The sequence below is a fragment of the Actinomadura sp. 9N407 genome (genome assembly GCF_044326315.1).
GTDB lineage: Bacteria > Actinomycetota > Actinomycetes > Streptosporangiales > Streptosporangiaceae > Spirillospora.
The window spans coordinates 114,129-169,857 of sequence record NZ_JBIRAW010000005.1 but is presented as its reverse complement, the minus strand read 5'-3'; the positions used below and the strand labels follow the sequence as shown (position 1 = coordinate 169,857).

The following is a 55,729-nucleotide window of genomic DNA, read 5'->3' as shown; positions in this document are numbered from 1 at the left end:
GGACACGCCCCTGGTGGCCGCAGTCCGGCAACCGGCATGAGCACGCAGGATCGGGCGCGGGCGCATGGGGTGCTGTCGGTGCCGGCCCGCCTGGACATCCTGGACCACCTGAGGGCGGCCGGCCATCCCGTGGACGCGCAGGAGGTGGCCGCCGCCACCGGCCTGCACGTCACGACCGCCCGCTCGCACCTCGACGCCCTGATCGAGGTCGGGCTCGCCGTGTCGCACCGGCGACCGCCCCAGGGCCGGGGCCGGCCGGGCACCGTGTACTCGCCCTCGTTCCAGGACGGCGGCGGGGACGGCGACCCCTACCGGGAGCTGAGCGACCTGCTGGCCGCGCACTTCGACGACACTCCCGCACGGCGGTCCGACCGCGCGCAGCGGGCCGGGCACGCCTGGGCGGGCCGGCGGCTGGAGGCCGACCCCGCGCCGGCCCGGACGACCGCCGAGGCGCGGCAGGTCGTCAACGGCCTGTTCACCGAGATGGGCTTCGATCCGGAGCCGGCCCCCGACGGTCGCGTCCTGCTGCACGGCTGCCCGTTCAGGGACACCGCCCGGGCCCACCCGGAGGTGGTGTGCGCGGCCCACCAAGGGCTGCTCACCGGCCTGCTGGCCCGGCTCGACCCGGGCGCGCCCGATCCCGTGCTCGAACCGTTCGTCCGCGCCGACATGTGCGCCGTCCACTTCGGCGACGCCCCGACCGAACCGGAGGTCCCCTGAATGGCAGAGCTCGCCACCGCCGCCGTCTTCACCTGGCTCGGGATGGTCATCGCCATCTCCTTCCTCGAAACCCCGCTGAAATTCCGGGCGCCGGGCATCACCGTGCCGCTGGGGCTGGGCATCGGGCGGCTGGTGTTCCGGGCACTGAACATGGCCGAGACCGTCCTCGCGGTCCTGGTCGTGATCGCGCTGGCCACCGGGAGCCCGGCCGGCCGGGTCTGGATCGCGGCCGCCGTCGCGGGGGCCTGCCTGCTCGTCCAGATGGCCGTGGTCAGCGCCCCGCTGAACCGCCGCGCCGCCGCCGTGATCGCCGGCGACCCCGTCCCGCCCTCCCGGATCCACCTGGCCTACATCGCCCTCGAAGTGATCAAGGTGATCGCCCTCATCACCACCGGAACGCTCCTGCTGTCCTGAATCCGCCGTCCTGAATCCGCCGTCATGATCCGAACGGAGAACACCATGTACACCGTCACCACCGCCGCACCGCAGGACCCGGTCGACCGCGTCACCCCGCGCCTGCTGATCGGCCCCGGGGACGAGGGCTGCAAGCACCTGGCGGCCGTGCGCATCGACGTACCCGCGGGCGGCCGCATGGGCGGGCACGCCCACGGCGACTCCGAGACGCTGCTGACGCTGCTGTCGGGACAGGTCGTCGTCCGCTCGGGAGAGCAGACCGGCGAGCTGTCGCCGGGCGGCATCGCCCATGTCGCCGTGGGCGAGAAGGTCGAGGTGGAGAACCCCGGCTCCGAGCCCGCGGCGCTGCTGGCGGTCTTCTCCCCGCCCGACTTCGCCGCCCGGATCCCCCGGTGGACCCCGGCCCCGTAGCCGCACGGGAACTCCCGCCGGATTGTGCGCGCGGAACGCGGCGTCCGGCCGGGAACTGTGGCCTCCGACAGTCCGGCGGCGGATCGGTCGCGAATCCTTGACCCGGCCCCTTCATGATCGGACGCTTGGGCGGCTCCGGTGTCGCCAGAAGGGTCCGTCCGATGCTGCGAAGGCTCGTCGCTCTGCTCTGCGTCCTGCTACTGGTCCCCGTGGCGGCCGTCTCGGCCGCCCACGGGGACGGCTCCCGCCCTCGACCCGTGGTCTTCGTGCACGGGTTCAGCGGCTCGGGCGGGCAGTTCGAAACCCAGGCACGGCGCCTGGCCTCCAACCGCTATCCCGCCGGCCACATCGAGACCCAGGAGTACGACTCGACGTTCGGCACGACCACCCGGGACCAGGTCTTCGCCTCGCTGGACGAGCGCATCGCCCGCCTCCTGGACAGGACCGGCGCGGACCGGGTCGATCTGCTCGCGCATTCGCTCGGCACCATTCTCATGCAGGCCTACCTGCGAAGCTCGCCCGAACGGGCGGCGACCGTCGCGCACTACGTCAACCTCGACGGAGCCCCCTCGGCCGACCAGCCCGGCGGCGTCCCCACCCTCGCCGTGTGGGGCGAGGGCCCGGCCGAACGCGCCGTAGGCGGCGCCACCAACGTCTACTTCTCCGGGCAGTCGCACACCCAGATCGTCACCTCGCCCGAGACGTTCGCCCGGTTCTACGAGTTCTTCAACGGGCATGCCCCGCTCACGACCGCGATCGTTCCGGAGCGGTACGTGTCCCTGTCCGGACGCGCCGTCCTCTTCCCGTCCAACGTCGGCGCGGCGGGCACCCGACTGGAGATCTACCAGGTGAACCCGTACACCGGCGCGCGCATCACGCACCGCCCGCTGGCCGCGTACCCGATCGCCGGCGACGGGTCGTGGGGCCCGTTCAGGGGCCGGGGCGACGCCCACTACGAGTTCGCGATCGTGTGGAGCCCGACGTCCGTCCACCACCTGTACTTCCAGCCGTTCGGCCGTACCGACACCCTCGTCCGCCTGCTGACCAGCCGCCCGGGCGAAGGGCTCCCGGCGCTCACCGAGGTCGGCGACGACCACTCCAACCTGGTCATCAACCGGCAGAAGGAGTGGTGGGGCGACCAGGGCACCGCGGGCGACTCGCTGCGCGTCAACGGGCGCGAGATCCTCAACGCCGCCAACGCGCCGCGCACCAAGCGGGCGATCGGGATCTTCACCTACGACGCGGGCCGCGACGGCGTCACCGACCTGAGCGCCCCGATCCCGCAGTTCTTCGCGCAGCCGTTCATCACCGCCATGGACCTCTACGTACCCGCCGGTACGCGGCCGGTCTCCATCGTGTCGCGTCCCCGTGGCGGTGACGGCCGCCTCGACGCCCTGGCCGTCCCGAGCTGGCCGTCCAGCGAGCACCGCGTCTCGGTCCAGCTCAACGACCACCCGAACTGACCCCTCGTCCCGACGCGCGGTGCGGCACATGGACAGGGTCCGGTGCCGCACCGTAGCCTTATCGGACCAATACGGCATTACCGGCGATGGTCCGCTCACACCGACAAGTGGGCTGCTGATGAACACTCGCTCATGCATGGGGGGCCCGGCCACCCCGCTCCGGTGACCGCCCGTACCGGGACGGGACGTCCCGGTCCACCCGCCGGCAAGATCCGCACCCGGCCGCGCCGCGAACTCCGCCGCGACCGGCGGCGCCGCTCGCACTCCTGCTGGGACCACCTCATCGCGGCCCCGCTGTGGCCGCTGCACGGCGCCAACCTCGGCACCCTGCTGCGTACCTGCGACGCGGTGGGGGCCTGCCTGGCCGTCCCCCGCTTCCCGTGGGTCCCCGAGGCCCTGGAACGGGGCAACACCCTGCGCCGTCCCGCCTGCGTGCACTGGGTGAACGACCCGGCGGGATGGCTGGCCCGGCAGCGTTCCGAGGGCACCCGCGTGGTCGGCGTCGAACTCGCCGACGAGGCCGTACGGCTCGCGGACCTGCCCGCCGCCCGGGAACGGACGATCGCCGTCCTCGGCCACGAGCAGCACGGCATCCCGCCGGACGCGCTCGACCTGCTGGACCTGGCCGTGGAGATCCCCATGGTCGGCACCGGCCACAGCCTCAACGTCGCGGTGGCCGGCTCGCTCGTCCTGTACAAACTCGCCGGCCTGCTCTGACGTCCGGTCGTACCGGGATGAGGATCGCGGCCGGACGGTCGGCTTGTGATCGGGCGCTAAAAGTGGGTGCGCCGGTACGCGCGAGCAGGCCATGTCGCAGGCGGGGCGGCGGGAGGAAAGTCATGCCCTCCCCCCGTCTACCTGTGGAGTGGCGATGAGAGTGCAGGATCGCGAGGCCACCGCCCACCGGCTGCTGCGTTCGGCGGCCCGGGCATCGTTCGACCCCGGAATCGAGATCGACTGGAACGCACCGTTCGAACCGGGGATGTCCTACATGCCGCCCGAGCAGATCTCCCTCTACGGGACGCCCGCCTGGCGGCGGCTCACCGAGGAGCAGCGGATCGAGCTGTCCAGGCACGAACTGGCCAGCACCACGGCCATGGGCCTGTGGCTGGAGCTGTCGCTGATGCAGCTGTTCACGCGGTTCGTGTATGACCTGGACCCGCGCAGCGCCCACGCGCAGTTCGCGCTGACCGAGGTCGGTGACGAGACCAGGCACTCGGTGATGTTCGGACGGCTGCTCGGCCGCCTGGGCACCCCCCGCTACCGGCCGCCGCGCATCGTGCACGACGCCGGCCGGCTGTTCAAGGCCATCGGAGGCGGGCCGTCCATGTGGGCGACGTTCCTGATCGGCGAGGAGATCTTCGACCGGATGCAGCGCGCCACCATGGCCGACGAGCGCGTGCAGCCGATGGTCCGCGAGGTCAGCCGCATCCACGTCGTGGAGGAGGCCCGGCACGTCCGGTACGCGCGGGAGGAGATCGTCCGCAGCATGGAGGGGCTCGGCCGCGCGGCGCTGGCGGGGCACCGGCTGGTGGCGGCGGTCGCGGCCACCGCGACGATCGAGTTCGTGGTCGACCCGAAGGTCTACCGGAGCGTCGGGATCGAGCCGGAGCAGGGCCGGCGGATGGCCCTGGCCAACCCGCATCACCAGGAGATCCGGCACTGGCGGGGCGAGAAGGTGATGCCGTTCCTGAAGGAACTGGGGCTCATCTCCGGCCCGGGCACCGGCCTGTGGCGCCGGGCGGGGCTGCTGCGCTGAACGGAGCGTCGCGGGCGGCCTGGAGGTCCGCCCGCCCGGCCGGATGGTGTGGCATCCGGCCGGGCGGTCACACGTCAGCGGCCGCCGACGTCCGAGTGGATGGCCTCGATGCGGTTCTGCCGGGCGTCCGCGGGGAGCAGGTAGCCGGCGCGCAGGTTGCGCTTGTCGGACCGCACCACCGACGTCACGTACTTCCCGTGCGAGGGGTACAGCGTGTCGAGCGTGGCCTTATCGAACGGCTCGTAGCTGCCGAAGAGGACGCAGAACGTCTCTCCGGCGTTGTCACCGGTGTTGAGCGCTATGGGAGCCTCCACCTGGGACAGCCGGATTCCGCCCAGGGCCAGTCCCCGTTCGTCACGGGCCTTGGTCCCATCGGCGTTGAACTGCAGCGGCGGAGCGGTGGGCGGCGCCACCCCGCGCTCGATCCAGCGCACCAGATGGTCGTACGCGGTGGCGACGACATGGTGGAGCGGTACGCGGCTGAACGCGGGCCGTGCGCACTCGTACGTGGGGGCCTCGCCCAGATCGCGGGTCAGGATCGGCGCGCGGTATTGCTGGCCGTTCCAGCCGGAGTGGGCGGCACCCGCCACCTCCCAGCGGCGGAACCCGTCGGTGTCGGGCGGCCGGACCGGCGTGCGGACATCGGTCTCCGAGACCACCTGGAACACCGGCTCGGTGCCCCTGCGGGTGGGGGCCGGGCCGACGATGAACGCGTACCCGTCGAAGACCTTCTCCGTCTTGGGCAGCACCGCGTCGTAGTAGACCGTCATCCGGCCCGCCGACTGCGAGCCGCCGGCGGCCAGCAGGTTGCGGGCCTTCAGCCCGCCGAGCGCGGACCCGCGGCCCCGATCCCGCAGGGCCTTGGCGGCCTGGGCGAAGATGTCGTACGACAGCTCGTCGGCGTTGAAGCGCCCGCCGCCGGTGACGTCGAGGCCGCCGTAGCGCGCCGGGCTCCAGCCCTTCAGCTGGTTCACGCCGACCCGCTGCGCGGAGATCCCGACCCACGCGTAGCCGGCACGCGTGATCTGCTCGGTGCTCCAGAGGGCGTCCAGGTCGTACCCGCCGGAGACGTTCTGCCATTCGGCGACCACCGTGCCGTTGAACCTGGCCGCCTTGGCCGGTCGCCGCACAATGACGCGGGTCTTGTACGGGACGTCCGACCCCAGGAGCTCACCGGAGGTGCTGTACGCGTCGGCCGCCCCGGAGATGCCGAACTCCTCCTCCACGTACCCGGCGGACGCCAGATCGGCGTTCGTCGCCATCCACGGATAGGTGTCCTTCACGTCCGGTGATTTCGGATCGCCGGGCGGTGCGCCCGGGAGCGGGCCTTCCACGGTGGGGGCCGCGGGCTGGGCCCCGCTTGCCTGGCCGGTGACGGGCGCGTACACCAGTCCCGCGGCCACCGCGGCGGCCAGCGCCAGCCGGGCCGCTGTGGATCGTGCGAGCATCGCTTCGGTCCCTTCGTCGCATCGGGCCCTTTCCGCGGGCCCCCTTCACGGTCGCCGAAGGGGGCTCGGCCGCCAACGGCGTAATCACCAGTCATGTGACTTCGTTCGCCGGTCCGGCGGGATCACGGAACACCGATGGCCCGCGTCATCGCCGGCCAGTAGCGGTGCATCTCGGGCTGCCAGGCCTCCCAGTTGTGCCAGCCGTCGGCGTAGACGTTCGAGGTCACCGGGATGCGCAGCGCCTTCAGCCGTGCCAGGAAGGAGCCGGTCGTCACGCCACACAGGATCTCCTGGACCTGCACCGCCTCCTCCTCGCCCTCCTTGGGGCGGTCGTACTCCCCCGGCTTGCCCGTCGTTCCGGTCGAGATGTAGAGCCCGGTTCCGCGCAGGTTCCGGGCCAGGACGTACGGATCGTGAGCCAGCCAGTTCTCGACGTCGACGCCCGGCACTCCCCAGACGCGGAACGGGTCGCCCTCGTCGGTGTAGAGGCCCTGGACGAGCAGTGTGAGCGTGGGGATGCCCGGCTGGGTCAGGTGCAGGATCCCGCTGGAGGCCGCGACGTAGCGGAACATGCCCGGATGCCGTGCCGCGTACGTCACCGCACCCGAGGCCCCGGCGGAGATGCCCATCGCGGCGCGCTCGCGCCCGGATCCGCTCGCGCGGTAGTTGCGCTCCATGAGCTGGAGGACCTCCCGGGTATGGAAGGTCTCCCATTTCGGCGTCCCGCCCTTGCCGTCGTTCCACCAGTCCGTGTACGCGCCGTTGCCGCCTTCCGGCATCACGACCATCACGTCCTGCCCGGCCGCGAGCTGCTCGATGTCGGTGCTCCGGGTCCAGGACACGTAGGTGTCGCGTCCTCCGTGGTACGCGTAGACCACGGGCCACGTCCGGCTCGCCTCGCGCGACCAGCCCCGTGGGACCAGCACGCGGACCTTGACGCTCTGGCCGAGCGCGGGCGAGTCCACGGTGGCGTCGAAGGTCCGCTCGTCCAGCCACGTCTGTTCCGTGATCCGCGCGCCGCCGTCGGCCGGAACGAGCGCCTCATCGGCTCGCGCGGCCACGTCGGCGAACGGGGCCGGTGCGAAGAACAGCGCGGCCAGAAGCGCGGCCCCCGCCCTCCTCGGCGCCGTCCGGGCGTGCTGTGATCCGTGACCGCGCCGGACCGCCGGCGATCGTCTCTCCTGGGGCATGCGAGGAAGCTAGACCGCCCGCCGGTACGCGGATCACTACCCACGGCACGAACTCGCCGTCCCCATTTGTGGTCCACGCCCATTGAACGCGGAAGCGGGACACGCCTGCCTTTTGAACGGACACAACCGGCGATGGAACCGGACACACCGTCCGGCGAGCGGACAGAAAAACGGTGTTCCCTTTGCATGAAATCAGTGACCGCGCCCTAACGCCGTTGGGCCCGCGCACATGAATTCCTCGCTTCCCTTGACCCTCCGGTGTGAGGGATAAGACTGACGTGCCCAGTGAGCCCGGTGTTTTCGGATCGTTAGGAGAAACTGTGGCGCTCCCCCCGCCCTTGGCAGTACACAGACCCCGCTCCCTTCATGCGTGGCACGACCCGCCGGTTCTGCTCGGCGAGATGCTGCGCCCGCACGTTCCGGCCGTCGTGGAAGAGATCGCCGGTGAGATCCGCAGGCAGGTCCCCGCGTACGCGCAGCCCGCCGACAGCGTCCAGGGCCGGCAGATGGTCCGCACCATCTCCACGACCGTCGAGACCTTCGTGCGTTCCATGGACGGCGCCGGCCCCGACTGGACGCCTCTCGTCGAGACCTACGCCCGGCTGGGCGCCCAGGAGGCCGGCCGGGGGCACGGCCTGGACGGCCTGGAGGCGGCGCTTCGGCTCAGCAGCCAGATCGCCTGCCGGCGCTTCATCGGGGAGGCCTACCGGCTCGACTGGCCGCACGAGACGCTGACCATGCTCACCGAGTCGCTGTTCCTGCTCCTGGGCCGGCTCGTGGACGCGGCGGCCGAGGGCTACGCCGCCGCGCGCCAGGAGCTGGCCACCGAGCGGGAGCGGCACCGCGACCGGCTGCGCGAGCTGCTCGTCGCCGATCCGCCCGCCAGCCACGAGGCCATCAAGGAGCTGTCCAGGACCGCGGGCTGGGACACCCCGGACACCATCTGCGTCGTGGCGCTGCGGCGGACGGCCGGCGACACCGCCCGGCTCGTACCGCCGACCGTCCTGGCCGAGCAGTCCGGAGAGCGGCCCTACCTCCTGGTCCCCGACCCGGAGGGTCCCGGGCAGGAGCGCCTGCTGGCGTCGCTGACCGACGGCGGCGCGGGCGCGGCGATCGGGCCGACCGTACCGGTCGGGCGCGGGGCCGTCTCGCTGCGATGGGCGCGGCAGGCCATGGCGCTCATGGACGACGGCGTCCTCCCCCGCACGGGCGCGCTGCGCTGCGTGGACCACCTGGCGACGCTGATCGCGTTCGTCGGCCACGACCTCGTCGACGCGGCCACCCCGCTCTACCTGCGGCCCCTGTTGGAGGAGCCGTCGCCGCGGCGGGAGATCCTCGCCGAGACGCTGCTGGCCTACTTCAACAGCGGCGGCAACGCGGTCATCACGTCCCAGCACCTGCACGTCCACCCCCAGACCGTGCGGTACCGGATCCGCGTGACCCAGGAACTGTTCGGGGGCGAGCTCCCCGCCCCCGACACCAAGCTCGCCACGATGATCGCGCTCAACTCGATGCTGCGGTTCACGTGTACGGACACCGCCGATGCGCGGTGACGCCCGGACACCGGCGGCGCACCGCACTACACCGCGGTGACAAACGCCGCCGGAATTATTGTCAAGCGCTGTCGTGCGCGGACGAGTCGATTTCCGCAAACTCGTGAAACCCCGTACGGCGGCAAGGACCGAAAGAGAACGACGCCACCCCGGTCCACGGGCGGCGACGTGTCCTTGCCCCTCGGGGTCCGTGAAATTCCACCCCCAGAAAGGGCAGCGCGACCGATGAGGAAATCATTCAGGATGATCCCGGTGGCGGTACTCGCCGCCGGAGTCCTGACCGCGCCTGCGGCCCAGGCGGCGGCCAATCCGTACGAACGGGGCCCGGCTCCCACCGAATCCAGTGTCACCGCCGCGCGGGGCCCGTTCCAGACCGCCACCAAGAGGGTCGGCACCAACAGCCATCCGGGCATCCGGTCCGGGACGATCTACTACCCGACCGATACCAGCAAGGGCACGTTCGGTGCCGTGACCATCTCGCCCGGGTTCATGTCGGCCGAGTCGTCGGTGTCCTGGTACGGGCCGCGGCTGGCCTCCCAGGGCTTCGTGGTCATGACCCTGGAGACCAAGTCCTGGTTCGACCAGCCCGCCTCGCGGGGCGACCAGCTGCTGGCCGCGCTCGACTACATGACCAAGGACGCCACGGTCAGGGACCGGATCGACCACTCCCGCCAGGCCGTCATGGGCTGGTCGATGGGCGGCGGCGGCACGCTGCGCGCGGCCCAGAAGAAGCCCGCGATCAAGGCCGCCGTACCGCTCGCCCCCTGGGACCTGGGCGTCAATTTCGGCAACCTCCAGGTCCCGACGTTCATCATGGGCGCCGACAACGACAGCATCGCCGGTACCGGCGCGCATTCCGAGCCGTTCTACCAGCAGATCCGCGCCGAGAAGGCCTACATGGAGCTGGAAGGCGCCGACCACTTCACCTTCACCTCGAACAACAACACGATCGGCAAGTACGCGCTCTCCTGGCTGAAGCGGTGGGTGGACGAGGACACCCGCTACAGCCAGTTCCTGTGCCCGGCCCCACCGGCGCCCAGCCGGACCATCCAGGAATACCGGCAGACCTGCCCCTACTGACCGCACGTTCGTTCTGACGCACATTCGTCCGGGGCGGCCGCTTTGGGATGGGACGGCCGCCCCGGATTCGCGCGTGCCCCGTCCCGGGCGTCCGGTCAGAGCTCGTCACCGTGGGTGCGCCGGCCGCCGAGGTACGTGGTCACCACCTCGAGTTCGTACAGCTCGTCCAGCGACACGGTGCGCGGATCCCCCGAGACCACGACGAGGTCGGCCCGCTTCCCCACTTCCAGGCTGCCGATCTCGTCGTCGAGATGCAGCTGCCAGGCCGCGTCCAGGGTCTGCGCCCGCAGCGCCTCGTCCACGGTGATCCGCTGCTCGGGGGCCAGGACGCGGCCGGTCCCCCGGGTCCGCCGCCCGACCGCGGTGGCGATGTTGCCGAGCGGGTCGGCGGGCGAGCACTGGCCGTCGTTGTGCAGAGAGACACGCAGCCCGGCGTCCAGCGCCGACCGGGCCGACATCCACCGCGCGCCGTGCTCGGAGCCGAAGAGGTCGTCGATCAGCACGTCCCCCCAGTAGTAGAGGTGCTGGATGAACAGGCTGACGGTCACGCCCAGCTCCGATGCCCGGGCGAACTGCTCGGGGTTCAGCGCACCGCAATGCTCCATGCGTGGCCGCCAATCGGACGGCGCACTCGCGCGCGCGTACTCGAAGGCGTCCAGGACGGCGTCGGCCGAGACGTCGCCGTGCACGTGGCAGGCGACCTGCCAGCCCTGGCGGGCGAACGCCGTGGCCAGCTCGGTCAGCTGCTCGGGCGAGTAGTTCATCTCGCCGTGGTGGCAGGGCTCCAGTCCGAGACGCCGCGTCGCCTCGGTGTCCAGGTAGGGGAACGTGGTGGCGATGTTGCCCTGCCAGGGAGTGCCGTCGGCCCACAGCTTCATCCCGATCTGCTCGTACAGGGCGCCGGCGGGCGAACGGCCGGGGGCCGCATGGCCGGGGCCGGCGGCCGTCTCCGGTGTGCCGACCTCGTACGAGCGGACCCGGATCGGGCAGCCGGGCTCGGCGGCGAGCGCGGCCACCGCCGGATCCAGGGCGGGGTTGTAGGCCAGGTCCGCGACGGTGGTCAGCCCGGCGGCGGCGTGCATGTCGTACGACCAGCGCAGCCGGTCGAGGATGGTGGCGCGGCCGTGCTCCACGACGGGCCGGGTCATCCGGACCACCGCGGACGTCTCGCGGACCTCCCCGGTGAGCGCGCCGTCCGGGCCGCGCACGATCTGCGAGCCGGCGGGGTCGGGGGTGTCGCGGGTGATGCCGGCGAGGGCGAACATCGCGGAGTTGCCCCAGGCGGAGTGGCCGCTGTTGGAGAGGATCACCACCGGGTTGGCCGGCGCGAGCGCGTCCAACGAGGCCATCGTGGGCAGCGTGAGGCCGGCCTGGAGCAGGACGTCGATGCCGTAGCACATCAGCGGGGTACCGGCCGGGGCCTCGTCCAGCGCCCGCTGGATCCGGTCCATGACGTCGGCTCCGCTGGGGGCCACGAAGGGGCGCACGTCCACCGACGGCGGGGCCAGGACCAGCGCGACGCTGGTCGGATGGCCGTGCGGCTCCACGAATCCCGGCAGCAGGGCCCGCCCGCCCAGGTCCACCATCCGGGTCCGCTCGGTCCGCAGGGCCAGGACGTCGGCCGCGGCGCCGACCGCGGTGATCACTCCCCCGGTGACCGCGAGCGCCTCCGCCTCGGGGGCACCGGGGGCGACGGTGACCACCGGGCCGCCGGTGAAGATCAGATCTGCCATTGCCGTGCTCCCCCTCGCTCGGGCCCACGCGGTTCGGGTGCCCGGCGAACAGGGGTATCACGGCCATGGTGGAACGATCCAGCATGCTTCCCATCGATGGGCGCGATCCTGCACATCCGGACCGGGCATGATCTCTTTCATGCGGATGATGGCCGGCGGCCGGTGGACTCCCGCATCATGCCGGGGAGACCACGATCGGGAGGGCCCATGTCCGAATCCCTGCGTACCGCCGCCAAGGGCCTGCAGCCCGACCTCGTCCGGCTCCGCCGCGACATCCATCGCGAGCCGGAGCTCGGCCTGGAGCTGCCGCGCACCCAGGAGAAGGTGCTCGGCGCGCTGGACGGCCTTCCACTGGAGGTGTCGACCGGGGAACGGCTCGACTCCGTGACCGCCGTGCTGCGCGGCGCGCTGCCGGGCCCCACCGTACTGCTGCGCGGGGACATGGACGCCCTGCCGGTGACCGAGCGCGGCGACGCGGACCTGATCTCCCGGACGCCGGGGCGGATGCACGCCTGCGGGCACGACCTGCACACCACGATGCTCGCCGGGGCCGCCCGGCTGCTGGCCGACCGGCGGGACCGGCTGGCCGGGAACGTGGTGTTCATGTTCCAGCCCGGCGAGGAGAACGCGGGCGGGGCCAAGCTCATGCTGGACGAGGGCGTGCTGGAGGCGGCGGGCGAGCGGCCGATCGCCGCGTACGCGCTGCACGTGTCCTCGGCGCTCGTCCCGCAGGGCATCTTCGTCACCCGGGGCGGGCCGGTCATGGCGGCCGCCGACCGGCTGCGGGTCACGGTGCGCGGCGCCGGCGGGCACGGCTCGATGCCGCACCTGGCCAGGGACCCGCTCCCGGTGGCGTGCGAGATGGTGACGGCGCTGCAGACCCTCGTGACCCGGGCGTTCGACGCGTTCGACCCGGTGATCCTCACCATCGGCAGCTTCCACTCCGGGACGACCGACAACGTGATCCCCGATACGGCGGCGTTCACGGGGACCGTCCGCTCCTTCTCGGCCCAGGCCCAGCAGGCGATGCGGGAGCGGACGCTGCGGCTCGTCCGGGGCATCGGCGAGGCGCACGGGCTGGAGGTCGAGGCCGAGTACCTGATCGACTATCCGGTCACCGTGAACGACCACGCCGAGGCGGCCTTCGCGGGCGACACCGTCCGCGAGGTGTACGGCGAGGGGCGCTTCTTCGAGTCGCCGAGGCCCTTCTCCGGGTCGGAGGACTTCTCGCTGGTCTGCAACGAGATCCCGTCGGCGTTCGTGGCCCTGGGGGCCTGCCCCGCCGACCGCGACCCCGCGACCGCCGCGTACAACCACGCCCCGGAGGCGGCCTTCGACGACGCGGTGCTGGCCGACGGGGCCGCCCTCTACGCCGAGCTGGCCGCGCGGCGGCTGTCGTCGGCCGCGAGCGCCGCGCCGGCGGCGGCGGGCGCGGGCTGAGGCCACGTCGGCGACCACAGGTCCATCGGAACGGTCCCGACCGCGCGGCCGGTGCCGTCGAGCAGCCGCCCCATCCGCTTCACCATCCGCATCGTCATGGCACGGTCCACGATCTGCACCGCGGGGAAGCGGCGGACGATCTCCTCCTCCACCCGCTGCAGGTCCGAGAGGCGGTGCAGCCACAGGGTGAGCCACAGGTTGGTCTCGCCCACCGTCGCGAAGCACGCCTTGGCCTCGGGCAGGCCGTGCAGCTCCGCCGCGGTCCGGGCCAGCTCGCCCGGCGGGACGCGCAGCCACAGCATCGCCGGCACCGGCCAGCCGGCGACCCGGTGGGCCAGGTCGCAGCGCAGCACGGCCCGGCCCGAACCGAGCATCTGCGCCACCCTGCGGCGGACCGAGCTCTGCGGCAGCCCGGTCCGCTCGCTGAGCTGGGAGTAGGTCATCCGCCCGTCCTCGCCCAGCGCCAGCATGAGGCGGCGGTCGTTGGTACCCGCGAGCTGGCCGTCGGACGCCGCGCCCCGCAGCCGGTCGAGCGCGGTACGCTGCCCCGGATCCAGCGAGTCCAGCCGCCACCGGCTGCCCTCGCGGAAGTTGCGGACCACCGGGCTGGTGCGGGTGCCGATGACGCCCGGCACCCGGTCGACGCGGTCCATCACGTACTCGACGAGCACGGCGGTGTCGGAGGCCCCCACCGTCAGCACCAGGTCCCGGCGCCCGCTCATCATCTCCACCGACAGCGCGCGGGGGTCGCCGGCCAGCAGGTCGGCCGTCTCCCGTGCCGTCCCGGCCTCGCAGGTCACCTCGATCAGCGCCAGGGAGCCGTAGTCCAGCTGGGACGGCCCCGGATAGCACGTCACCCAGGCCGAGCCGGTCTCGGTGAGCCGTGCCCAGCGCCGCGAGAGCGTCGCCGGGTCCACGTCCAGCGGGCCCGCCAGCTCCGCCCAGGGGGCGCGGGGACGGATCTGGAGGGCGTTGATCAGGGAGAGATCCAGCTCATCCATGCGGCGAAATCATGCAGTCGATCGTCCATTCTGGTTGATCCGCGCAAAAGAGGCGCGAGTCCGTGCAGCCTAACGATCCTGTGCCCATCCCCGCCACCGAATCGTCACCGGTCCTTCACGCGGACCCGGTCGCACCACCCCCAGGAGATTCCATGGCACGCTCGCATCGCGCGCTCTCGGTGATGGCCCTGGCCATCAGCGGGGGAATGCTCGCGTCGTCCTGCACCACGTCCGGTTCCGGCGAAGGCGCGAACGAGGCCGGCACGGTCAACGTCGCCTTCGGCGCCGACCCCGCCACCTTCGATCCGGCCAAGTCCAACAACGCCTCGGACTACCTGGTCGACCGGCTGCTGTACGAGAACCTGGTCCGCCGCGAGGACGGCGGCAAGGTCGTCCCCGCGCTGGCCTCGGCCTGGAAGGCCGACGCCAGGAAGGCCGAGTTCACCCTCCGCGACGACGTCACCTGCTCCGACGGCAGCAAGCTCACGCCCGCGATCGTCGCGAAGTCCCTCACGTACCTGGCCGCCCCGGAGACCGCCTCGGGCCCGGCGAAGCTGATCTTCGGCCCGGGCCGTCCCACCATCACCGCCGACGACGCGGCGGGCACGGTCACGGTCACCACCGCGCAGCCCTGGTCCGACCTGCTGGCGGGCCTGGCCGCCCCCTCCGCCGGCATCGCCTGCTCCGCCGACGCCGAGGCGCTGAAGACCGGCAAGGCACCCGGCACCGGCCCGTACACGCTCAAGGACGCCCAGCGGGGCAGCCGCTACACCTTCCAGGCCCGCGAGGGCTACGCCTGGGGACCGAAGTTCGCGGGCGCCCCCAAGGGCGAACGGCCCAAGTCGCTGGTCGCCCAGGTCGTCAACAACGAGAGCACCAGGGCCAACCAGCTCACCACCAAGGCCCTCGACATGGCCTTCCTCACCGGACCCGACGGCAAGCGCTTCACCGACGGCGACGCCTACAAGGTCGAGTCCGCGCCCGCCGTCCGGATGTACCTGATGTTCAACGAGCGGGCCGGCCACCCCGGCGCCGACGAGAAGGTCCGCCGGGCGATCGCCCAGGCCGTCGACCGCAAGGCGTTCGACAACGCCGCCGGGCTGGGCCGCGGCGAGCTGCTGACCAGCGTCGCCGAGTCCACCGTCCCGTGCGTCAGCAAGGACGAGTCGCTGCTGGTCAAGCCGGACACCGCGGCCGCCGGCAAGGTCCTGAAGGGCATGAAGATCAAGGTGGCGGGCACCAACGGGGTCGCCGGCGGCGCCGGCAACTCCTACGTGCAGGCGGCGCTGCGCGCGGCCGGTGCGGACGTCACGCTGCGCAACACCGACAGCGCGACCTGGTCCACCGAGGTGCTGGGCAACCAGGGCGACTGGGACGTCAACGTGATGGCGCACCTGAACGTGACGCTCACGATGACCAACCCGGCCTCGCTGTTCGCCGGGGAGCCCGCGCCCAAGGGCCGCAACGTCGGCGGGGTGAAGAACCCCGCGTTCGAGAAGGGCATGGGAGCGGCGCTGGCCACCACCGACGAGGCGGCCAAGTGCGAGGCGTGGGCGGGCGCGCAGAAGGCCCTGCTGGACCGGGTCGACGCCGTGCCGCTGTCCACCGTCAACACGACCTACGTCTTCGGCAAGCGGGTGGACGCGATGCTGCCGGGCGGCCTGTTCGACATCTCGACCCTGGTCGTGAAGTGACGGGTCTCCCCCACCGCCCCGACCGTCTCCGTCCCGGGCGCGCCGCCACGGCGCGCGCCCGGGCGGCGGGACCGGAGGGACGCCCGTGAAGGTCGACGAGAAGAAGACGGCGGCCGCCGCGCCGGCCGCCGGCGCCGCACCGGCGAACCGGCGGTCGCCCTGGCTCTCGTTCGCCCTGCGGCGGCTGGCCGGGCTCGGCGCGGTACTGGTGACACTGGTGACGGTGACGTTCCTGATCGTCCAGATGATCCCCGGCGATCCCGCCCGGGTGCTGGCCGGACCGGACGCCGGGCCCGCCGAGATCGAGCAGGCCCGGGTGCGGCTGGGACTGGACCAGCCGCTGATCCAGCAGTTCGCCTCGTACGTGGGCGGGCTGCTGCGCGGCGACCTCGGCACGTCGTTCGCCACCGGAGAGCCGGTGACCGCGATCATCACCTCCCGGCTGCCGTTCACCGCCGAGCTGGCCTTCCTGGCGATCCTGGTGGTGCTGCTGGTCGCGGTGCCGCTGGGGATGACGATCGCGATCGCCTGCCGCGGCGGCCGGCGGCGGCGCCTGAGCACCGGATTCACCTTCGGCACCAGCCTGGCGGGCGCCGTCCCCGAGTACATCCTCGGCACGCTGCTGGTGCTGGTGTTCGCGATCATGCTGGGGGTGCTGCCCGCCGCCGGCGCCGAGACGCCCACCGCGCTGATCCTGCCGGTGCTGGCGGTGGCGGTCGCCCCGATCTGCACGCTGGCCAGGATCGTCCGCAGGGAGACGGCGACCGTCCTGGCCCAGGACTACATGCGCACGGCCCGCGGCAAGCGGCTGCCGGGCCTCACCCTCTACACCCGGCACGCGCTGCCCAACCTGCTGACCAGCACGCTCACCCTCGGCGGCCTCATCCTGGCGCACATGCTGGGCGGCACGATCATCGTGGAGAGCGTGTTCGCCTGGCCGGGCCTGGGCACCCGGGTGGTCGAGGCGATCCTGAACCGCGACTACCCGGTGATCCAGGGCGTCGTGCTCACCCTCGGCGTCATCGCCACCCTGCTCAACCTGCTGATCGACGTCCTGCTGGGCGTGCTGGATCCGCGGACCCTGACCGGAAAGGCGGACCGGCCATGAACGTACGGCGCAACCTTCCGCTCGCCTTCGGGCTGGCCGGGCTGGGGCTCGTCCTGGTGCTGGCGGTGCTCGGGCCGGTGATCTGGGGCGCCGACGCCGACCGGCTGAGCGGCACCGCCAGGGAAGGGGCCTCGGCCGCGCACTGGCTCGGGACCGACGCCCTCGGCCGCGACGTGTTCGCCCGGACGATGGCCGCCACCCGGCTCACCCTGATCATGACCCTGCTCGCCACCGCGCTCGCCGTGGTCGTCGGGGTGCTGCTGGGCTCGGCCGTCTGGCTGGCCGGCCGCCGGATCCGCGAGCTGGGCCTGCGGCTGATCGACATCATGGTGTCGTACCCGCCGGTCATCCTCGCGCTGGTCGTCACCGCGGTCCTCGGCGCCGGCCCCAAGGCGACGGTGATCGGGATCGGCGTCGCGGGCAGCCCCTCGTTCGCCCGGCTGACCGCCAACCTGGCCGCCTCGGTCGCGGGCCGCGACTTCGTGGCGATGGCCCGGCTGCTGGGCGTACCGCAGCGGCGGCTGCTGGCCCGGCACCTGATGCCCAACATGGCCGAGCCGCTGCTGGTGCTGGTCTCGGTCGCGTTCGCGACCGTGCTGGTGGCCCTGTCGGGCCTGTCGTTCCTGGGCCTGGGCGTCCAGGAGCCGAGCTACGACTGGGGCAGCCTGCTGAACGCCGGCCTCGCCGGTCTCTACACCAACTCCGCCGAGGCCATCGGCCCCGCCATCGCGATCGTGTTCACCGGGCTGTGCGCGGGATTCGTCGGTGACGGACTGGCGGCCTCGTTCAATCCCCAGGAGCGATCCGCCGGCGGCAGGCGCGGCGGGCGGACGGCCAAGGTGCTCGCGGCCACCGCGCCCCGCACGGCACCCGCCGAGACCGTGGCGGGCGTCGAGGGCGCCGACGCCGTGCTGGTGGCCGAGGACCTGTCGGTCGTCCTGCCCGACGGCACCCGGCTGGTGGACGGCCTGCGCCTGCGCATCGGCCCCGGCGAGATCGTCGGCGTCGTCGGGGAGTCGGGCTCGGGCAAGAGCGTCACCGCGATGTCGGTGGCCCGGCTGCTGCCCGACGGGCTGCGGACCGAGGCCGGCGCCCTGCGGCTGAACGATCTGGACCTGCTCGGCGACACCGACGGCAAGCGGCTGGCCACCGAGATCGGCGTCGTCTACCAGGACCCGACCGCGTCGTTCAATCCGGCGCTCAAGCTCGGCGGGCAGCTGACCGAGACGGTGCGCACCCATGCCGGCACCGGCCGGGACGACGCCCGCGAGCAGGCCGTCGAGCAGTTGCGGTCGGTCCGGGTGACCAGCCCGCGCGCCCGGCTGAAGCAGTACCCGCACGAGCTGTCGGGCGGCATGCGGCAGCGCGCGATGATCGCCTCGGCGCTGCTCACCCGGCCCCGGCTGCTCATCGCCGACGAGCCCACCACCGCGCTGGACGTGACCGTCCAGGCGGACGTGCTGGCCCTGCTCCGGGAGATCAACGAGCGGGACGGCACCGCCGTGCTGTTCATCTCCCACGACATCGGCGTGGTCACCTCGATCTGCCACCGCGTCCTGGTGATGTACGCCGGGCGCATCGTCGAGGAGTTGACGGCCGGCGAGCTGCGGGCGGGCCACGCGCGCCACCCGTACACCCAGGCACTGCTGGCCGCCACGCCCCGGGTGTCGGACGGCGGCGAACGGCTCGCCGCCATCCCCGGCCGCCCGCCGCAGCCGTCGGAACGCCCGGCCGGCTGCGCCTACGCGCCGCGCTGCCCGCTGGTACGCGACGTCTGCCGGGAGGAACGTCCCGAGGCGGTGCCGTACGGGCAGGACGGCGGGGCGGCCGCCTGCCATGCCCTGGAATGGATCGACGAACCCGTGGGAGGCGATCGATGAGCACCGCGAGTACGAGCACGGCGAGCAGCGGCACGGGCACCACCGCTCCGGTGCTGGCCGCGCAGGACGTCACGGTGGCGTTCGGGTTCGGTGCCCGCGCGCATCCCGTCCTGCACTCGGTCGGGGTACGGCTCGAACGCGGCCGTACCCTCGGCCTGGTCGGCGAGTCGGGTTCCGGCAAGTCGACGCTGGCCCGGGCCATGATCGGCCTGATCCGGCCCCGGTCGGGCCGGATCCTGCTGGACGGCGAGGACGTCACCGCGCTGCGCGGCCGGCGGCTGACCGGGCTGCGCCGCCGGGTCCAGCTGATCCCGCAGGACCCGTACGGCTCGCTCAATCCGCGGATGACCGTCGGCGACGCCATCGCCGAGGCCATCGAGCCGCGCCGCGGCGGGCTGCGCCGACACCGCGCGGCGGTCGCCGGCTGGCTGGAGACCGTCGCGCTGGACGGCTCGGCCGCCGAGCGCTACCCGCACGAGTTCTCCGGCGGGCAGCGGCAGCGGATCGCGATCGCGCGCGCCCTCGCCGTCGAGCCCGAGGTGATCATCGCCGACGAGGTGACCTCCGCGCTGGACTGCTCGGTCCAGGCGGAGGTCCTCAACCTGCTGGCCGACCTGCGCGCCAGCCTCGGCCTGACCATGCTGTTCATCTCGCACGACCTGGCGGTCGTCCGGCATGTCAGCGACGAGGTCGCGGTCATGTACCTCGGCCGGATCGTGGAGCAGTCCCCGCGCGACGAGCTGTTCGACCGGCCCCGCCACCCCTACACCAGGCTGCTGCTGGACAGCGTCCCCGACGGCGTCCTCCAAGTGCCCACCGTGGTCGGGGAGCCGCCCGACCCGTCCGATCCGCCGCCCGGATGCCCGTTCCACACGCGGTGCCCGTCCGGGCCGCTCGCGAACCCGGACCGTACGCGCTGCGCCACCGAGCGCCCGGAACCGGTGAACCCGGACTCGCGCGCCTCCTGCCACTACCCGCTCGTCCCCCACTCCTAGGAGGAGAACCCTTGTCCGTCATCGAACTCGCCGACCAGGTCTGGAACGGTGCCGGCGACGCCAACGGCATCGCGGGATTCAACGTGACCGGCGGCGGGGTCCACGAGGTCGCCGAGGGCGTGGGCTGGCGCCCCGGCTTCGGCAACGTGATCCCCCTGCGCGACGGCGGCGAGCTCGCGCTGTTCGACACCGGCAACCCCACCGACGCCGCCAAGCTGCACGCGGACGTGCGCGCCTGGTCGGACGAGCCGCTGACCCGGGCGGTCTACTCGCACGGCCACATCGACCACGTCTTCGGCGTCGGCCCGTTCGACGCCGAGGCGGACGCGGCGGGCCGGGCGCGGCCGACCGTGTTCGCCCACGAGTCGGTCGTCGACCGGTTCCGGCGGTACGTGCTGACCAACGGCTACAACGCCGTCATCAACCAGCGGCAGTTCCGGCAGCCGGGCCTGACGTGGCCGGCGGAGTACCGCCATCCGGACGTCACGTACCGCGACTCGCTCACCGTGAACCACGGCGGCCTGACCCTGGAGCTGTTCCACGCCAAGGGCGAGACCGACGACGCCACCGTGTGCTGGATCCCCGAACGCAAGGTCGTGTGCACCGGGGACCTGTTCATCTGGGTCGCGCCGAACGCGGGCAACCCGCAGAAGGTCCAGCGCTACCCCGTCGAGTGGGCGTACGCGCTGCGCCGGATGGCCGCGCTCGGCGCGGAGGTCATGCTGCCCTCGCACGGCGTGCCGATCTTCGGTGCCGACCGGATCAGGCAGGCGCTGACCGAGACCGCCGAATGGCTGGAGAGCCTGATCGAGCAGACCCTGGAGATGCTCAACGCCGGCGCCCGGCTCGACGAGATCGTGCACACCGTGCGCGCGCCCGCGCACCTCGCCGACCGCCCGTACCTGCAGCCCCGCTACGACGAGCCCGAGTTCATCGTCCGCAACCTGTGGCGCCGGTACGGCGGCTGGTACGACGGCAACCCCGCCAACCTCAAGCCCGCTCCCGACGCCACGGTCGCCGCAGCCGTCGCCGGGCTGGCCGGCGGGCCGGGCAAGCTGGCGGACGCCGCCACCGCGGCGGTGGCCGGCGGCGACCTGCGGCTGGCCGGGCACCTGGCGGAGATGGCCGTACTGGCCGCCCCCGGCGACGTCGGCGTCCACCGCGTCCACGCCGAGGTCTTCGGCACCCGGGCCAAGGCCGAGGAGTCCCTCATGGCGCGCGGCATCTTCACCTGGGCCGCCACCGAGTCCCGCCGGATCGCCGACCCCACCGGCTGAGCCTTTCGGTCACCGCTGCGCTTGGAGCTGGTCCCGCAGCCAGTGGTACGACGCCTTGGGCGTGCGTACCTGAGTGGTGAAGTCGACGTGGACGAGGCCGAAGCGCTGGTCGAAGCCCTCGGCCCATTCGAAGTTGTCCAGCAGGGACCAGACGAAGTAGCCGCGGACGTCGACCCCGGCCTCGATGGCCTGGTGCAGCGCGCGCAGGTGCCCGTCCAGGTAGTCGATCCGCTCCTGGTCGGGCCGGGCGGGCTCGTCCCGTACGGAGCAGCCGTTCTCGGTGATCAGGATCGGCGGCAGGCCGTCCCCGTACCGGTCGCGGAGCTGCGTCAGCAGCTCGCGCAGGCCGTCCGGGACGACCGGCCAGTCGAACGCGGTGACCGGGTACCCCTCGATCGGGGCGTCCTCGAACGGCATCCCGGCGGCTTCGAGCCGGTCCTGGACCTCGCTCAGCACCGAAGGGCCGCCGGGACGGGCGAGTGATCGGGGGGCTCCGACGCTGGTCGGGCTGTAGTAGTTGACACCGATCCTGTCCAGCGGGGCCGAGATCGTCGCCAGGTCGCCGTCCTGGACGAACGGGAGCTCGGTGACGCCGAAAGCCGACAGGTCGGGGTAGCGGCCGAGCAGGACGGGGTCGGTGAAAAGCCGGTTCTGCAGGGCGTCGAAGGCGGTCGCGGCGGCGTGGTCGGCCGCCGAGTCGCCGGCCGTCCAGACCGGGCTGTAGTTGTTGGTGATCGCCACCTGGCCTCGGGTCCGCTCCCGCAGCGCCGGTACGGCCAGCCCGTGGCCGAGCAGCAGGTGGTGCGCCGCCGGCAGCGCGTCCAGCAGCAGTGCCTCGCCGGGGGCGTGGACGCCGAGCCCGTAGCCCTCGGTCATGTGCACGAACGGCTCGTTCAGGGTGATCCAGAGCGGTACCCGGTCGCCCAGCCGGTCGGCGACCAGGGCGGCGTACTCGGCGAAGCGGTGGGCGGTGTCGCGGTTCATCCAGCCGCCGCCGTCCTGCAGCGCCTGCGGGAGGTCCCAGTGGTAGAGCGTCAGCGCGGGCGCGATGCCCCGCTCGGCGAGGGCGTCGACCAGGCGCTCGTAGAAGTCCAGGCCCCGGGCGTCGGCGGGGCCCCGGCCCTCGGGCTGGATCCTCGGCCACGCCACCGAGAACCGGTAGGCGTTCACGCCGAGATCGGCCATCAGCTCGACGTCCCGCGGCCAGCGGTGGTAGTGATCGCAGGCGACCTCGCCCGTGTCGCCGTTCTTGATCCGGCCGGGCTCGGCGCAGAAGGAGTCCCAGATGCTCGCGCCCCGGCCGTCCTCGTTCACCCCGCCCTCGATCTGATAGGCCGAGGTGGCCGTACCCCAGAGGAAGCCCTCGGGAAAGCGGGGAAGCACGTTCATATCCGCTCCGGTCCTGTTCGCTCCGGTTCTAACATGAGTGAGTGTCATATTAAAACATGAACAAGCGTCATGTTTTACCCGGAGGGGGAATCGCCATGTCCGGTGGGCTACGCCGCAGGCCCGCGCAGCGCCGCAGCGTCGAGCGCGTGGAGCGCATGCTCAGCGCCTGCGCCGAACTGCTCGCCGAGGTCGGCCAGGCCACGCTGACCACCCGCGACGTCGCCGAGCGGGCGGGCGTGCCGATCGGCACGCTGTACCAGTTCTTCGACGGCAAGTCCGGCCTGCTGCACGAGCTGGCGATGCGGCACCTGGCCCTCCTGCTCGAACGACTCCAGGAGCGCCTCGCCACCGAACCGGTGGACGGCTGGGCGGACGCGGCGGTCGTGGTCTACGAGGAGAGCCTCGCCCTGCGCCGCGGCGTCCCCGGCTTCTTCGTGGCCGACTTCCGCGACAACGGCTCCATCGACACCGACCTCCTGCGCGAGATCGACGCGGAGATGGCCGACCGCCTGTACGACCTCGGCACCCAGGAGGCGGGCCTTCCGCCGCTGCCCGACCCCCAGCGCGTCCTGCTGGTCGCCATCACCTCCTCCGACGGCCTGCTGAGGCTGGCCTTCCAGTCCTCCGAGGAGGGCGACCCGGCCGTGATCGCGCTCGGCGCCCGGCTGCTGCGCGCCTACTTCAGGGACATCACTTCCGGCACGGACGCCACTCCGGGCACCGCGACTCACGCACAAACATGAGTGCTGTTCACTTTTCCCGCATTCGGTGATATCCCTCACATGTGAGCCTTGGACGCCCCCCGAGTTGAGGTGCACATGTCGTCCGGACGCCCCCTGCCACGTTCCGCACTCGTCCCCCTCGCCCTGATCGCGCTCGTCGCCTGCCTGCTGCCGGCGGCGCCCGCGACTGCCGCCCCCGCTCCCCGCGGAGCACCCGCCACCGCCGGCGCCCCCGAACTGCCCGGCGCCCCCGAACTACCTGGTGCCCCCGGACTGCCCGGTGCCCCCGAGCCCGGCACGGGCGCGACCGGCGCCCCGTTCACGGGCACGACCCGCGACGGCGAGGTTCGCGGGTACGTCGACGCGCACACCCACCTGATGTCGTACGAGGCCTTCGGCGGTCAGCTGATGTGCGGCAAGCCGTTCGATCCGGACGGCATCGGGAAGGCGCTGAGCGACTGCCCCGACCACGCCGGCAACGGAGTCCTCGCCTGGTTCGAGAACTTCACCAGGACCGGCAGCCCGCTCGGGACCCACGACCCCGTCGGCTGGCCCACGTTCAGGGACTGGCCCGCCTGGGACTCGCGCACCCACCAGCAGGCCTACTACACCTGGCTGGAACGTTCATGGCGCGCCGGCCAGCGCGTGCTGGTCAACCATCTGGTGGCCAACCGCCAGATCTGCGAGATCTACCCGCTGCGGCGCAACACCTGCGACGAGATGGACATCATCCGGCTCCAGGCCAAGCGGATGACCGAGATGCAGGCCTACATCGACAAGCGCAACGGCGGCCCCGGCAAGGGCTGGTTCAGGATCGTGCGCGGTTCCGAGCAGGCCCGCGAGGTGATCGAGGCGGGCAAGCTCGCCGTGGTCCTCGGCGTCGAGACGTCCGAGCCGTTCGGCTGCCGCAAGCTGGGCAGCGACCCGCAGTGCACGCGAGGGCAGATCGACAAGGGCCTGGACGAGATGCGCGACCTCGGCGTGAGCTCGATGTTCGTGTGCCACAAGTTCGACAACGCGCTGTGCGGGGTGCGGTTCGACTCCGACACCACGGGCGCCATCATCAACCTGGGCAACCTCCTGGGCACGGGACGGTTCTGGCAGGTCGAGAAGTGCACCGGTACCGAGACCGACAACCCGATCGCGCCGTCCGGCCCGCTCGGCGACCTGCTGAACGGGCCGCTGCGGTGGCTCGGCCAGGCCGGGATCACGCTGCCGATCTATCCGAGCCCGCCGCACTGCAACGTGCACGGGCTGACCGACCTCGGCGAGCACATGGTCAAGGGCCTGATGGAACGCGACATGATCGTCGAGATCGACCATATGAGCGTCAAGGCCGCCGGGCGGACGCTCACGCTGCTGGAGGACGCGGGCTACTCGGGCGTCGTCTCGTCCCACAGCTGGACGGACGGGGCGTACGCGAGCCGCATCTACCGGCTGGGCGGCATGATCACCGGGTACGGCAACGCGTCGGACCGGTTCGTCCAGGAGTGGAAGCGCAACAAGCAGTTCCGCGATCCCCGCTTCACCTTCGGCTACGGGTACGGGCTGGACGCCAACGGCATGGGCCCGCTGCCCCCGCCGCGCGCGGGCAACGAGCAGAACCGGCTGCGCTACCCGTTCACCTCGCCGATCGACCCGGACGTCACGCTCGACAGGCAGCGCACCGGCCTGCGCACCTGGGACGTCAACACCGAGGGCGTGGCCAACTACGGGCTCGTCCCCGACTGGATCGCCGACATCCGTACCGTCGGCGGACCCGAGATCATCGACGATCTGTCCCGTGGCGCGGAGGCGTACCTCCAGATGTGGCACCGCGCCGAGACCGGCTGACCCCCGTGTGGGCCTGAAGCCGCGTTGCCGTGGCGTCCGGCATCGACCGTCAGTCGGTGCCGGACTCCATGGCGGCGCGGTCGAGCAGCTCGTCGTGGGAGACCTCGCCGCGGGAGGCGATCGCCTCGGCCGCGCCCGCGGGCATCGCGCCGATCAGCCCGGTCGAGGCCGCCTGCGCGGCCCCGATCAGGGCCGGGTGCGAGCTGCCGACCATGCCGAGCCCGGCGTACTGCTCCAGCTTGGCGCGGGAGTCGGCGATGTCGAGGTTGCGCATGGTCAGCTGGCCGATCCGGTCCACCGGCCCGAAGGCGGAGTCCTGGGTCCGCTCCATGGACAGCTTGTCCGGGTGGTAGCTGAACGCCGGTCCCGAGGTGTCCAGGATCGAGTAGTCCTCGCCGCGCCGCAGCCGCAGGGTCACCTCGCCGGTGACGGCCGTGCCGACCCAGCGCTGCAGCGACTCGCGCACCATCAGCGCCTGCGGGTCCAGCCAGCGGCCCTCGTACATCAGCCGGCCGAGCCGCCGCCCCTCGTTGTGGTAACTGGCGACGGTGTCCTCGTTGTGGATCGCGTTGACGAGGCGTTCGTACGCGGCGTGCAGCAGCGCCATCCCCGGCGCCTCGTAGATGCCCCGGCTCTTGGCCTCGATGATGCGGTTCTCGATCTGGTCGGACATCCCCAGGCCGTGCCGGCCGCCGATGGCGTTGGCCTCCAGCACCAGGTCGACGGCGGAGTCGAACTCCTTGCCGTCGATCGTCACCGGCCGGCCCTGCGCGAAGCCGATCGTGACGTCCTCGGCGGCGATCTCGACGGACGGATCCCAGAACCGCACGCCCATGATCGGCTCGACGAGCTCGATACCCGCGTCCAGGTGCTCCAGCGCCTTGGCCTCGTGGGTCGCGCCCCAGATGTTGGCGTCGGTGGAGTAGGCCTTCTCCGTGCTGTCCCGGTAGGGCAGATCGCGGGCCAGCAGCCACTCCGACATCTCCTTGCGGCCGCCGAGCTCGCGCACGAAGTCGGCGTCCAGCCACGGCTTGTAGATCCGCAGCGAGGGGTTGGCCAGCAGGCCGTAGCGGTAGAACCGCTCGATGTCGTTGCCCTTGAACGTGGAGCCGTCGCCCCAGATCTGCACGTCGTCCTCGAGCATCGCGCGGACCAGCAGCGTGCCCGTGACGGCCCGGCCGAGCGGGGTGGTGTTGAAGTAGGCGCGGCCACCGGAGCGGATGTGGAACGCCCCGCAGGCCAGGGCCGCGAGGCCCTCCTCCACGAGGGCCGCGCGGCAGTCGACCAGCCGGGCGATCTCCGCCCCGTACGCCGTGGCGCGGCCCGGCACCGAGGCGATGTCGGGCTCGTCGTACTGGCCGATGTCGGCGGTGTAGGTACAGGGCACGGCGCCCTTGTCGCGCATCCACGCGACCGCTACCGAGGTGTCGAGACCGCCGGAGAAGGCGATTCCGACGCGCTGGCCGACAGGCAGGGAAGTGAGCATCTTGGACACAGGAAGAATTATGCATCCCATTGCATGACCATGCAAATCGGCCGGGGCCTACAGCGAGTGGATCGCCGCCAGCAGGCGGTCCTGGAACGCCGTGACGTCACTGGCGACGGCGATCTTCACCGGGCGGCGGTGGTCCTCGGCGGGCAGCGACCGGGCGTCCCAGACGGTCGTGCCGCGGGTCAGCTCGCCGCGCAACTCCACCCGGACGGGGCGTTCGACGTAGGTTCCGACACCCGGGTCCACGGTCAGCATGGCGGCCAGCGCGTCGTGGATGACGGCGCCCCGGCGCTTGAGCGTCGGGGTGTAGGCCGTGACGTAGAACTCCATGATCCGGGTGGCGAAGCGGGCGGCGGCCGAGTCGTGGGCGGCGAGCGCGTCCAGCCACCGGTCGCCCACGGCGGTCGGGTGCGTGGCGTCCAGCGGGACGAGCACCACCGGCCAGTCGGCGGCGAACACCAGGTCGGCGGCCTCGGGATCGTGCCAGATGTTGGCCTCGGCGTGGGTGGTGATGTTGCCCGGGTGATCGAACGCGCCGCCCATGACGACGACCTCGCGGACCAGCGACGGCAGCTCGGGGTCGAGCAGCAGGGCCGCGCCGAGATTGGTGAGCGGGCCGGTCGCCAGCAGCGTCACCTCGCCCGGACGTGACCGGGCCAGCCGTACGATCTGCGCGGCGGCGGACTCGGTGACCGGCCGTCCCGCAGGCTCCGGCAGCCCGGTGTCGCCCAGGCCGTCGATGCCGTGCCAGTCCGCCGCGTAGTGCACGTCCTGTGCCATCGGACGGCTCGCGCCGACCGCGACGGGCACGCCCTTGGTCCCCGCCTCGACACCCGCCAGTTCGAGCACGCGCAGGGTGTTGAGCGCGCCGGTACGCGAATCGACGTTGCCGTGGACGGTGCCCACCCCGATCAGCTCCGCCTCGCCCGCCCGCATGAGGGTGGCGAGGTAGAGCAGGGTGATCGCATCGTCGATGCCGGTGTCGCAGTCGAACAGCACGGTGGGCATGGCTCTCCTCAGGGGGCACATGATGATCGTCTTCCGACAGGCAGTATCCCTTGTCCGGCGGTACGCCCGGCGTCACGGATGCCCTAGCTGCGGCCGGGTGCGGGTGTGAGCGGCGCGGCGCCTGGGGAGGATTGTGGCGGCAGCACCGCAACCGTCCGGTCGCCCCCGCGCTGCTGAGACGCAGAAAGGGTGACGCGTGAAGGCCTTGATCAACTCGATGACCGAGAGCGAGCAGGCGCTGATCCGCGAGACCGAGCGCGACCGGCTGGAGGGCATGGAGGAGGACGACCTCCTCGAACTGCACGCCCGCGTCCGGCGCGCCCGCAACAAGCACATCAAGCTGTACCGGCGGGAGGCCGCCGACAAGGTCGAGGAGTACGGCGGGCGCGGGGTGTCGCGCCCCAAGAACCGCCGGAACGCCCAGAAGGCGGAGGCGTTCGAGGACGCCCTGGCCCGGGTGAGCCGCTCCCTGGCCGCGGCGGCCAAGGCCACCGCCGCCGCGCTCAAGGCCGAACGGCTGCAGGCCGCCCGCGCCCAGCGCAACGGCGGCCCTGCCGACTCCCCGATCGACGACACGGCGAAGCCGGTGCGATCGCAGAAGGCCAAACGCACGCCGAAGGAACCCGTGCTGACCAAGCAGCGCGCGTCGACACGGTCTCTCGGCGCCAAGCGGCAGGCCAAGCGCGACAGCCGCTGATCCGCCGGCCGTTCGGGCGGCGGGCCGCCCGAACGGTCAGTGGGCGGCGGCGTTCCAGTCGGTGCCCGTGCCGATGGCCACGTCCAGTCCCACGCTGAGCGGGTAGGCCGTGGCCATCCGGTCGTGCACCAGGTCGCGTACGGCGTCGCGCTCGCCCGGGGCCACCTCCAGGACGATCTCGTCGTGGACCTGCAGCAGCGGCCGGCTGCGGAGACCGGCGGCGGTGATCGCCTCGTCCACCCGCAGCATCGCGATCTTGACGATGTCGGCGGCCGAGCCCTGGATCGGGGCGTTGAGCGCCATCCGCTCGGCGGTCTCGCGGCGCTGCCGGTTCTCGCTGGACAGGTGGGGCAGGTAGCGGCGGCGGCCCAGGACGGTCTGGGTGTAGCCGGTGTGGCGGGCCTCCTCGACCGTGTGCTCCAGGTAGTCGCGCACGCCGCCGAACCGCTCGAAGTAGGCGTCCATCAGCGGCCGCGCCTCGGACTGAGCGATGCCCAGCTGCTTGGCCAGGCCGAACGCCGACAGCCCGTAGGCCAGCCCGTACGACATCGCCTTGATCTTGCGGCGCATCTCCGGCGTGACGCCTTCCGGGGCGACCCCGAAGACCTGCGCGGCCATGGTGGTGTGCAGGTCCTCGCCGGTCGCGAACGCGGCCAGCAGGATCGGGTCCTGGGACAGGTGCGCCATGACGCGCAGCTCGAGCTGGCCGTAGTCGGCGGTCATCAGGGACTCGAAGCCCGCGCCCGGCAGGAACGCCCGCCTGATGTGCCGGCCCTCCTCGGTCCGGATCGGGATGACCTGCAGGTTGGGCTCGATGGAGGTCAGCCGCCCGGTGGCGGCGACGGTCTGCTGGAACGAGGTGTGGATCCGGCCGTCGGCGCCGATCTCCTTGATCAGCCCGGCGACCGTCATGCGCAGCCGGGACTGGTCGCGGTGGTGCAGCAGGACCTGCGGCAGGCCGTTGTCGGTCTGGGTGGCCAGCCAGGTCAGCGCGTCCACGTCGGTGGAGTGGCCCGACTTGATCTTCTTGGTCTTCGGCAGCCCGAGCTCGCCGAACAGCACCTCCTGGAGCTGCTTGGTCGAGCCGGGGTTGAACCGGCGGCCGGCGATCTCGGCCGCCTCGTCGGCCGCCGTCTCCATCGCGCCCTCGAACCGCTTCTCCAGCTCGCGCAGCAGCGCCTCGTCGACGAAGACGCCGGCCCGTTCCATCCGGGCCAGCAGGTCGGCCAGGGGCAGCTCGACCTCGGTCATCACCCGGTCCATGCCCGTGCCGGCGAGCTCGGCGGTGAACCTGCCCGCCAGGTCGAGCACGGCGCGGGCCTGCAGCATCAGCCCGGTGGGGCCCTCGTCGGGCGGGCGGCGGCCGAGGTGGCGGGCCGCCAGGTCGGCGATCCCGTACGCGGCCAGGCCGGGAAGCAGCAGGTACGCCGCGACGGCCGTGTCGGCGGCGACGCCGTCGAGCCGCCAGCCGTGCTCGCCGAACAGGCGCAGCAGCGACTTCACGTCATGCAGGGCCTTGGGACGATCAGGGTCGGCGAGCCAGGCGGTGAACGCCCTTTCGTCGGCCTCGGTCATCCGCGCGGGCCCGAAGGTGGCCGCGTAGCCGTCGCCGGTGGCCAGGGCGATCCGGGCGATCTCGCCGGCGCCCCGTACCCAGGTGCTTTCGGCGGCCAGCCCGAGAGTGTCTCCGCTTGCGCCCGCCCGGCTGCGGAACCAGCCGGGCAGCTCGCCCGGCTCCAGCTCGCGGCCCTTCAGCGGCTCCGCCGGGGCGTCCTCCGGGGCCTTTCCGCCACCGGGATCGCCGGCGAACAGCCGCTGCCGCAGGCTGGCGTTGCGGAACTCCAGCTCGTCCAGGAGCGAGCTGAAGGCGGACAGGTCGTACGGCTTGCGCCGCAGGTCGTCCAGCTCCACCGCGAGGTCGAGGTCGCGGACCAGCTCGGTCAGCCGCCGGTTGGTCCGTACGGTCTCCAGCGCGTCCCGCAGCTTCTCGCCGGCCTTGCCCTTGACCTCGTCGGCCCGCTCCAGCAGCGCGTCCAGGGATCCGTACTCGCGGATCCACTTGGCCGCGGTCTTCTCGCCGATGCCCGGGATGCTGGGCAGGTTGTCGGAGGGGTCGCCGCGCAGGGCCGCGAAGTCCGGATACTGGCTCGGGGTGAGGCCGTACTTCTCCTGGACCGCCTCGGGCGTGTAGCGGATCAGCTCGGTGGCCGACCGGTAGAAGTAGAGCGCGGTGACGTTGGGGCCCACCAGCTGGAGGACGTCCCGGTCACCGGTGATGATCAGCACCTGGCAGCCCGCCGCCTCCGCCGAGGTGGCCAGGGAGGCGATGACGTCGTCGGCCTCGAAGCCCGGCATCCGCAGCGCCGGGATGCTCATCGCCGCGAGCATCCGGTCGAGGATCCCCAGCTGGTCGTGGAACTCCGCCGGGGACCGCGCCCGGTTGGCCTTGTAGTCGGGGAACGCCTCGGTCCTGAACGTCTGCCGCGAGACGTCGAACGCCACCGCGACATGCGTCGGCCGCTCGTCGCGCAGGGCGTTGGCCAGCATGTTGGCGAACCCGTACACCAGGTTGGTCGGCTGTCCCCCGCTCGTGCTGAAGTTCTCGACGGGCAGCGCGTAGAACGCCCGGTAGGCCAGCGAGTGACCGTCCAGCAAGAGCAGGCAGGGCCGATCCGTCATGCCTTCATCCTGGCAGGCGCGTCCGACAACGGGGCGGCGGACACCGCCCCGTGTCCGGACAAGCCCGTGTCAGATCAAGCCCGTGTCGGGACGGGCCCGCCTCATGTCAGAACGGGCCCGCGCGGCCGAGCAGGGCGGGAGCGGGCTTGCCGAGCAGCTCGCCCAGCCAGATCCCGGTCCCGGCGACCGTCTCCATGTCGACGCCGGTGGTGACGCCGCTGCGGTGCAGCGCGTACAGGAGGTCCTCGGTGGCGATGTTGCCGGTCGCGGCGGGCGCGAACGGGCAGCCTCCGAAGCCGCCGGTGCTGGCGTCCAGGATGGTGACGCCCTCGTCGACGGCGGCCAGCGCGTTGGCGTACCCGGTGTTGCGGGTGTTGTGGAAGTGGAAGCGCAGCGGCGTGTCAGGGGCGGCCTCCCGGGTGCGCCGGGTGAGGTCGCGGACCTGGGCGGGGACGCCGACGCCGATGGTGTCGGCCAGGGCGATCTCGAACGCCCCGGCCGCGTGCGCGCGGCGGGCGATCTCGGCCACGCGCTCGGGCGGGGTCTCCCCCTCGAACGGGCAGCCGAACGCGGCGGCGATCGTCATCCCGGCGGGGACGCCCGCGTCGGCGGCGGCCGCGGCGATGCCGTCCCAGGCGTCCAGCGCCTCGGCGGTGGTGCAGCCCTGGTTGCGGGTACAGAACGTGTCGGACGCGACCACGACGACGTTCACCTCGTCCACCCCGGCGGCCAGGGCGCGGTCCAGGCCGCGCCGGTTGAGCACCAGGCCGCTGTACGAGACGCCCTCGCGGCGCGGTACCCCGGCCATGACCTCCTCGGCGCCCGCCATCTGCGGGACCCGCTTCGGGTGGACGAACGAGACGGCCTCGATCCGGCGCAGCCCGGCGTCGACGCTGCGCGTGATGAACGCGATCCGGTCCTCGGGCGACAGCGCCCTGGCCTCGTTCTGCAGGCCGTCACGTGGACCGACTTCCAGCACCGTTGTATGCAATTGATCGTTCACCTCGCGGTCGAGATGGTCATTCGGGCCATACTCTGACTATATTGCATGCAATACGCCAACGAGGAGAGAGCATGCCGCGCGCCACCGACACCGCCTACGAGGCGGTGCGCAAGATGATCCTCTCCGGCGAGGCCGGAGCGGGTACCCGCCTCGGCGAGTCCGAGCTGGCCGAGGCGCTGGGCCTGTCCCGAACCCCCGTACGCGAGGCGCTCCAGCGGCTGGGGGCCGACGGGCTGGTCGAGGTGCTGCCGCACCGGGGCGCGCGGGTGGTGCGCTGGACGCGGCAGGACCTGGCGGAGATCTTCGAGCTGCGCGCGCTGCTGGAGCCGTACGCGGCGGCGCGCGCCGCCCGGATCGGCCAGGACCAGAGCGTCCTGGCGGATCTGGCCGGCCAGTGCGCGGCCATGGAACGCGCGGTGGCCGACGGCGATCTCGACCGGGTCGCCCAGCTCAACTCGCGCTTCCACGCCGCGATCATCGACGCGTCCGGCAACCGCAGGCTGCCCGCCATGCTGACCTCGGTCATGCACGCGCCGCTGATCCTCGGCACGTTCCGCCGGTACGACGCGGACTCGATGGCGCGCAGCATGAACCACCACCGGGAGCTGGTCGCCGCCCTGGCCGCCGGCGATCCCGGGTGGGCGGAGTCGGTGATGCGCGCCCATATCCGCGCGGCGGCGGCCCATCTCACCGAACAGGAAGAGAACGAGCAACGATGAGCACCGAATCCCTCCCCGCCCTCGGCGACCTGCGGGTCGTGGAGATGGGCCAGCTGCTGGCCGGGCCGTTCTGCGGCCAGCTGCTCGGCGACTTCGGCGCCGAGATCATCAAGATCGAGCCGCCGGGCGCCGGCGACCCGATGCGCGAGTGGGGCCGGGAGAAGCCGCACGGCAAGTCGCTGTGGTGGCCGATCCTCGCCCGCAACAAGAAGTCGGTCACGCTCGACCTGCGCACCCCGGAGGGGCAGGCGCTGGCCCGGCGCGTGATCGCCCAGGCCGACGTGCTGGTGGAGAACTTCCGTCCCGGGACGCTTGAGCGCTGGGGCCTGTCCCCCGAGAGCCTGCGGGCCGAGAACCCCCGGCTGATCATCACCCGGGTCACCGGGTACGGGCAGGACGGCCCGTACGCGCCGCGCGCGGGTTTCGGGTCGATCGGCGAGGCGATGGGCGGCATCCGGTACGTCACGGGCGACCCGGACAAGCCGCCGTCCCGGGCCGGGATCTCGCTGGGCGACGAGCTGGCCGGCACGTTCGCCGCGCTCGGCACGCTCGTGGCCCTGCACGCGCGGCACCGTACCGGGCGGGGGCAGATCGTCGACTCGGCGCTGTACGAGGCGGTGCTGGCGATGATGGAGTCGCTGATCCCCGAGTGGGAGATCGCGGGCTACCAGCGCGAGCGCACCGGGTCGGTGCTGCCCAACGTCGCGCCCAGCAACGTCTACCCGACCCAGGACGGGCCCGTCCTCATCGCCGCCAACCGCGACACCATCTGGCGGCGCCTGGCCGAGCTGATGGGCCGTCCCGAGCTGGGTGACGACGAGCGCTATTCCACCCACGGGGCTCGCGGGGCCAACGCCGGCGAGCTGGACGACCTGATCGGCGCCTGGACGGCCGGCCAGGCGTCCGAGCCGCTGCTGGCGCTGCTGCACGACAACGGCATCCCGGCCGGGCTCACGTACCGCGCCAAGGACATGCTGGCCGACCCGCACTACAAGGCCCGCGAGGCGATCATCCGGATGGCCCATCCGGAGTTCGGCGACTTCCCGATGCACAACGTGTTCCCCAAGCTGTCGGACACGCCCGGCGAGGTCCGCAGCATCGGCCCGGAGCTCGGCCAGCACAACGCCGAGGTGTACGGCGGGCTGCTCGGGCTGACCGGCGAGGAGCTCGGCGAGCTCGCGAACGCGGGCACGATCTGATGCCCGGCACGCCTGACGACATGCCCGGAACTCCTGACGACATGCCCGACACGCCTGTCGACACGCCAGGCGGCCGGCTCTCGCGCCGGTCGCTCATTTCGGGGCTGGGCATCGCGGCCGCCGGACTGTCCACCGCCGCGTGGACCAGGCCGGGCGGGCACGCGAAGGACGAGCACCCGCGAAAGGGGAGGAAATTGAAGATCACGACGCTGGCCGACGGGCTGCTGTTCCCGGAGGGCCCGGTCGCGCTGCCGGGCGGTGACGTGCTGGTGGTGGAGATCCATCGCGGCACGCTCACCAGGATCAAGCCCGACGGCACCGCGTCCGTCGCGGCCGAGGTGGGCGGCGGCCCCAACGGTGCCGCGCTCGGCCCCGACGGCCGGGTCTACATCGCCAACTGCGGCGGGCTGCGCCGGTTCGAGGTCGGCGGCTTCGTCTTCGCCGGCGGCATCCCCGACGACTACACCACCGGCAGCATCCAGGCCGTGGACCTGTCGGACGGCTCCGTGGAGACGCTGTACACGCAGGCCGGCGGCCAGGACCTGCGCGGCCCCAACGACCTGGTGTTCGACGACCAGGGCGGGATCTACTTCACCGACTACGGCAAGAGCGACGGGCTGACCGGCGACAAGGGCAGGCTGTTCTACGCCAAGGCCGACGGCTCGTCCATCACGATGCTCGCCGGCGGGATGGAGGGACCGAACGGGATCGGCCTGTCCCCCGACGGCAAGCGGCTGTACGTCAGCGAGACCTACACCGCCCGGGTCTGGTGGTGGGACGTCACCGGGCCCGGCGAGATCAAGGGCGGCCGGTCGCTGGGCGGCTCGGGCAACGGCAACTTCCTCTACACCGCGCCCGACTACACCAACTTCGACTCGCTCGGCGTGGACGCGCACGGCAACGTCTGCGTCGCGTCCATGATCCACGCCGGGATCTCGGTCGTGAGCCCCAAGGGCAGGCTGGTGGACTTCGTGGACATCGACGTCGACGACGACCCGGGGATCACCAACATCTGCTGGGGCGGCGAGGACATGCGTACCGCGTACGTCACCGCCTCCAGCACCGGCAAGCTCCTGAAGATCGACTGGCCGAGGCCGGGCCTCCGCCTCAACTACGCCGGCTGACCACAACGTCGACTCGTGGCGTGTTCGCCTTCTTCCGGCTCCGGAAGGGCGAACACGCCACGAGTCAACGGGCGGCTACTCGCCGGCGAGGGTGGCGGACAGGTCGCCGTCGTAGCCCTCCGGCGAGGCCGCCTCGACGACCGGCTCGGGGCGGTCGTCGAACTCCAGCCGCAGCGCCTTGGACATCGTGGCGTGCATGTCGTACAGGCAGGTGATGTACGTGAACTCCAGCACCTCCTCGTCGGACAGGTGCTCGCGCAGGATCCCGACGATCTCGTCGGGGACCCGGCCGCCGTCCAGGACGAGCCCGTCGGTGTAGGCCAGCAGGGCGCGTTCCAGCGGCGTGTAGCAGTCCGCCGTCTGCCAGTACGGGATGGCCTGGATCTTCTCCTCGGCCATCCCCATCGTGCGCATCTGCTTGGCGTGCTGGGAGTAGACGAACTGGCTGCCGCGCGCCCAGCCCGCCCGGCACTGCCCCAGCTCGCGCAGCATCGGGTCGATGCCGGCGTTGCGGTAGAGCGCGAAGCCGTGGACCGCGTGCCGGAAGACGTCCGAGGAGTTGGCGAAGACCGTCCACCAGTCCCCCGGCGAGCCGGTGGCGGTGCCGTGGTCCACCGCCGGGTCGCGGTCGGGGCCGAACAGCAGGTCGTAGAAGCGGATGATCCGCTCGTCGGTGACCTCGGCGCGGGGTACCTCACGCAGGCGGGGCATCGTTCTCCTTGTCGGTTCGGGGTCGGCTCGGGGTCGGCTGGAGGTCAGTTGGCGGCCGGCGCGGGGGTGCGGCGGTCGGCGGCGGTCTTCGGCTCGTGCGCGACGTCGGCCTCGGTGAACGTCCGCGTCCAGCAGGCGAACTCCAGCAGCACCCCGTCCGGGTCCTGGAAGTAGAACGACCGGACGAACACGCCGTCGTACACGTCCCGGGAGACGCCCGCCGGGCTGTCGTCGTGGTTGAGGATCGGGCTGACCTGGACGCCCTTGTCCCGCAGCCGGTGCCGGTACTCCTCGAACCGCTCCGGCGGGACGTGGAACGCCACGTGGTTCATCGAGCCGACGGCGCTGAGCAGTTCGCCCTGCTCGGGACGGGTGGCGGGCGCCGAGATCCCGGGCACGCCGTCGGGCGCGTCCGGGAACCAGAAGAACGCCACGCAGTCGCCGCCGCCGCAGTCGAAGAAGAAGTGCTGGCCCATCCCGCCGGGCAGGTCCAGGGTCTTCACCAGCGGCATGCCGAGCACGCCGGAGTAGAAGTCGATGGTGCGCTTCATGTCGGACGAGACCAGCGCGAGATGGTTGATCCCGCCGATCTCGAACTCGGTGTTCCTGGCGGTCATGAGGCCTCCTTGGACGTGGTGTGGCGGGCGCGCAGATCGCGCTTGAGGATCTTGCCGGCGACGTTGCGCGGCAGTTCGGGGACGAACTCGACCCGCTTCGGCACCTTGTAGCCGCCGAGCCGCTCGCGGCAGACCGCGACGATGTCCTCGGCGGTGGCGGACGCGCCGTCGCGCAGCACGACGGCCGCGCAGACCGCCTCGCCCCACCGCGGGTCGGGGACGCCGAACACGGCGGCGTCGGCGACGGCGGGATGGTGGTGGATCGCCTGCTCGACCTCGCGGGAGGCGACGTTCTCGCCACCGGTGATGATCATGTCCTTGATCCGGTCGACGATGGAGACCATGCCCTCGGCGTCCTGCCGGACCACGTCGCCGGTACGGAACCAGCCGTCGTGGAACGCGGCGGCGGTCAGTTCCGGCTCCCGCCAGTAGCCCCGCATCACCTGGTCGCAGCGGACGAGCATCTCCCCCTGCTCCCCGGGGGCGACGTCGTTGAAGTCCTCGTCCACGATCCGGATGTCGGCCAGGTCCATCGGACGGCCCGCGGCGGCGAGCAGGTGGGTCTCCCCCCGGGCCGCGCGCCGGTGGTCGGCCGTCCCGAAGTACAGGATGTTGCCGCCGGTCTCGCTCATCCCGAAGCCCTGGTAGAAGTCGCAGCCCAGCACCTCCATGCCGCGCCGCAGCACCTCGGCGGGGATCGCGGACGCGCCGTACCCGATCGCCTCCAGCGTGCCGAGGTCGCGGTCCTCGATCCCGGGATGCCCGAGCAGGAACGCGATCATCGTCGGGGCCAGCCCGGTCTGGGTGACCTTCCACTCGGCGACCAGGCGCAGGAACGTCTCGTTGTCGTACGCGCGCACCAGGCCGACCGTGCAGGAGCGCAGGTGGTTGACCAGGACCGCGTAGCCGCCGACATGGCACAGCGGGAAGCAGAACAGGAAGACCGACTCGTCCGGGATCTCCCACTGCGACGCCGAGCCGAGCACGCCCGTGACCAGGTTGCGGTGGGTCAGCATGACGCCCTTGGGCGCTCCGGTCGTCCCGCTGGTGTAGACGAGCCAGCCGATCCCGTCCTCGTCCGCGCGCGGCGGCTCGGTGGCCGGCGCGGACTCGACCAAGCCGGCGTACGCGCGGTCGCCGCCGCCGTCCAGGCCGACGACGAGCTGCACGCCGGGCATCGCGTCCCGGTGCTCCCTCATCGCGTCCAGGTACTCGCCGCTCACGATCAGCACCGTCGCCTGCGCGTGGTCGACCAGCTTGGCGATCTCGGCGGGATGCAGCCGGTGGTTGAGGAAGGTCAGCGCCATGCCGGCGGCGGGAACGCCGTAATACAGGTCGACGTACTCGGGCCGGTTCCCCGACAGGACGGCCACCCGGTCCCCCGGCGCGGCGACCTCGCGGAGCGCGTTGGCGACCCGCCGGACCCGGTCGCGCAGCCCGGCGAACGTGATCACCTGGTCCTCGAACCGCAGCGCCGTACGGCCGGGGTGCTTGCGCGCCGCGTACTCGACGATGTCGTTGATCAGCATGGACGTCCCCGCAGCAGACCGGCCATGGGCCCTCCCGAAGTTGACTTGACAGTCATGTCGACTTTGATCGATCCTGGGCCTGGAACGATCAGGTTGTCAACCCCTGGGGAGCCGCCATGCCGAGCGAGCCGAGCGAGCCGCTCACCGAGCGCGGCGCCCGGACCAGAGAGCGCCTCATCGCCGCCGCGCGGCAGGTGTTCGAGGAGCGCGGCTTCCCCGACACCCGCGTCGCCCACATCACCCGGCACGCCCAGGTGGCCTACGGCTCGTTCTACACCTGGTTCCCGTCCAAGGAGGCGGTCTTCCTCGAGGTCGCGGACCGGCTCTTCGAGGACATGACCCAGCCCGATCCGGCGCTCGCGGCCGACTCCTCCCCCGCCGCCCGGATCCGCCGCGCGAACCGCTCGTACTACCAGGCCTACCTGCGCAACGCGAAGATGATGGCGATCATCGAGCAGGTCGCCACGTTCAACGAGGAGTTCAAGGAGATGCGGCGCAAGCACCGCGCCGCCTCCATCGGCCGCTCCGCGCGGGCGATCGAGCGCTGGCAGCGGGCCGGGCTGGTGGCCGCCGACCTCGACCCCGAGACGACGGCGCGCGCCCTGGCCGCGATGGTCGACCACTCCCTCTACCTCTGGCTCGTCCAGGGCGACGACGCCCCGGGCACCGAGCGCCTCCTGGACACCCTGGACGCCATCAACATCCGCGCCCTCGGCCTTCCCGCCACCCCCTGAAGTGGAGAACCCCGTGCACCAGAGCCTCGCCGACCGCTTCGTCGCCGCCATCACCGCCGGCGACGTGGACACGCTGCGTTCGCTGTACGCGCCCGGCGCGCTGATCTGGCACAACGGCCCCGGCGAGGGCGGCGGCGCGGAACAGGGCGTCGAGGACAACCTGCGCACGCTGCGCTGGCTGTCGCGCAACCTGGAGGGCTTCCGGTACGAGGAGATCCGGCGCGACCCGCTGCCGGACGGCTACGTCCAGCGGCACGTCCTGCGCGGCACGCTCCCCGACGGCGAGCCGATCGAGATGGCCGCCTGCCTGTTCGTCACCGTGGACGGCGACGGCCGCATCGCGCGGATCGAGGAGTACGCCGACACCCGGGGCGGCGACCCGCTCCGCGCCCTCGCCGCCGCCCAGCGCGCGGCCCGGGCCTGACCATGCCGGACACGAACCCCGAGCTCGCCGCCCGCCTCGCGGAGCTGGCGGGCGAGGTGACCGGCCTGCGCCGGCTGTCGGGCGGGGCCAGCCGGGAGATCTGGGCGTTCGACGCAGGGGGCCGCCGCCTCGTGCTGCGCCGCGATCCCCCGGCGGTCGAGGACCCGGACGCGATGGCCCGCGAGGCCGCCCTGCTGACCGCCGCCGCGGGCGCCGGCGTCCCCGTACCGCGCCTGGTGGACCACGGCCCCGACCTGCTCGGCTCGGCGTACCTGATCATGGAACGGCTGGACGGCGAGACGATCCCGCGCCGGCTGCTGCGCGACGCGCGGTTCGCCGACGTCAGGCCGCGCCTGGCCCGGGAGCTGGGCACGATCCTCGCCCGCCTGCACACGCTGTCGCCGGACGCCGTGCCCGGACTCCCCGACGACGACCCGCTCACCGACCTCGCCGCCCGCTACGAGGCCTTCGCCGAGCCCCGTCCCGCCGTGGAGATCGCGCTGCGCTGGCTGGACCGGCACCGCCCGCCCTCGTCCGGCGCGCGCCGGACGGTCGTGCACGGCGACTTCCGCAACGGCAACCTGATGATCGACCCGGCCGGGGTGCGCGGCGTCCTGGACTGGGAGCTGGCGCACGCCGGCGACCCGGCCGAGGACCTCGGCTGGCTCTGCGTGAAGGCCTGGCGGTTCGGCTCTCCCCAGCCCGCCGGTGGCTTCGGCACCCGCGAGGCCCTCCTGGACGGCTACGCCGCCGCCGGCGGTACGCCGCCCACCCCGGAGGACCTGCACTGGTGGGAGGTGTACGGCACGCTCCGCTGGACGATCCTCTGCCGCCACCAGGCCGAACGCCATTTCGACGGCTCCGACCCGTCCATCGAGTACGCCGTCCTGGGCCGGAAGGTCTGCGAGCAGGAGCACGACCTGCTCCTCGCGCTCGGTCTGACCGAGCCCGTCACCGTCGCGGATCCGCTCGATGACCGTGGCCCCGGCGGCCCGTCCGCCCCGCACGACCGTCCCGGCGCCGCCGCCCTCATCGACGCCGTCGGCGCCTTCCTGAACGAGGCGGAGCAGCCCGACGAGTGCCTGCGCTTCCATGCCCGCGTCGCCGCGTCCGCCCTGCGCATCGCCCGCCGCGAACTCCTGCTCGGCGACGCCCACTGGGTCGCCCATCGCGAGCGCCTGCGCGCCCTGGGCTGCGCGGACGACGCCGAACTCGCGACCGGCATCCGTACCGGAAGGTTCGACGCCCGGATGGACGAGGTCGTCGGCACCGTCCGCGCGTCGGTCGTCGACAAACTCACCGTCGCCAACCCCCGCCACCTGTCCCTGCCCGCCTGACCTCAGCCCGCCTGACACCGTGGGGCCGGCCGCGTTCCGGCCGGCCCCGCGGTCACCAGAGTTCGGGGTCGTGCCTGGTACGGACCGACGGGTTGAACGCGTCCCGCAGCGCGTCGCCGAGCAGGTTGAACGCGACCACGATCGCCATGATCGCCAGGCCGGGGAACACGGTCGCCCACCAGGCCAGCCGCAGGGTGGTGCGCGAGTCGGCGAGCATGCTGCCCAGCGAGAAGCCGGGCGGCTGCACGCCGAGGCCCAGCAGGCTCAGGGCGCTCTCCACCAGGACCAGGATGCCAGCGCTGGTGGACCACAGGATGATCACCGGGCCCAGCACGCTCGGCGCGATGTGCCGGAACAGGATCGCGGGCGTGCGGGCACCGATCGTCCGGGCCGCGGTCACGAACTCCGACCGCTTCACCTGGGACACCGAGTTGGCGATCGTCCGGGCGTAGTTCACCCAGCCCCACACCGCCAGGATGATCATCAGCTTGACGATGCCGGGGCCGACCACGGCGGCCAGCGCCACGCCGACCGCGACGAACGGGATCGCGAACTGGATGTCGGCCAGGCGCATCAGCACCATGCCCACCGAGTTCTCGTAGTAGCCCGCCACCAGCCCGAGCAGCAGCCCGATCACCGCCGACGCGGTGGCGGTGATCAGGCCGACCATCAGGCTCGTGCGCAGCCCGTACACCATCCGGCCGAACACGTCGCGGCCCAGCGTGTCGGTCCCGAGGAGATGCCCGCCGTGCCCGCCGAGCCACGACGGCGCCAGGTTGGCGTCCGTGAGCTGCTGGGTGGTCGGGTCGGACGGGGCCAGCAGCGGGGCGAACAGCGCCGCGAGGACGATGAGGCCCAGCAGGACGGCCGCGATCCGGCCCGAGGAGTCCGACCAGGCGCGCCGGGCGGTCTCGGCCGCCCGGGAGCGGCTCCTGGGCGCCGCGGGCGCCGCCTTCACCGGCTCGCGCTGCACCGGCTCGGTCTTCGCCGTCATGTCGCCGCCTTCGTCCGCAGCCGGGGGTCGATCAGCCGGACGATCACGTCCATGCCGATGTTGACCAGGGTGATCAGCATGGCCATGCAGAACACGCTGGCCTGCACCAGCGGGAAGTCCTGGTTGGTCACGCTGCGGATCAGCAGCGCGCCCAGGCCGTTGTAGCCGAGCAGGGGCTCCAGGATCAGCAGCGAGCTGAACAGGAACGAGAACTCGATGCCCAGCCAGGCCAGCATCGGCGGCAGGGCGCCGGGCAGCGCGTGCCCGAACAGCACCCGCCAGGGCGCGATCCCCTTGGACCGGGCGGTGAGCACGTAGCCCTCGCCGAACGAGTCCAGGAGCTGCCCCCGGGTCAGCCGCGCGCTGGTGGACACGGCCGCGATCGTCAGGACGGCCACCGGGACGACCAGGCTGGTGAATCCGCTGCTGCCGGTGGCGGGCAGCCACTGCAGATTGACCGCGAACAGCAGGACCAGCAGCAGCGCCATCCAGAAGTACGGGATGCTGCCCATCACGAACGTGCCGGCCATCAGCAGCCGGCCGCTGAGCCGGCTGGGCCGCAGCGCGGCGGTGATCCCGATGCCGAACGACAGCAGCACCGCGAGCGCGATCGCCGGGAACACGATCCAGAGGCTGGGGCCGAGCCGCTCGAACACCATCTGCGCGGCGGGCTGGTGGAACGCGAACGACTGCCCGAAGTCGAGCGTGAACGAGGCGATCAGCGCGTCCGCGTACTGCACCAGCAGCGGCTCGTCCAGGCCGAGCCGGTCGCGGGTCGCCTCCACCACGGCGGCCGAGGCCTCCGGCGGCGACAGTAGCTCGGCGGGGTCGCCCGACAACCGGGCCAGCACGAACAGGAACGTCGACACGCCGAACGCCACCAGCACGATCAGCAGCAGCCGGCGCACCAGGTAGCCGATCACTGGGCGGGCCCCGCCGGCTCGCCGGGCCGTGTCGGCTCGCCGGTCTGGGCCATGGCCGACAGCAGCCGGTCCAGGAAGGCGCGCCGGCCGGCCGCGAGGCGTTCGGCCAGGTCGGGACCGGGCTCGTACGCGTCGATGTCCTCGCGGGTGATCGAGCCGCGCTCGTCCAGCAGCTCCTCCAGGACGGCGAAGCGGTCGCGCAGCACCCACACCTCGGAGGCGACCTCCATCAGCGCGCTGAACAGGCCGTCCAGGTGCTCGGGACGGTCCAGGTAGACCGGGCGCTCGGCGGCGGATCCGGGCATCGTCGGCTCACCCGCCTTTCTGTGATGTCAGGGGTGATGGCAGAGGAGCGACCAGCGGCGGCGCCGCGGGCGCGAGGGCGTGGACGTCGGCCCCGCCGGGCCGCAGCTCGCCGGGGAAGTGGCAGGCGGCGTGCCGGCCGGGCGCGATCTCCGCCAGCGGCGGCACGTCCGTCGCGCAGCGGGCCCGCGCGATCGGGCACCGGGACCGGAAGACGCAGCCGGAGGGCCGGTCGACCGGCGAGGGGATGTCGCCGGCCGGCAGGATCCGGTGCTCGGCCTCGCGGCGCATCGACACCAGCATCGCGGCGTACGGGTGGGCCGGTTCGGCGAAGACCCGGGCGGTCTCGCCGACCTCGACCAGGCGGCCCAGGTACATGACCGCGACGCGGTGGCTGAGGTGCCGGACCAGGCCGAGATCGTGCGTGATGAACAGGTAGGACAGGCCCATCTCGCGCTGCAGGTCCTGCAGCAGGTTGACCACCTGCGCCTGCACCGACACGTCCAGGGACGCGGTCGGCTCGTCGGCCACGATCAGGGACGGGTCGAGCATCAGGGCGCGGGCGATGCCGACGCGCTGGCGCTGCCCGCCCGACAGCTCCTGGGGGTAGCGGCCGGCGAAGGCCGGGTCGAGGCCGACCCGTTCCATCATCGCGGCCACGGCCTCGCGCCGGGTGGCCGGGTCGCCCTCCCGGTGGACGCGGAGCGGCTCGGCGAGCACGTCCCCCACCCGCTGGTACGGGTTGAGCGAGGTGGACGAGCTCTGGAACACCATCGCCATCCTGCGGCGGACCCGGCGCCGGAGCGCGGCCCCCCGCAGCGCGGTGATGTCGTCGCCCTCGAACTCCACCCGGCCGGAAGTCGGGCGCTGCAACCGGATCAGCGTCCGGGCGACGGTGGTCTTGCCGCTGCCGGACTCGCCGACCAGGCCGAGCGTCTCGCCGCGCCCGACGTCGAAGCTGACGCCGTCCACGGCGCGCAGCGTCCGGCCGCCGGACATCCGGAAGTCCTTGACCAGATCCGTGACGCGGGCGACCGGAGCGGTCGGGGTCTCGTCGCTCATCGGATCACCTCGACCGGGATCGGGCCGTAGCCTTCGGCGCGCAGGCAGGCGGTCATCCGGCCGGGCGCCACCTCGCGCGGCGCGGGCCGTACCGTACGGCACACGTCGTGGGCGCTGGGGCAGCGAGGTGCGAAGGCGCACCCCGGCGGGTCCTCGGCGGGCGAGGGCGGGCGGCCCTCGATGGCCTGGAGCCGGTCGCCGCCGCCGATACCGGGCGCCGCGCGCAGCAGTGCCCAGGTGTACGGGTGGCGCGGCGAGGCCAGCACCTCGCCGGTGGGGCCCTCCTCGACGACCTCGCCCGCGTACATCACCACCAGCCGGTCGGCGACGTCGGCGATGACGTCCAGGTCATGGGTGGCGATCACGATGGAGATGCCGAGCTCGCGGTTGAGGTCGCGCAGCAGCTCCAGGATCTGGGCCTGGGTGGTCACGTCGAGCGCGGTCGTCGGCTCGTCGCAGAACAGCACGGCGGGTCTGGCGACCAGCGCCATCGCGATCACGACCCGCTGGGCCTGGCCGCCGGAGATCTCGTGCGGGTGGCTCGACATCCGGGCGGCGGGCTCGGGGATGCCGACCCTGGCCAGGGTCTCCTCGGCCAGCTCGCGGGCGGCCCGGCGCGACAGCCCGGGATCGGCGCTGCGGGCCGACTCGATCAGCTGGGCGCCGATCTGCTTCATCGGATGCAGGGCCCGCCACGGGTCCTGGAAGACCAGCCGGGCCCGGCGGGCGCGCAGCTCGCGCACCTTGCGGCGCGGCATGGCCAGGACGTCGGTCCCGTCCAGGACGACCGAGCCCGTCACCTCCGCGCCCGGCGGCAGCAGCCGCAGCGCGGCGAGGATGGAGGTCGACTTGCCCGATCCCGACTCCCCCGCCAGCGCGACCACCTCGCCGCGGCCGGCGGTGAACGTGACGCCCCTGATCACCTTCAGGGCGCCGTGCGCGGAGGGCAGCGACACCCGGACGTCCCGCATGAGCAGGGCGTCCCCCGGGTCCTTGCTCGTGGAGCCGGCCGCCGAGGCGACCGGCGCTTTCGTCTTGCTCACACCGCCCGCCCCTCCTCTGGCCGCCGCGCGACCGTGACCCACGGATATCCGCCCGGCCCGAGCGCGCTCTGCCGCACGCCGGTGAACCCGGCCGCCTCGGCCACCGCGACCAGGTCCGCGGACGCGGTGGTACGCCACCAGGGCTCGTGGCCGTGCTCGGCGTCCCAGTCGTCCAGCCAGGCCTGGTACGGGTCGCGCCGGGCATAGGGCGTGACGTCGGAGAAGACGAGGTCGCCGCCGGGCCGCAGCAGCCGGAACGCCTCGGCGAACACCTTCTCGACCGCGTGCGGCGGGATCTCGTGCAGCAGGATGAACGAGGTCACCAGGTCCTGGCTCCCCGCCGGCAGGCCGGTGTCCTCGGCCGGCGCCCGGACGAGGTCCCAGCTCATCCCCCGGTCGGAGGCACGGCGCTGGGCGTAGCGGAGCGCGGCCATCGACAGGTCCACGCCGGTCACCCGGGCATCGGGATACCGCTCGGCCAGCTTCAGGGTGTACTGGCCCGTTCCGCAGCCGAGATCGCAGACCGCCGCGTACCCCTCGCGCGGGGCGACGTCGGCGACGGCCGCGCGCTGGGCGAAGATGTCGCCGAACGCGGGGACGAGCAGGTAGCGGTAGACCAGCTCGTGGTGGACGAAGCCCATGTGCTCGTGGCCGTCCCAGCCGCCCCGGGTGCCGTGGAACTCGTACCGCCAGTACCTCGGCACCGCGCCGTCGCCACGGTCGGCGATGGCGTCCGGGGCCGGGGCGGTGGCCATCGGCTCCAGGCCCGCGCGCCGCTCGTCGAAGGCGTCGACGGCGCGCGGGGTGAGCACCCGGCGGTTCCAGCGCAGGGCGGCGCCGATCACGGCCTGCTCGGGCATCCCGTCCAGCTCCGCGGCGACCGCGGTGCGCAGCCGGACGATGTCGGCTCCGGCGTCCCGCGCAGCGGCGGCGGGCGAGGACTCGACCCGGGCGCGGACCTTCGCCCGCAGCGGGCCGAGGGCGGCGCGCATCCCGGCCAGGAACTCCAGCTCGGCCCGGCCGCGCTGGCCCAGGGCGACCGAGGCGTTCATCCCGTCGGGGACCGCCCGGCCGGCGGCCTTCTGATCGGCGCCCACCGCTAGGCCCCCTGCTTGGTGATGCCGTCCAGCAGCAGCATGAGCCCGTTGCTGTTGTCGAACCCGCTGACGCCCTTGCGGGTGCCGCCGACCGTCGGCGCCCCGTAGGTGTAGAGGATGTACGACTGGTCCAGCAGGTGCTTGGCACTGGCCACGAGCTTCTCCTCGCGCTTGGCGGCGTCGAGCTCGCCGCGCTGGTCGGCCAGCAGCCCGTCCCAGCGCGCGTCCTTGACGAACGGCTTCTTGGACGAGGACACGTGCGTGTACGTCCGGTCGGCGTCGAAGATGCCGGTGTAGGACGCCCCGCGGTAGAAGACGTCGGCGTCGGAGCCGTTGCGGAACGAGCGCACCCAGACCGGCGTCTCCACCGCGTTGATCTTCGGCTTGAAGCCCGCGGCCTGGAGCTGGGCGCCGATCGCCTCGTACAGCTTCTTGTAGAGGGCCATCCCGAAGATCTCGATCTCGGCGCCCTCCGCGCCGGCCGCCTTGAGCAGGGCCCTGGCCCCGGCCAGGTCGTGCGGCGGGCGGGTGAGGGAGGTGGTGTGCCCGGTCACGCCCTTGACCGGGAGCTGGCCGTCCTCCAGGACCCCGGCGCCGAAGGTGAGCGCGTCGATCAGGGCCTTGGCGTCGATCGCCTTGATCGCCGCCTGCCGGACCCGGATGTCGTCGAACGGCGCCTTGGTGGTGTTCAGCTGGAACATGTTCTGGTTGCCGCTGAAGTCGGAGTGGATCGTGAGGTCGTCGCGGCCCTTCAGCGTGCGGATGGTCTCCGCGCCGAGGTTCTGCGCCGCGTCGACCTGCCCGGCCTCCAGCGCCGAGGCCAGCGCGCCGGCGTCGGTGAAGTACTTCAGGGTGATCTCGGGGGTCTTCGGCTTGGTGCCGTAGAAGCCGTCGTACGCGGCGAACTCGGCGCCCCGGTCGGCGGCGAAGCTCTTGATCTTGAACGGTCCGGAGCCGATCGGCGCGGCCATGAACCCGTCCGGGCCCTTGGCCTTCCAGTACGCCTGGGGCACCACGAAGACCTGGCCGACCCGGCTGAGCAGCAGCGGGTCGGGGGCCTTGGTCTCGATCTCCAGGGTGCCGGCGTCGATCTTGCGGACGCCCTTGATCCCGGTGATCAGCGTCGCGTTGGCGTACTGCTCGGCCAGCAGCTCGGTGAAGCTGAACACCACGTCGTCGACCGTGACCGGCGAGCCGTCGTGGAACGTGACACCCGACCTCAGCTTGAACCGCCACACGGTGTCGCTGCGGCGCGTCCACTCCTCGGCGAGCCGCGCCGCCGGCTCGGTGGCGCCGCGCAGCTGGCGCACCAGCGTGTCGAACGCGTTGAACTGGAACGTCGTGTACTGCTCCAGCATCGGGTTCATCGTGTCGTCCACGACGACCGTGCCGATCGTCAGGCTCCGGCCGCCCGTACCGCCACCGGACGACGAGCCGGGGCCGCAGGCGCTCAGCAGGCCGGAAGCGGCGACCGCGCCGCCGAGCGCGATCCCCGTTCCCAGGAACCTCCTCCTGCTGAACGCCGGCCCGGAGGTGAAGGCAGAATTCTCGCCCACTGACTCGCTCCCTTATGAAAGGTCTCTCGTTGAGCTCGGGTAATGCTCGGGTCGTACGGTGCGGCGGTCAGCCGGCCCGCTCGCGCATGACGGCCTCGACCCGGACGTCCGGGTCCAGGACCGCTCCAAAAACGCGCCGGACGAACGCGGCGCGCTCCTCGGCCAGCCGGGCCGGCAGTTCGCCGGCGGGGCGCAGCGCGTCGACCGTCCCCTCGTCCAGGCAGCCGCGCTCGCGCAGGAGCTGCTCGAGCACCAGGTTGCGGTCCCGCAGGATCCACACCTCCGAGGCCAGCTCGGTCAGCATCCGGGTGATCTCGTCCAGCCGCTGGGACTCCAGGTAGCGGGGTCCGTCGTTCGCCGTCATCGCTGCCGCTCCTTGTGTCCGCGCACGATCCAGGGGTAGTCGCCCTTGCCCAGCCCGTAGGCCTGGACGTCGGTGAAGCCCGCCGCCTTCAGCAGCGCGGGCAGGTCCAGCTGGAGGTAGGACCGCATGAACGGCTCGCCGCGGTTCTCGGTCTCCCAGTCCAGGACCACCGAGCGGAAGGCGTCGTTGCGGTCGAACGGGGCGATGTCGCCGATCACGATGTCGCCGCCCGGCTCCAGCACCCGGAACAGCTCCGCCACGATGGCCTCGGTGGCCTTGGGCGGCGTCTCGTGGAACAGCGTGAAGACCGCCACCAGGTCGACCGAGGCGTCCGGCAGGCCGGTGCGCTCGGCGGGTGCCTGGATCAGCTCCCAGGCATGGCCGTCGTGCACGCACTGCGCCCGCGCGTACCTGAGCTGCGTCGCCGACAGCTCGACACCGACGTACTGCGCGTCGGGGAACTCGCGGCTCACGACGGCGGCGAAGCGGCCGTTGCCGCACCCGGGCTCCAGGATCCGGCGGTAGTCGCGCCGCGGGGCCTCCCGGACCACCTGGGTGCGGTGGTCGGTCAGGCTCTCGCCGGCGCGTGCCGCGCCGACGCCGCCGGGCATCAGGACGTACTTGTAGCCGAGGTCGCTGATGACCACGCCCATGAGGTCGTGCCCGTCCCAGCCGCCGGTCGTGAGGTGGAAGCCCTCCCGGTGGTACGCGGGGGCGTCCTGCTCGGGGTCCAGGACCAGCGAGCCCGGGGCGTCGGCGGGGACGTCCAGCCACGCCTCGATCTCCGGCCGCGCCTGCTCGGCGGCGGGCAGCGCCCGTACGTAGATCTCCTCGGCCACGTAGCGGGTGAGCAGGCGGTCGAACAGCCACGGCCCGTGGCCGCCGAGCGCCTCGTCCACCGAACGGCGTCGTCCGGCCAGGTCGAGGGGAGGATCGGGCACCACCGCGGCGTACCTCGCGGCGGCGTCCACCTGGAGCACGCCGCCCGTGTAGCCCTGCAGCGAGCCGAGGAACTCCAGGCCCGCGCGATCTCTCTGGGTCACCGGAACGTCCATGCGACCCTCCTTTCCGTCTCGCCGATCTCGTCGGTCACGTTTCCTCCGGCCGGTCTCTGTGCCGATCTCAGGGCCGGTCTCATTCGCTCGCCACGGTCTCGGGCACCCGGGCCGCGAGCATCGAGGAGCGCAGCAGGTGCGCTCGGGCGAGTTCCGGATCGGCCGCCGTGCGGCGCATGTGCTCCTGCTGGCGCAGCCGCTCGGCCGGGTCCTCCTCCTGGAGGACCTCCCAGTTCTGGTGCGTCACCACGCGGACGTAGTCGTGCGCCACCGCGCTCCGGGTGGCGTCGTACGCGTCGAGGAGCGCGGTGTCGCCCGCCTCGGCCGCGAGGATCGCGGCGGACGCGGCGGCGGCGTCGTGGATTCCGCTGTTCATCCCCATGCCGCCGAGCGGGTTGTTGATGTGCGCCGCGTCCCCGGCCAGGAGCACCCGCCCGATCCGGAACGTCTCGGCGACCCGCTGGTGCACGGTGTAGATCCGCGTGTGGGTGACCTCGTACGGGCGGGGCTGCGCGGCCACGGCCTGCAGCCGCCGCTCCACCTCCGCCGGGGCGAGGCCGCCGGCGGCCTCGTCGCTCTCCGAGATCGGGAACAGCGCCCGCCAGTGCTTGGGCGTGCGGAGCAGCACCAGCCACTCGTTCGGGTCGGAGATGTAGTTGACCGAGGCGATCCCCGGGATCAGCGCCGCGAAGTCGTCGGTGGTGGAGACGACCAGGAACCGTTCCGGATAGGTCATGCCGGTGAAGGCGATGCCGAGGGAGCGGCGCACCGCGCTGTGCGCCCCGTCCGCCGCGATCGTCCAGCGGGCGCGGCAGGTCACCGCCTCCTCCCCCGCCGTCGCGTCGGCCGGGCCGACGAGCAGGGAGACGGTTCCGTCGTCCCCGCTCTGGTCGGCCGACCGCACCTGGGCGCCGTGGACCACCGAGACGCCGGGCATCGAGGCGAGCCGGTCGCGGACGATGCGGACGAGGTTCTGCTGCTCGCTCTGCAGCCGGTAAGGAAACCTGGTGTCGGCTTCGATGCTGGCCAGGTCGAAGTGGGCGACGAGGCCGTTCTCGCGGTCGCGGTACTGGTAGGTGTCCGAGACGAGACCGGCGCGGTGCAGTTCCTCGCCCACGCCGAGCGCGTCGAGGATCTCCAGGGTGGGCGGGTGGAACGTCGAGGCGCGCGACTCGCTCACGTCGGCGGCCTCGAACGCGTCCCGCCCGGCCTCCTCGAAGACGACCACGCGCAGTCCGGCCCGCGCCAGGGTGAGGGCCGCGGTGGCGCCCACGGGGCCGAGGCCGACGATCGCCACGTCGATCTCACGATCGGCGTCACGCGGTCGCCGCCATTGGTCGAAGCCGAGAAGCACGGAACCTCCTGCTGTTCGCATCTCTCACAATGCGGAAACCATGCATTCGCTATGTGGAAGAGCTAAGCGCAGGATGTCCTGATTCGTCAATGGTTCAGCGACTGTTTAACCCAGCAGTTACACGGAGGACCTGGTCTTATGCGAACGAAACGGCGGTACGGCGGGCCACGGCGGAACGGAAAACGCCTCCCGCGATGCGGGAGGCGTGGGTTCCGAGGCCGAGGGCCGGCGGGACGTTTCAGCCGGTTCCGGGGGCCTCCGCGGAGCCGTCCGCCAGCGCGGCCGAGATCTCCTCGGCGCCCGCGACCACCAGCTCGACGATGCGGGCGCGGTCGGCCTGCTGCAGGCGGTAGAGCGGGCCCGCGATGCCGAGGGCGGCGACCACCTCGCCCTGGTCGCGGATGACGGCCGAGGCGCCCCATATGCCCTCGTCCACCTCACCGAAGCTCTCCACCCAGCCGACCCGGGCCACGGTCTCCACATCGGCCTCGAACTGCTCGCGGACCCGGTCGGTCAGCTCGGGGACCGAGGCCAGGTAGCGCCGCCGGTCGGCCGCCGGCATCGACGCCAGCAGCACCCGGGGGGCCGATCCCTTGTGCAGGGTCATCGGCTGGCCGGGGTCGAACTGCAGGCGGACCGGATGCGGCGAGTCCACCCGGTCGACGCACACCGCGCTCCACCCGATCCGCTTGATGAGCAGGGTCGTCTCGCCGCCGGCCACGGCGAGCGACTGCAGTACGGCGCGCGCCCGCCGCTCCAGGGTGTCGTCGGCCGCCCGCGCCGCCCGCGCGAGCCGGACGAAGACCGGCGACAGCCGGTACTCCCCCGACCCCACGTCCTCCACCAGGCCGGTCTCCCGCAGGACCGTCAGGTAGCGGTACACCGAACTCATCGGGATGCCCAGCTCGGCGGCCAGCTCGGCCGCCGACAGGGTGTGGCGCCGCTCGTTGAACGCCAGCAGCAGGTGCAGCACCTTGCGCGAGCTCTCCGCCCCGCTGCGCCGCCGGGTCTGCTCCGTCACGTCGCGTTCCTCTCCTCGCCGGTCACCCGATACAGCCTGATACCGCCTGATACAGACCGATACCGCCTGATCTTGACCGGCGGGCCGCCGGACTTCTAGAGTGTCCCACATAGCGTAAGTCAATCTCTCACAATGCGGGAACCGGGCAGCTCTCTTCTTTCCCTCGCTTCCACCCTTCACCTCATGCCCGGAGGACGGTCGCATGCTGCGGCACATCATCCTGCTTCGCTGGTCCCCCGACACCACCCCGGACCAGAAGAAGGCGGCCGAGGCGGGCTTCCACGCCCTGCCCGCCGCGATCACCGAGATCCGCGCGCTGACGTGCGGCGCCGATCTCGGCCTCGGCGGCACGTACGACTACGCCGCCGCCCTGGACTTCGACGACGTCGCCGGCTGGCGCGCGTACCAGGCGCACCCGGCGCACCGCGCCTTCGTCGACGGCGTCCTCAAGCCGGTCCTCGCCGAGCGCGCGGCCGTCCAGATCGATGTCTGACGAGGCAAGGCCGGGCCAAGCCGAATCCGACCAGGCCGAATCCGGACGACCCGAGCCCGGCGAGGCGGCCGGCGGGCTCGCCGAGGACTACCTGAAGGCCGGGTTCGGCGGGCGGATCGGGATCGGGCGGAGGCCCGCCCTCATCGTGGTCGACCTGGTGCGCGCCTATCTCGATCCGGACTCCCCCCTGTACGCGGCCGCCGAGCACGTGGTGCCGCGCGTCGCCGAATTGGCGCGGGACGCGCGCCGCCTCGGCCATCCGGTGGTGTTCACCTACGTCTCGTACGCGCCGGGCGGCGCGGACGGAGGCTGGTTCTACCGCAAGGTCCCCGCACTGCGGTCGTTCGACGCGGGATCACCCTGGGCGGCGCCGCCGCCGGAGCTGGTCCCGCTGCCCGGGGATCTGACCATCACCAAGCAGTATCCGAGCGCGTTCTCCGGTACCGCGCTCGCCGCCACGCTCACCTCGCTGGGCGTCGACTCGGCGGTGATCACCGGGGTGAGCACCAGCGGATGCGTACGGGCCACCGCCGTGGACGCGCTCAGCCAGGGACTGCGGCCCATCGTGGTCCGCGACGCCGTCGCCGACCGCGACCCGCGGCCCCACGAGGCGGCGCTGTTCGACCTCGGCGCCAAGTACGCCGACCTGCACGACACCGCCGAGATCGCGGAACTCTGGAAGGCACCGGCATGAGCGTTCAGAACGGCTACCCCGCCGACCGCCTCCGGGCGAGGATGACGGCGGGGCCGGCGGTGATCGCCGCCGGATGCCATGACGCGCTCGGCGCCCGGCTGGCGACCGCCGCCGGGTTCGAGGCGGTGCACCTGTCCGGTGCCATGGTCGGGGCGACCTCGCTGGGCCTGCCCGACCTCGGCTTCACCGGCGCGTCCGACATGCTGGAGGCGCTGCGCCGGGTCGTCGCCGGCACCTCCCTGCCGATCGTCGCCGACGCCGACACCGGCTACGGCGATCCCGTCCAGGCCGCCGAGACGGCCCGCCGCTACGAGCGCGCGGGCGCGGCGGCCCTGCACCTGGAGGACCAGGTGACGCCCAAGCGCTGCGGGCACATGGCCGGGATCCGGCTGGAGGAGCTGCCCGTCGCGGTGGCCCGGCTGCGGGCCGCGATCGACGCCCGGGAGCGGCTCGTCATCATCGCCCGTACCGACGCGCTGCGGGTCGCGGGCCCGTCGGAGGCGCTGCGCCGGGTGAGCGCGTTCGCCGCCGCCGGCGCGGACGCGGTGATGGTGGAGGGAGCGGTGGACGCGGCGACCGTACGGGACGTCCGCGAGGCGGCGGGCGGGTTGCCCGTCGTCGTGAACTGCTCGGCGGCCGGACCGCCCGCCGATCCCCTGGACGAGCTGGCCCGGGCCGGAACCCGGCTGGCGCTGTTCCCGGTCGCGGCGGCCCTGGCGGGCGCGGGCGCGATGCGGGAGACCTACCGGCGGATCCGCGCGGACGGCCGCGCCCCGGACCCGTCCATGACCTGGACCGAACTCAACGACCTGCTCGGACTGCCCGGCCTGGCCGCGCAGGAGGCCCGCTGGCGTCCCGGACCGGACGCCGCCGCGAAGGAGTCATCATGACGACCGTGCTCGCCGACCGTTCCGTCTACGGCGTGATCGTGCCGTCCACCAACACGGTGGTCGAGGACGAGTACTACCGGCACCGCGCGCCGGGCGTGTCCTTCCACGCCGGCCGGATCCTGATCCGGGACGAGAAGCTGGACGACGACGCCTCGTTCGAGTCGTTCCTGGAGGACCTGCGCCGGGAGATCGGCAAGGCCGTGGAGTCGGTGCTGACCTGCAGGCCCGACCATCTGATCATGGGGATGAGCGCGGAGACCTTCTGGGGCGGCGCCGAGGGCGCGGCCGAGTTCGAGCGCTGGATGCGCGAGCTGTCGGGGCTGGAGGTGACCACCGGTGCGGCGGCCTGCCACGCGGCCCTGACCGAGCTCGGCGTCCGCCGGATCGGCGTGATCACGCCGTACCAGCCGGTGGCCGACGAGCAGGTCCGCCGGTTCTTCACCGAGCTGGGGTACGACGTCGCCGCCGTGCGCGGCCTCAAGTGCGAGTCCGCGACCTCCATCGCCGATGTCGGCCCGGCCGAGCTGCGCGCGGCGTTCGCCGCCGTGGACGCGCCGGACGTGGACGCGCTCGTCCAGGCGGGTACCAACCTGCCGGTGATGGGCGTGGCCGCCGAGCTGGAGGAGGAGCTGGGCAAGCCGGTGATCGCGATCAACGCCGCGACCCTGTGGCACGCGTACCGGACGACCGGGATCACCGGTCCCGTCCCCGGCGCGGGCAGCCTGCTGGCTTCCCTCTGAGGCGCCGGACCATGAACGAGAGGAAAGAGATTCCGATGGCAAAGGTACGCGTCGCGGCCGCGCAGTTCTTCTCCGGTACCGATCCCGAGGCGAACCTCGCGCTGTGCGACCGTTACGTCCGCCAGGCGGCCGGGCAGGGCGCACGGCTGGTCGTCCTGCCGGAGAACGCCAACCGGGTCCGCGACTACGCGGGCCGGGCCGAGTGCTGGGCGCGCAGCGAGGAGCTGACCGGCCCGTTCGTGACCGGGCTGCGGGCCACCGCCGCCGAGCTGGGCGTGCACATCGCGGCGGGCGTCGACCTGCGCGGGGAGACCGAGCCGGTGGTGTACATCGCCTCGGTCCTCATCGGCCCGGACGGCGAGATCATCGGGGTGCACCACAAGCACGTGCTGTGGGACTACGAGTACACGCTGTTCGAGCCGGGGAACGAGCCGTACGAGGTCTTCGAGACCGCGCTCGGCCGGATCGGGCTGCTGCTGTGCGCGGACGGGATCGTCCCGGAGACGCCCCGGGCGCTGGGCCTGCTGGGCGCGCAGATCCTGTGCAACTCGCTGAACTCGCGGGGACCGGACGAGGCGCGCGTCCACGTCCCGCTGCGCGCGATGGAGAACCGGGTCTTCCACGTCGCGGCCAACACGGTCGGCGGCCCGGCCGACCAGTGGCCGTGGATGGGCGGCAGCCAGATCGTCGCACCCGACGGGACGCGCCTGGCCGAGGCCGGGGAGCTGGACGAGGAACTGGTCGTCGCGGACATCGAGCCGGCGGCCGCCGATGACAAGGCGATGCCCGGCGTGGCCGACCTGTTCGCCTGGCGGCGCCCGGAGCTGTACGGCGTCCTGACCCTGCCGCTGGACTCCGTACCGGCGGCGGCGATGTACGGCCCCGCACCGGCCGGCATGCCACCGCGCCCGCTCGCCGTCGCCGTCCTCCAGACGAGCCACTTCCGCAGCACCGAGTGGACGGTCACCCGCACGCTCGGCCAGATCTCGTACGCGGGCGCGCGCGGCGCGACGCTCGGCGTGCTCCCCGAGCTGTTCTGCTTCGCCCCAGGCGAGGTCGCCGCCGATCCCGCCGCGGCCGCCGCCGTCTCGCGGGACGTCCTGGCCCGGCTGGCGGCCGCCTGCGCCGACGCCGAGCTCTGGGTGGCGGCCAACCTCGTCGAGGCCGACGCGGGCCGGTACCACTCGACGGTCTTCCTGCTCGACGACTCCGGAACGGTCGTCCACCGCTACCGCAAGACGCACCTGACCGACGCCGACCGCGCCTGGGCCACGGCGGGCGGCGCGCTGTCGGTGGCCGACACCGCGATCGGCCGGATCGGGTTCATGATCGGCGAGGAGGTGTGGGTCCCGGAGGTGGCGCGCGCCCTGGCCCTGGAGGGCGCCGAGCTGATCGCGCATCCGACCTCGTGGACGTCCCCGGAGGCCATGCACGTGGCCGCCACCGAGCGTACCGAGGAGAACCGGGTCCACCTCGTCTCGGCCAACCGGCTCGACAGCCCGGTCCCGCTGGGCAGCCAGGTCCTGCGGGCCGACGACTTCGAGCCCGGCCAGCCGATCGCCGTGATGCGCTACCCCACCGCCTACTGGACGCGGCACGGCTTCGAGGAGCAGCTGTCGATCGACCTGGACCTGCGCGAGTCCAACGACAAGATGATGGGCCACCATCTCGATCCGCTCGCCAAGCGGCATCCGGACCTCTACGGCATGTTCACCACCGGGTAGCACCGGGCATCGACCTAGGTGGTGCCGGGCGCG

52 protein-coding genes (1 of these 52 running past the window's edge) are annotated in these 55,729 nt (G+C 72.5%); 29 read left to right on the top strand and 23 right to left on the bottom strand.

What is annotated here, in order from left to right; genetic code table 11:
* The 7 genes from fdxA to ACH34Q_RS10280 all read left to right on the top strand — a co-directional run.
* Positions 1–40, top strand: partial view of a ferredoxin gene (fdxA, locus tag ACH34Q_RS10310; protein WP_395982592.1) — the 3' end only. The gene continues 302 nt to the left of window position 1, outside the view; only the last 40 of its 342 coding nucleotides appear in the window; the start codon falls outside the window, past its left edge; the stop codon is at positions 38–40.
* A complete protein-coding gene (locus ACH34Q_RS10305; RefSeq protein WP_395982591.1) occupies positions 37–720 on the top strand; it encodes a helix-turn-helix transcriptional regulator in 684 nt (227 codons plus the stop codon). Before fdxA ends, ACH34Q_RS10305 begins: the two co-directional genes overlap by 4 nt.
* On the top strand, positions 721–1,134 hold the full coding sequence (locus ACH34Q_RS10300; RefSeq protein ID WP_395982590.1) for a hypothetical protein: 414 nt from the start codon (positions 721–723) through the stop codon (positions 1,132–1,134).
* A gap of 24 nt (positions 1,135–1,158) precedes the next feature.
* Positions 1,159–1,545 carry a cupin domain-containing protein gene (locus ACH34Q_RS10295; RefSeq protein ID WP_395982589.1) on the top strand — a complete coding sequence of 129 codons (387 nt, stop codon included), beginning with the start codon at positions 1,159–1,161 and terminating at the stop codon, positions 1,543–1,545.
* 161 nt (positions 1,546–1,706) lie between these two features.
* Positions 1,707–3,008 (top strand): alpha/beta fold hydrolase, encoded by a 1,302-nt coding sequence (locus ACH34Q_RS10290; RefSeq protein WP_395982588.1) that lies wholly within the window; start codon positions 1,707–1,709, stop codon positions 3,006–3,008.
* Positions 3,009–3,170: 162 nt separating this feature from the next.
* On the top strand, positions 3,171–3,725 hold the full coding sequence (locus ACH34Q_RS10285; RefSeq protein ID WP_395982587.1) for a TrmH family RNA methyltransferase: 555 nt from the start codon (positions 3,171–3,173) through the stop codon (positions 3,723–3,725).
* A 154-nt stretch (positions 3,726–3,879) separates the two neighbouring features.
* On the top strand, positions 3,880–4,767 hold the full coding sequence (locus ACH34Q_RS10280) for a diiron oxygenase (RefSeq protein WP_395982586.1): 888 nt from the start codon (positions 3,880–3,882) through the stop codon (positions 4,765–4,767).
* A gap of 74 nt (positions 4,768–4,841) precedes the next feature.
* Here ACH34Q_RS10280 and ACH34Q_RS10275 read toward each other — a convergent pair whose 3' ends face one another.
* On the bottom strand, positions 4,842–6,215 hold the full coding sequence (locus ACH34Q_RS10275; RefSeq protein WP_395982585.1) for an alpha/beta hydrolase domain-containing protein: 1,374 nt from the start codon (positions 6,213–6,215) through the stop codon (positions 4,842–4,844).
* A gap of 122 nt (positions 6,216–6,337) precedes the next feature.
* Positions 6,338–7,405: an alpha/beta hydrolase gene (locus ACH34Q_RS10270; RefSeq protein WP_395982584.1), complete on the bottom strand. Its 1,068-nt coding sequence runs from the start codon at positions 7,403–7,405 to the stop codon at positions 6,338–6,340.
* A gap of 401 nt (positions 7,406–7,806) precedes the next feature.
* Here ACH34Q_RS10270 and ACH34Q_RS10265 point away from each other — a divergent pair, with 401 nt between their 5' ends.
* On the top strand, positions 7,807–8,958 hold the full coding sequence (locus ACH34Q_RS10265; RefSeq protein WP_395982583.1) for a PucR family transcriptional regulator: 1,152 nt from the start codon (positions 7,807–7,809) through the stop codon (positions 8,956–8,958).
* 243 nt (positions 8,959–9,201) lie between these two features.
* Positions 9,202–10,038, top strand: a complete 837-nt coding sequence (locus ACH34Q_RS10260) for an alpha/beta hydrolase family protein (protein WP_395982582.1) — start codon at positions 9,202–9,204, stop codon at positions 10,036–10,038.
* Positions 10,039–10,133: 95 nt separating this feature from the next.
* Here ACH34Q_RS10260 and ACH34Q_RS10255 read toward each other — a convergent pair whose 3' ends face one another.
* Positions 10,134–11,771 (bottom strand): amidohydrolase, encoded by a 1,638-nt coding sequence (locus ACH34Q_RS10255; protein ID WP_395982581.1) that lies wholly within the window; start codon positions 11,769–11,771, stop codon positions 10,134–10,136.
* Positions 11,772–11,978: 207 nt separating this feature from the next.
* Here ACH34Q_RS10255 and ACH34Q_RS10250 point away from each other — a divergent pair, with 207 nt between their 5' ends.
* Positions 11,979–13,211, top strand: coding sequence for a M20 family metallopeptidase (locus tag ACH34Q_RS10250; protein WP_395982580.1), 1,233 nt, complete (start codon positions 11,979–11,981; stop codon positions 13,209–13,211).
* Here ACH34Q_RS10250 and ACH34Q_RS10245 read toward each other — a convergent pair.
* Positions 13,139–14,212, bottom strand: coding sequence for an Lrp/AsnC family transcriptional regulator (locus ACH34Q_RS10245; RefSeq protein ID WP_395982579.1), 1,074 nt, complete (start codon positions 14,210–14,212; stop codon positions 13,139–13,141). The genes ACH34Q_RS10250 and ACH34Q_RS10245 overlap by 73 nt on opposite strands.
* Before the next feature lie 152 nt (positions 14,213–14,364).
* On the opposite strand from ACH34Q_RS10245, the gene ACH34Q_RS10240 reads away from it, so the two are divergent.
* The 5 genes from ACH34Q_RS10240 to ACH34Q_RS10220 all read left to right on the top strand — a co-directional run bounded on the left by ACH34Q_RS10240 (position 14,365) and on the right by ACH34Q_RS10220 (position 21,166).
* The gene (locus ACH34Q_RS10240) at positions 14,365–15,906 is read left to right on the top strand and encodes an ABC transporter substrate-binding protein (protein WP_395982578.1); all 1,542 of its coding nucleotides are present in this window, start codon (positions 14,365–14,367) and stop codon (positions 15,904–15,906) included.
* A gap of 85 nt (positions 15,907–15,991) precedes the next feature.
* Positions 15,992–17,014: an ABC transporter permease gene (locus tag ACH34Q_RS10235; RefSeq protein ID WP_395982577.1), complete on the top strand. Its 1,023-nt coding sequence runs from the start codon at positions 15,992–15,994 to the stop codon at positions 17,012–17,014.
* Positions 17,011–18,894, top strand: a complete 1,884-nt coding sequence (locus ACH34Q_RS10230) for a dipeptide/oligopeptide/nickel ABC transporter permease/ATP-binding protein (protein ID WP_395982576.1) — start codon at positions 17,011–17,013, stop codon at positions 18,892–18,894. Before ACH34Q_RS10235 ends, ACH34Q_RS10230 begins: the two co-directional genes overlap by 4 nt.
* Positions 18,891–19,889 (top strand): oligopeptide/dipeptide ABC transporter ATP-binding protein, encoded by a 999-nt coding sequence (locus ACH34Q_RS10225; protein ID WP_395982575.1) that lies wholly within the window; start codon positions 18,891–18,893, stop codon positions 19,887–19,889. The genes ACH34Q_RS10230 and ACH34Q_RS10225 overlap by 4 nt, the downstream gene beginning before the upstream one ends.
* An 11-nt stretch (positions 19,890–19,900) precedes the next feature.
* Entirely contained in the window at positions 19,901–21,166 is a 1,266-nt protein-coding gene (locus tag ACH34Q_RS10220; protein WP_395982574.1) for an alkyl sulfatase dimerization domain-containing protein, read from the top strand.
* Positions 21,167–21,175: 9 nt separating this feature from the next.
* On the opposite strand, the gene ACH34Q_RS10215 is transcribed toward ACH34Q_RS10220, so the two are convergent.
* Entirely contained in the window at positions 21,176–22,555 is a 1,380-nt protein-coding gene (locus tag ACH34Q_RS10215; RefSeq protein ID WP_395982573.1) for a GH1 family beta-glucosidase, read from the bottom strand.
* A gap of 95 nt (positions 22,556–22,650) precedes the next feature.
* Between ACH34Q_RS10215 and ACH34Q_RS10210 the strand changes: the two genes are divergently transcribed.
* A complete protein-coding gene (locus ACH34Q_RS10210) occupies positions 22,651–23,298 on the top strand; it encodes a TetR/AcrR family transcriptional regulator (protein WP_395982572.1) in 648 nt (215 codons plus the stop codon).
* A gap of 75 nt (positions 23,299–23,373) precedes the next feature.
* Entirely contained in the window at positions 23,374–25,110 is a 1,737-nt protein-coding gene (locus ACH34Q_RS10205) for a Coagulation factor 5/8 type domain-containing protein (RefSeq protein ID WP_395982571.1), read from the top strand.
* Between the two features lie 49 nt (positions 25,111–25,159).
* Here the strand turns inward: ACH34Q_RS10205 and argG are convergent, their stop codons facing one another.
* Together argG and ACH34Q_RS10195 are read right to left on the bottom strand one after the other, a co-directional pair.
* Positions 25,160–26,605 (bottom strand): argininosuccinate synthase, encoded by a 1,446-nt coding sequence (argG, locus tag ACH34Q_RS10200; protein ID WP_395982570.1) that lies wholly within the window; start codon positions 26,603–26,605, stop codon positions 25,160–25,162.
* Between the two features lie 48 nt (positions 26,606–26,653).
* On the bottom strand, positions 26,654–27,610 hold the full coding sequence (locus ACH34Q_RS10195) for a nucleoside hydrolase (protein ID WP_395982569.1): 957 nt from the start codon (positions 27,608–27,610) through the stop codon (positions 26,654–26,656).
* Positions 27,611–27,806: 196 nt separating this feature from the next.
* Here ACH34Q_RS10195 and ACH34Q_RS10190 point away from each other — a divergent pair, with 196 nt between their 5' ends.
* The gene (locus ACH34Q_RS10190; RefSeq protein ID WP_395982568.1) at positions 27,807–28,307 is read left to right on the top strand and encodes a hypothetical protein; all 501 of its coding nucleotides are present in this window, start codon (positions 27,807–27,809) and stop codon (positions 28,305–28,307) included.
* Between the two features lie 36 nt (positions 28,308–28,343).
* Here the strand turns inward: ACH34Q_RS10190 and polA are convergent, their stop codons facing one another.
* Positions 28,344–30,986 carry a DNA polymerase I gene (gene polA, locus ACH34Q_RS10185; RefSeq protein ID WP_395982567.1) on the bottom strand — a complete coding sequence of 881 codons (2,643 nt, stop codon included), beginning with the start codon at positions 30,984–30,986 and terminating at the stop codon, positions 28,344–28,346.
* Positions 30,987–31,092: 106 nt separating this feature from the next.
* Entirely contained in the window at positions 31,093–31,965 is an 873-nt protein-coding gene (locus tag ACH34Q_RS10180; protein ID WP_395982566.1) for a hydroxymethylglutaryl-CoA lyase, read from the bottom strand.
* A gap of 95 nt (positions 31,966–32,060) precedes the next feature.
* Between ACH34Q_RS10180 and ACH34Q_RS10175 the strand changes: the two genes are divergently transcribed.
* Genes ACH34Q_RS10175 through ACH34Q_RS10165 form a run of 3 tightly spaced genes read left to right on the top strand, consistent with a single transcriptional unit; the run spans position 32,061 to position 35,031 of the window.
* The gene (locus ACH34Q_RS10175; RefSeq protein ID WP_395982565.1) at positions 32,061–32,708 is read left to right on the top strand and encodes a GntR family transcriptional regulator; all 648 of its coding nucleotides are present in this window, start codon (positions 32,061–32,063) and stop codon (positions 32,706–32,708) included.
* Complete coding sequence (locus ACH34Q_RS10170; RefSeq protein WP_395982564.1) at positions 32,705–33,907, top strand: CaiB/BaiF CoA transferase family protein; 1,203 nt, start codon at positions 32,705–32,707, stop codon at positions 33,905–33,907. Before ACH34Q_RS10175 ends, ACH34Q_RS10170 begins: the two co-directional genes overlap by 4 nt.
* 41 nt (positions 33,908–33,948) lie before the next feature.
* Entirely contained in the window at positions 33,949–35,031 is a 1,083-nt protein-coding gene (locus ACH34Q_RS10165; RefSeq protein ID WP_395982563.1) for an SMP-30/gluconolactonase/LRE family protein, read from the top strand.
* Positions 35,032–35,106: 75 nt separating this feature from the next.
* Here the strand turns inward: ACH34Q_RS10165 and ACH34Q_RS10160 are convergent, their stop codons facing one another.
* From ACH34Q_RS10160 to ACH34Q_RS10150, 3 genes are read right to left on the bottom strand one after another with little or no spacing between them, the layout of a single operon-like run.
* Positions 35,107–35,742: a carboxymuconolactone decarboxylase family protein gene (locus ACH34Q_RS10160; RefSeq protein ID WP_395982562.1), complete on the bottom strand. Its 636-nt coding sequence runs from the start codon at positions 35,740–35,742 to the stop codon at positions 35,107–35,109.
* 44 nt (positions 35,743–35,786) lie between these two features.
* The gene (locus ACH34Q_RS10155; protein WP_395982561.1) at positions 35,787–36,359 is read right to left on the bottom strand and encodes a VOC family protein; all 573 of its coding nucleotides are present in this window, start codon (positions 36,357–36,359) and stop codon (positions 35,787–35,789) included.
* Complete coding sequence (locus tag ACH34Q_RS10150; RefSeq protein ID WP_395982560.1) at positions 36,356–37,888, bottom strand: class I adenylate-forming enzyme family protein; 1,533 nt, start codon at positions 37,886–37,888, stop codon at positions 36,356–36,358. The genes ACH34Q_RS10155 and ACH34Q_RS10150 overlap by 4 nt, the downstream gene beginning before the upstream one ends.
* 116 nt (positions 37,889–38,004) lie before the next feature.
* Here ACH34Q_RS10150 and ACH34Q_RS10145 point away from each other — a divergent pair, with 116 nt between their 5' ends.
* Genes ACH34Q_RS10145 through ACH34Q_RS10135 form a run of 3 tightly spaced genes read left to right on the top strand, consistent with a single transcriptional unit; the run spans position 38,005 to position 40,383 of the window.
* Complete coding sequence (locus tag ACH34Q_RS10145; protein WP_395982559.1) at positions 38,005–38,622, top strand: TetR/AcrR family transcriptional regulator; 618 nt, start codon at positions 38,005–38,007, stop codon at positions 38,620–38,622.
* 13 nt (positions 38,623–38,635) lie between these two features.
* A complete protein-coding gene (locus ACH34Q_RS10140) occupies positions 38,636–39,046 on the top strand; it encodes a nuclear transport factor 2 family protein (RefSeq protein WP_395982558.1) in 411 nt (136 codons plus the stop codon).
* A gap of 2 nt (positions 39,047–39,048) precedes the next feature.
* Entirely contained in the window at positions 39,049–40,383 is a 1,335-nt protein-coding gene (locus ACH34Q_RS10135) for a phosphotransferase family protein (RefSeq protein WP_395982557.1), read from the top strand.
* A 52-nt stretch (positions 40,384–40,435) separates the two neighbouring features.
* Here ACH34Q_RS10135 and ACH34Q_RS10130 read toward each other — a convergent pair whose 3' ends face one another.
* From ACH34Q_RS10130 to ACH34Q_RS10080, 11 genes are all read right to left on the bottom strand, one after another.
* On the bottom strand, positions 40,436–41,377 hold the full coding sequence (locus ACH34Q_RS10130) for an ABC transporter permease (protein ID WP_395982556.1): 942 nt from the start codon (positions 41,375–41,377) through the stop codon (positions 40,436–40,438).
* Positions 41,374–42,300: an ABC transporter permease gene (locus tag ACH34Q_RS10125; RefSeq protein WP_395982555.1), complete on the bottom strand. Its 927-nt coding sequence runs from the start codon at positions 42,298–42,300 to the stop codon at positions 41,374–41,376. Before ACH34Q_RS10125 ends, ACH34Q_RS10130 begins: the two co-directional genes overlap by 4 nt.
* Positions 42,297–42,605 carry a hypothetical protein gene (locus ACH34Q_RS10120; protein ID WP_395982554.1) on the bottom strand — a complete coding sequence of 103 codons (309 nt, stop codon included), beginning with the start codon at positions 42,603–42,605 and terminating at the stop codon, positions 42,297–42,299. The genes ACH34Q_RS10125 and ACH34Q_RS10120 overlap by 4 nt, the downstream gene beginning before the upstream one ends.
* 7 nt (positions 42,606–42,612) lie before the next feature.
* The gene (locus ACH34Q_RS10115; RefSeq protein ID WP_395982553.1) at positions 42,613–43,665 is read right to left on the bottom strand and encodes an ABC transporter ATP-binding protein; all 1,053 of its coding nucleotides are present in this window, start codon (positions 43,663–43,665) and stop codon (positions 42,613–42,615) included.
* Positions 43,662–44,708 (bottom strand): ABC transporter ATP-binding protein, encoded by a 1,047-nt coding sequence (locus tag ACH34Q_RS10110; RefSeq protein ID WP_395982552.1) that lies wholly within the window; start codon positions 44,706–44,708, stop codon positions 43,662–43,664. The genes ACH34Q_RS10115 and ACH34Q_RS10110 overlap by 4 nt, the downstream gene beginning before the upstream one ends.
* Entirely contained in the window at positions 44,705–45,805 is a 1,101-nt protein-coding gene (locus tag ACH34Q_RS10105) for a class I SAM-dependent methyltransferase (RefSeq protein WP_395982551.1), read from the bottom strand. The genes ACH34Q_RS10110 and ACH34Q_RS10105 overlap by 4 nt, the downstream gene beginning before the upstream one ends.
* A gap of 2 nt (positions 45,806–45,807) precedes the next feature.
* A complete protein-coding gene (locus tag ACH34Q_RS10100; RefSeq protein ID WP_395982550.1) occupies positions 45,808–47,361 on the bottom strand; it encodes an ABC transporter substrate-binding protein in 1,554 nt (517 codons plus the stop codon).
* Positions 47,362–47,428: 67 nt separating this feature from the next.
* A complete protein-coding gene (locus tag ACH34Q_RS10095; RefSeq protein ID WP_395982549.1) occupies positions 47,429–47,725 on the bottom strand; it encodes a hypothetical protein in 297 nt (98 codons plus the stop codon).
* Positions 47,722–48,780, bottom strand: a complete 1,059-nt coding sequence (locus tag ACH34Q_RS10090; RefSeq protein ID WP_395982548.1) for a methyltransferase domain-containing protein — start codon at positions 48,778–48,780, stop codon at positions 47,722–47,724. The genes ACH34Q_RS10095 and ACH34Q_RS10090 overlap by 4 nt, the downstream gene beginning before the upstream one ends.
* 79 nt (positions 48,781–48,859) lie before the next feature.
* The gene (locus tag ACH34Q_RS10085; RefSeq protein ID WP_395982547.1) at positions 48,860–50,134 is read right to left on the bottom strand and encodes an FAD-dependent oxidoreductase; all 1,275 of its coding nucleotides are present in this window, start codon (positions 50,132–50,134) and stop codon (positions 48,860–48,862) included.
* A 238-nt stretch (positions 50,135–50,372) separates the two neighbouring features.
* Positions 50,373–51,155, bottom strand: a complete 783-nt coding sequence (locus ACH34Q_RS10080; protein ID WP_395982546.1) for an IclR family transcriptional regulator — start codon at positions 51,153–51,155, stop codon at positions 50,373–50,375.
* A 202-nt stretch (positions 51,156–51,357) separates the two neighbouring features.
* On the opposite strand from ACH34Q_RS10080, the gene ACH34Q_RS10075 reads away from it, so the two are divergent.
* From ACH34Q_RS10075 to ACH34Q_RS10055, 5 genes are read left to right on the top strand one after another with little or no spacing between them, the layout of a single operon-like run.
* On the top strand, positions 51,358–51,648 hold the full coding sequence (locus ACH34Q_RS10075) for a Dabb family protein (RefSeq protein WP_395982545.1): 291 nt from the start codon (positions 51,358–51,360) through the stop codon (positions 51,646–51,648).
* Positions 51,641–52,342, top strand: a complete 702-nt coding sequence (locus ACH34Q_RS10070) for an isochorismatase family protein (protein ID WP_395982544.1) — start codon at positions 51,641–51,643, stop codon at positions 52,340–52,342. Before ACH34Q_RS10075 ends, ACH34Q_RS10070 begins: the two co-directional genes overlap by 8 nt.
* Positions 52,339–53,232, top strand: a complete 894-nt coding sequence (locus ACH34Q_RS10065) for an oxaloacetate decarboxylase (protein WP_395982543.1) — start codon at positions 52,339–52,341, stop codon at positions 53,230–53,232. The genes ACH34Q_RS10070 and ACH34Q_RS10065 overlap by 4 nt, the downstream gene beginning before the upstream one ends.
* Positions 53,229–53,972: an arylmalonate decarboxylase gene (locus ACH34Q_RS10060; RefSeq protein ID WP_395982542.1), complete on the top strand. Its 744-nt coding sequence runs from the start codon at positions 53,229–53,231 to the stop codon at positions 53,970–53,972. The genes ACH34Q_RS10065 and ACH34Q_RS10060 overlap by 4 nt, the downstream gene beginning before the upstream one ends.
* A 35-nt stretch (positions 53,973–54,007) precedes the next feature.
* Entirely contained in the window at positions 54,008–55,696 is a 1,689-nt protein-coding gene (locus ACH34Q_RS10055) for a nitrilase-related carbon-nitrogen hydrolase (protein WP_395982541.1), read from the top strand.
* The last annotated feature ends 33 nt before the right edge of the window (positions 55,697–55,729 follow it).

What these genes read in the sequence shown, in the direction of transcription:
- ACH34Q_RS10270 (WP_395982584.1), bottom strand. Translation starts at nt 7,405, where the DNA reads ATGCCCCAGGAGAGACGATCGCCGGCGGTCCGGCGCGGTCACGGATCA.
- ACH34Q_RS10260 (WP_395982582.1), top strand. Translation starts at nt 9,202, where the DNA reads ATGATCCCGGTGGCGGTACTCGCCGCCGGAGTCCTGACCGCGCCTGCG.
- ACH34Q_RS10060 (WP_395982542.1), top strand. Translation starts at nt 53,229, where the DNA reads ATGACGACCGTGCTCGCCGACCGTTCCGTCTACGGCGTGATCGTGCCG.
- ACH34Q_RS10195 (WP_395982569.1), bottom strand. Translation starts at nt 27,610, where the DNA reads ATGCCCACCGTGCTGTTCGACTGCGACACCGGCATCGACGATGCGATC.
- ACH34Q_RS10055 (WP_395982541.1), top strand. Translation starts at nt 54,008, where the DNA reads ATGGCAAAGGTACGCGTCGCGGCCGCGCAGTTCTTCTCCGGTACCGAT.
- ACH34Q_RS10205 (WP_395982571.1), top strand. Translation starts at nt 23,374, where the DNA reads ATGTCGTCCGGACGCCCCCTGCCACGTTCCGCACTCGTCCCCCTCGCC.
- polA (WP_395982567.1), bottom strand. Translation starts at nt 30,986, where the DNA reads ATGACGGATCGGCCCTGCCTGCTCTTGCTGGACGGTCACTCGCTGGCC.
- ACH34Q_RS10150 (WP_395982560.1), bottom strand. Translation starts at nt 37,888, where the DNA reads ATGCTGATCAACGACATCGTCGAGTACGCGGCGCGCAAGCACCCCGGC.
- ACH34Q_RS10255 (WP_395982581.1), bottom strand. Translation starts at nt 11,771, where the DNA reads ATGGCAGATCTGATCTTCACCGGCGGCCCGGTGGTCACCGTCGCCCCC.
- ACH34Q_RS10065 (WP_395982543.1), top strand. Translation starts at nt 52,339, where the DNA reads ATGAGCGTTCAGAACGGCTACCCCGCCGACCGCCTCCGGGCGAGGATG.
- ACH34Q_RS10170 (WP_395982564.1), top strand. Translation starts at nt 32,705, where the DNA reads ATGAGCACCGAATCCCTCCCCGCCCTCGGCGACCTGCGGGTCGTGGAG.
- ACH34Q_RS10075 (WP_395982545.1), top strand. Translation starts at nt 51,358, where the DNA reads ATGCTGCGGCACATCATCCTGCTTCGCTGGTCCCCCGACACCACCCCG.
- ACH34Q_RS10275 (WP_395982585.1), bottom strand. Translation starts at nt 6,215, where the DNA reads ATGCTCGCACGATCCACAGCGGCCCGGCTGGCGCTGGCCGCCGCGGTG.
- ACH34Q_RS10120 (WP_395982554.1), bottom strand. Translation starts at nt 42,605, where the DNA reads ATGCCCGGATCCGCCGCCGAGCGCCCGGTCTACCTGGACCGTCCCGAG.
- ACH34Q_RS10135 (WP_395982557.1), top strand. Translation starts at nt 39,049, where the DNA reads ATGCCGGACACGAACCCCGAGCTCGCCGCCCGCCTCGCGGAGCTGGCG.
- ACH34Q_RS10155 (WP_395982561.1), bottom strand. Translation starts at nt 36,359, where the DNA reads ATGACCGCCAGGAACACCGAGTTCGAGATCGGCGGGATCAACCATCTC.
- ACH34Q_RS10070 (WP_395982544.1), top strand. Translation starts at nt 51,641, where the DNA reads ATGTCTGACGAGGCAAGGCCGGGCCAAGCCGAATCCGACCAGGCCGAA.
- ACH34Q_RS10245 (WP_395982579.1), bottom strand. Translation starts at nt 14,212, where the DNA reads ATGGATGAGCTGGATCTCTCCCTGATCAACGCCCTCCAGATCCGTCCC.
- ACH34Q_RS10225 (WP_395982575.1), top strand. Translation starts at nt 18,891, where the DNA reads ATGAGCACCGCGAGTACGAGCACGGCGAGCAGCGGCACGGGCACCACC.
- ACH34Q_RS10250 (WP_395982580.1), top strand. Translation starts at nt 11,979, where the DNA reads ATGTCCGAATCCCTGCGTACCGCCGCCAAGGGCCTGCAGCCCGACCTC.
- ACH34Q_RS10145 (WP_395982559.1), top strand. Translation starts at nt 38,005, where the DNA reads ATGCCGAGCGAGCCGAGCGAGCCGCTCACCGAGCGCGGCGCCCGGACC.
- ACH34Q_RS10290 (WP_395982588.1), top strand. Translation starts at nt 1,707, where the DNA reads ATGCTGCGAAGGCTCGTCGCTCTGCTCTGCGTCCTGCTACTGGTCCCC.
- ACH34Q_RS10160 (WP_395982562.1), bottom strand. Translation starts at nt 35,742, where the DNA reads ATGCCCCGCCTGCGTGAGGTACCCCGCGCCGAGGTCACCGACGAGCGG.
- ACH34Q_RS10095 (WP_395982549.1), bottom strand. Translation starts at nt 47,725, where the DNA reads ATGACGGCGAACGACGGACCCCGCTACCTGGAGTCCCAGCGGCTGGAC.
- ACH34Q_RS10215 (WP_395982573.1), bottom strand. Translation starts at nt 22,555, where the DNA reads ATGAACGTGCTTCCCCGCTTTCCCGAGGGCTTCCTCTGGGGTACGGCC.
- ACH34Q_RS10090 (WP_395982548.1), bottom strand. Translation starts at nt 48,780, where the DNA reads ATGGACGTTCCGGTGACCCAGAGAGATCGCGCGGGCCTGGAGTTCCTC.
- ACH34Q_RS10295 (WP_395982589.1), top strand. Translation starts at nt 1,159, where the DNA reads ATGATCCGAACGGAGAACACCATGTACACCGTCACCACCGCCGCACCG.
- ACH34Q_RS10280 (WP_395982586.1), top strand. Translation starts at nt 3,880, where the DNA reads ATGAGAGTGCAGGATCGCGAGGCCACCGCCCACCGGCTGCTGCGTTCG.
- ACH34Q_RS10305 (WP_395982591.1), top strand. Translation starts at nt 37, where the DNA reads ATGAGCACGCAGGATCGGGCGCGGGCGCATGGGGTGCTGTCGGTGCCG.
- ACH34Q_RS10175 (WP_395982565.1), top strand. Translation starts at nt 32,061, where the DNA reads ATGCCGCGCGCCACCGACACCGCCTACGAGGCGGTGCGCAAGATGATC.
- ACH34Q_RS10210 (WP_395982572.1), top strand. Translation starts at nt 22,651, where the DNA reads ATGTCCGGTGGGCTACGCCGCAGGCCCGCGCAGCGCCGCAGCGTCGAG.
- ACH34Q_RS10130 (WP_395982556.1), bottom strand. Translation starts at nt 41,377, where the DNA reads ATGACGGCGAAGACCGAGCCGGTGCAGCGCGAGCCGGTGAAGGCGGCG.
- ACH34Q_RS10300 (WP_395982590.1), top strand. Translation starts at nt 721, where the DNA reads ATGGCAGAGCTCGCCACCGCCGCCGTCTTCACCTGGCTCGGGATGGTC.
- ACH34Q_RS10240 (WP_395982578.1), top strand. Translation starts at nt 14,365, where the DNA reads ATGGCACGCTCGCATCGCGCGCTCTCGGTGATGGCCCTGGCCATCAGC.
- ACH34Q_RS10165 (WP_395982563.1), top strand. Translation starts at nt 33,949, where the DNA reads ATGCCCGACACGCCTGTCGACACGCCAGGCGGCCGGCTCTCGCGCCGG.
- ACH34Q_RS10115 (WP_395982553.1), bottom strand. Translation starts at nt 43,665, where the DNA reads ATGAGCGACGAGACCCCGACCGCTCCGGTCGCCCGCGTCACGGATCTG.
- ACH34Q_RS10265 (WP_395982583.1), top strand. Translation starts at nt 7,807, where the DNA reads ATGCTGCGCCCGCACGTTCCGGCCGTCGTGGAAGAGATCGCCGGTGAG.
- ACH34Q_RS10230 (WP_395982576.1), top strand. Translation starts at nt 17,011, where the DNA reads ATGAACGTACGGCGCAACCTTCCGCTCGCCTTCGGGCTGGCCGGGCTG.